46 protein-coding genes, 1 tRNA gene and 1 pseudogene (1 of these 48 running past the window's edge) are annotated in these 57116 nt (G+C 71.1%); 27 read left to right on the forward strand and 21 right to left on the reverse strand.

Translation table 11 applies throughout. The features are described 5' to 3' along the window. Window positions 1–106: 106 nt before the first annotated feature. A complete protein-coding gene (locus ACFVYS_RS28815) occupies window positions 107–1858 on the reverse strand; it encodes a lytic transglycosylase domain-containing protein (RefSeq protein WP_389506663.1) in 1752 nt (583 codons plus the stop codon). A 356-nt stretch (window positions 1859–2214) separates the two neighbouring features. On the opposite strand from ACFVYS_RS28815, the gene ACFVYS_RS28820 reads away from it, so the two are divergent. Beyond that, on the forward strand, window positions 2215–3159 hold the full coding sequence (locus ACFVYS_RS28820) for a DUF4184 family protein (RefSeq protein ID WP_389506665.1): 945 nt from the start codon (window positions 2215–2217) through the stop codon (window positions 3157–3159). Here ACFVYS_RS28820 and ACFVYS_RS28825 read toward each other — a convergent pair. Next, window positions 3125–3562 carry a hypothetical protein gene (locus ACFVYS_RS28825; RefSeq protein ID WP_389506667.1) on the reverse strand — a complete coding sequence of 146 codons (438 nt, stop codon included), beginning with the start codon at window positions 3560–3562 and terminating at the stop codon, window positions 3125–3127. The two genes, ACFVYS_RS28820 and ACFVYS_RS28825, sit on opposite strands and share 35 nt — an antisense overlap. A gap of 267 nt (window positions 3563–3829) precedes the next feature. After that, entirely contained in the window at window positions 3830–6553 is a 2724-nt protein-coding gene (gene polA / locus ACFVYS_RS28830; RefSeq protein ID WP_389506669.1) for a DNA polymerase I, read from the reverse strand. Window positions 6554–6783: 230 nt separating this feature from the next. Here polA and ACFVYS_RS28835 point away from each other — a divergent pair, with 230 nt between their 5' ends. From ACFVYS_RS28835 to ACFVYS_RS28875, 9 genes are all read left to right on the forward strand, one after another. Next, a complete protein-coding gene (locus tag ACFVYS_RS28835) occupies window positions 6784–9063 on the forward strand; it encodes an FdhF/YdeP family oxidoreductase (protein WP_389506671.1) in 2280 nt (759 codons plus the stop codon). 51 nt (window positions 9064–9114) lie between these two features. Continuing rightward, window positions 9115–9603: a PaaI family thioesterase gene (locus tag ACFVYS_RS28840; protein WP_389506673.1), complete on the forward strand. Its 489-nt coding sequence runs from the start codon at window positions 9115–9117 to the stop codon at window positions 9601–9603. Window positions 9604–9678: 75 nt separating this feature from the next. Then, window positions 9679–10104 (forward strand): hypothetical protein, encoded by a 426-nt coding sequence (locus ACFVYS_RS28845; RefSeq protein ID WP_389506675.1) that lies wholly within the window; start codon window positions 9679–9681, stop codon window positions 10102–10104. Next, window positions 10101–10790 carry a Tat pathway signal sequence domain protein gene (locus ACFVYS_RS28850; RefSeq protein ID WP_389506677.1) on the forward strand — a complete coding sequence of 230 codons (690 nt, stop codon included), beginning with the start codon at window positions 10101–10103 and terminating at the stop codon, window positions 10788–10790. Before ACFVYS_RS28845 ends, ACFVYS_RS28850 begins: the two co-directional genes overlap by 4 nt. A gap of 271 nt (window positions 10791–11061) precedes the next feature. Continuing rightward, the gene (locus tag ACFVYS_RS28855; protein WP_389506678.1) at window positions 11062–12288 is read left to right on the forward strand and encodes a branched-chain amino acid ABC transporter substrate-binding protein; all 1227 of its coding nucleotides are present in this window, start codon (window positions 11062–11064) and stop codon (window positions 12286–12288) included. A gap of 110 nt (window positions 12289–12398) precedes the next feature. Continuing rightward, window positions 12399–13331: a branched-chain amino acid ABC transporter permease gene (locus ACFVYS_RS28860; protein WP_020131828.1), complete on the forward strand. Its 933-nt coding sequence runs from the start codon at window positions 12399–12401 to the stop codon at window positions 13329–13331. 5 nt (window positions 13332–13336) lie between these two features. After that, a complete protein-coding gene (locus tag ACFVYS_RS28865; RefSeq protein WP_389506680.1) occupies window positions 13337–15163 on the forward strand; it encodes a branched-chain amino acid ABC transporter permease in 1827 nt (608 codons plus the stop codon). A 5-nt stretch (window positions 15164–15168) separates the two neighbouring features. Beyond that, window positions 15169–16080, forward strand: a complete 912-nt coding sequence (locus ACFVYS_RS28870) for an ABC transporter ATP-binding protein (protein WP_389506681.1) — start codon at window positions 15169–15171, stop codon at window positions 16078–16080. Continuing rightward, the gene (locus ACFVYS_RS28875) at window positions 16077–16793 is read left to right on the forward strand and encodes an ABC transporter ATP-binding protein (RefSeq protein ID WP_389506683.1); all 717 of its coding nucleotides are present in this window, start codon (window positions 16077–16079) and stop codon (window positions 16791–16793) included. Before ACFVYS_RS28870 ends, ACFVYS_RS28875 begins: the two co-directional genes overlap by 4 nt. 90 nt (window positions 16794–16883) lie before the next feature. Here the strand turns inward: ACFVYS_RS28875 and ACFVYS_RS28880 are convergent, their stop codons facing one another. Continuing rightward, on the reverse strand, window positions 16884–17540 hold the full coding sequence (locus tag ACFVYS_RS28880) for an ANTAR domain-containing response regulator (RefSeq protein WP_020131824.1): 657 nt from the start codon (window positions 17538–17540) through the stop codon (window positions 16884–16886). Between the two features lie 103 nt (window positions 17541–17643). On the opposite strand from ACFVYS_RS28880, the gene ACFVYS_RS28885 reads away from it, so the two are divergent. Further along, a tRNA-Leu gene (locus ACFVYS_RS28885) sits at window positions 17644–17716 on the forward strand. A gap of 107 nt (window positions 17717–17823) precedes the next feature. Next, a pseudogene (locus ACFVYS_RS28890) lies at window positions 17824–18604 on the forward strand (helix-turn-helix domain-containing protein). Window positions 18605–18614: 10 nt separating this feature from the next. Here the strand turns inward: ACFVYS_RS28890 and pyk are convergent. After that, on the reverse strand, window positions 18615–20051 hold the full coding sequence (gene pyk, locus ACFVYS_RS28895; protein ID WP_389506685.1) for a pyruvate kinase: 1437 nt from the start codon (window positions 20049–20051) through the stop codon (window positions 18615–18617). A gap of 147 nt (window positions 20052–20198) precedes the next feature. Next, window positions 20199–20900: an SIMPL domain-containing protein gene (locus ACFVYS_RS28900; protein ID WP_389506687.1), complete on the reverse strand. Its 702-nt coding sequence runs from the start codon at window positions 20898–20900 to the stop codon at window positions 20199–20201. A 149-nt stretch (window positions 20901–21049) separates the two neighbouring features. On the opposite strand from ACFVYS_RS28900, the gene ACFVYS_RS28905 reads away from it, so the two are divergent. Beyond that, window positions 21050–22861: a bifunctional metallophosphatase/5'-nucleotidase gene (locus ACFVYS_RS28905; RefSeq protein WP_389506689.1), complete on the forward strand. Its 1812-nt coding sequence runs from the start codon at window positions 21050–21052 to the stop codon at window positions 22859–22861. Window positions 22862–22957: 96 nt separating this feature from the next. Here ACFVYS_RS28905 and ACFVYS_RS28910 read toward each other — a convergent pair whose 3' ends face one another. From ACFVYS_RS28910 to ACFVYS_RS28925, 4 genes are all read right to left on the reverse strand, one after another. Beyond that, on the reverse strand, window positions 22958–24379 hold the full coding sequence (locus ACFVYS_RS28910; protein WP_389506691.1) for a lysine N(6)-hydroxylase/L-ornithine N(5)-oxygenase family protein: 1422 nt from the start codon (window positions 24377–24379) through the stop codon (window positions 22958–22960). After that, on the reverse strand, window positions 24376–25734 hold the full coding sequence (locus ACFVYS_RS28915; protein ID WP_389506693.1) for a pyridoxal phosphate-dependent decarboxylase family protein: 1359 nt from the start codon (window positions 25732–25734) through the stop codon (window positions 24376–24378). Before ACFVYS_RS28915 ends, ACFVYS_RS28910 begins: the two co-directional genes overlap by 4 nt. A gap of 566 nt (window positions 25735–26300) precedes the next feature. Further along, window positions 26301–28781 (reverse strand): aminopeptidase N, encoded by a 2481-nt coding sequence (pepN, locus tag ACFVYS_RS28920; protein ID WP_389506695.1) that lies wholly within the window; start codon window positions 28779–28781, stop codon window positions 26301–26303. Window positions 28782–28951: 170 nt separating this feature from the next. Next, entirely contained in the window at window positions 28952–29305 is a 354-nt protein-coding gene (locus tag ACFVYS_RS28925) for a chorismate mutase (RefSeq protein ID WP_389506697.1), read from the reverse strand. Between the two features lie 92 nt (window positions 29306–29397). On the opposite strand from ACFVYS_RS28925, the gene ACFVYS_RS28930 reads away from it, so the two are divergent. Then, entirely contained in the window at window positions 29398–30291 is an 894-nt protein-coding gene (locus tag ACFVYS_RS28930; protein WP_389506699.1) for a hypothetical protein, read from the forward strand. Between the two features lie 39 nt (window positions 30292–30330). On the opposite strand, the gene ACFVYS_RS28935 is transcribed toward ACFVYS_RS28930, so the two are convergent. Continuing rightward, a complete protein-coding gene (locus ACFVYS_RS28935; protein WP_389506701.1) occupies window positions 30331–31245 on the reverse strand; it encodes an SDR family oxidoreductase in 915 nt (304 codons plus the stop codon). Window position 31246: 1 nt separating this feature from the next. Then, the gene (locus ACFVYS_RS28940; RefSeq protein ID WP_389506703.1) at window positions 31247–31987 is read right to left on the reverse strand and encodes an SDR family oxidoreductase; all 741 of its coding nucleotides are present in this window, start codon (window positions 31985–31987) and stop codon (window positions 31247–31249) included. Between the two features lie 54 nt (window positions 31988–32041). On the opposite strand from ACFVYS_RS28940, the gene ACFVYS_RS28945 reads away from it, so the two are divergent. Genes ACFVYS_RS28945 through ACFVYS_RS28960 form a run of 4 tightly spaced genes read left to right on the forward strand, consistent with a single transcriptional unit; the run spans window position 32042 to window position 35415 of the window. Continuing rightward, window positions 32042–32812, forward strand: coding sequence for an enoyl-CoA hydratase family protein (locus ACFVYS_RS28945; protein WP_389506705.1), 771 nt, complete (start codon window positions 32042–32044; stop codon window positions 32810–32812). Next, window positions 32805–33641 (forward strand): CoA transferase subunit A, encoded by an 837-nt coding sequence (locus ACFVYS_RS28950; protein WP_389506707.1) that lies wholly within the window; start codon window positions 32805–32807, stop codon window positions 33639–33641. Before ACFVYS_RS28945 ends, ACFVYS_RS28950 begins: the two co-directional genes overlap by 8 nt. Then, a complete protein-coding gene (locus tag ACFVYS_RS28955) occupies window positions 33638–34357 on the forward strand; it encodes a CoA-transferase subunit beta (protein ID WP_389506709.1) in 720 nt (239 codons plus the stop codon). Before ACFVYS_RS28950 ends, ACFVYS_RS28955 begins: the two co-directional genes overlap by 4 nt. Continuing rightward, complete coding sequence (locus tag ACFVYS_RS28960) at window positions 34357–35415, forward strand: NAD(P)H-dependent flavin oxidoreductase (protein ID WP_389506711.1); 1059 nt, start codon at window positions 34357–34359, stop codon at window positions 35413–35415. The genes ACFVYS_RS28955 and ACFVYS_RS28960 overlap by 1 nt, the downstream gene beginning before the upstream one ends. 162 nt (window positions 35416–35577) lie before the next feature. On the opposite strand, the gene ACFVYS_RS28965 is transcribed toward ACFVYS_RS28960, so the two are convergent. The 3 genes from ACFVYS_RS28965 to ACFVYS_RS28975 are packed head-to-tail and all read right to left on the reverse strand — an operon-like array spanning window position 35578 to window position 38185. After that, window positions 35578–36735: an acetyl-CoA C-acetyltransferase gene (locus ACFVYS_RS28965; protein WP_389506713.1), complete on the reverse strand. Its 1158-nt coding sequence runs from the start codon at window positions 36733–36735 to the stop codon at window positions 35578–35580. Beyond that, window positions 36672–37370 (reverse strand): TetR/AcrR family transcriptional regulator, encoded by a 699-nt coding sequence (locus ACFVYS_RS28970; RefSeq protein ID WP_389506715.1) that lies wholly within the window; start codon window positions 37368–37370, stop codon window positions 36672–36674. The genes ACFVYS_RS28965 and ACFVYS_RS28970 overlap by 64 nt, the downstream gene beginning before the upstream one ends. A 26-nt stretch (window positions 37371–37396) precedes the next feature. Next, entirely contained in the window at window positions 37397–38185 is a 789-nt protein-coding gene (locus tag ACFVYS_RS28975) for an SDR family oxidoreductase (RefSeq protein WP_389506717.1), read from the reverse strand. Between the two features lie 124 nt (window positions 38186–38309). On the opposite strand from ACFVYS_RS28975, the gene ACFVYS_RS28980 reads away from it, so the two are divergent. Next, the gene (locus ACFVYS_RS28980) at window positions 38310–39461 is read left to right on the forward strand and encodes an acyl-CoA dehydrogenase family protein (protein WP_389506719.1); all 1152 of its coding nucleotides are present in this window, start codon (window positions 38310–38312) and stop codon (window positions 39459–39461) included. Window positions 39462–39487: 26 nt separating this feature from the next. Then, window positions 39488–40438, forward strand: coding sequence for an acyl-CoA dehydrogenase family protein (locus ACFVYS_RS28985; RefSeq protein ID WP_389506817.1), 951 nt, complete (start codon window positions 39488–39490; stop codon window positions 40436–40438). A gap of 2 nt (window positions 40439–40440) precedes the next feature. Here ACFVYS_RS28985 and ACFVYS_RS28990 read toward each other — a convergent pair whose 3' ends face one another. Then, window positions 40441–40932 carry an FBP domain-containing protein gene (locus ACFVYS_RS28990; protein ID WP_310434707.1) on the reverse strand — a complete coding sequence of 164 codons (492 nt, stop codon included), beginning with the start codon at window positions 40930–40932 and terminating at the stop codon, window positions 40441–40443. A gap of 89 nt (window positions 40933–41021) precedes the next feature. On the opposite strand from ACFVYS_RS28990, the gene ACFVYS_RS28995 reads away from it, so the two are divergent. Further along, complete coding sequence (locus tag ACFVYS_RS28995) at window positions 41022–41594, forward strand: TetR/AcrR family transcriptional regulator (protein ID WP_389506721.1); 573 nt, start codon at window positions 41022–41024, stop codon at window positions 41592–41594. Window positions 41595–41832: 238 nt separating this feature from the next. Here ACFVYS_RS28995 and ACFVYS_RS29000 read toward each other — a convergent pair whose 3' ends face one another. Next, a complete protein-coding gene (locus ACFVYS_RS29000) occupies window positions 41833–42378 on the reverse strand; it encodes a HutD family protein (protein WP_389506723.1) in 546 nt (181 codons plus the stop codon). Then, on the reverse strand, window positions 42375–43094 hold the full coding sequence (locus tag ACFVYS_RS29005) for a vWA domain-containing protein (RefSeq protein ID WP_389506725.1): 720 nt from the start codon (window positions 43092–43094) through the stop codon (window positions 42375–42377). Before ACFVYS_RS29005 ends, ACFVYS_RS29000 begins: the two co-directional genes overlap by 4 nt. A 106-nt stretch (window positions 43095–43200) precedes the next feature. On the opposite strand from ACFVYS_RS29005, the gene ACFVYS_RS29010 reads away from it, so the two are divergent. Further along, window positions 43201–44019 (forward strand): chitosanase, encoded by an 819-nt coding sequence (locus tag ACFVYS_RS29010; RefSeq protein ID WP_389506727.1) that lies wholly within the window; start codon window positions 43201–43203, stop codon window positions 44017–44019. 200 nt (window positions 44020–44219) lie between these two features. Here the strand turns inward: ACFVYS_RS29010 and ACFVYS_RS29015 are convergent, their stop codons facing one another. The 3 genes from ACFVYS_RS29015 to ACFVYS_RS29025 form a co-directional block, all read right to left on the reverse strand. After that, window positions 44220–45683 carry a glutamate synthase subunit beta gene (locus tag ACFVYS_RS29015; protein ID WP_028806850.1) on the reverse strand — a complete coding sequence of 488 codons (1464 nt, stop codon included), beginning with the start codon at window positions 45681–45683 and terminating at the stop codon, window positions 44220–44222. Next, on the reverse strand, window positions 45676–50274 hold the full coding sequence (gene gltB / locus ACFVYS_RS29020; RefSeq protein ID WP_389506728.1) for a glutamate synthase large subunit: 4599 nt from the start codon (window positions 50272–50274) through the stop codon (window positions 45676–45678). The genes ACFVYS_RS29015 and gltB overlap by 8 nt, the downstream gene beginning before the upstream one ends. A 381-nt stretch (window positions 50275–50655) precedes the next feature. Further along, window positions 50656–51387 (reverse strand): VIT1/CCC1 transporter family protein, encoded by a 732-nt coding sequence (locus ACFVYS_RS29025; protein WP_389506730.1) that lies wholly within the window; start codon window positions 51385–51387, stop codon window positions 50656–50658. A 290-nt stretch (window positions 51388–51677) separates the two neighbouring features. On the opposite strand from ACFVYS_RS29025, the gene ACFVYS_RS29030 reads away from it, so the two are divergent. The 5 genes in view from ACFVYS_RS29030 to rbsK are tightly spaced (at most 8 nt apart) and all read left to right on the forward strand, a layout consistent with a single transcriptional unit that may run on beyond the window. Beyond that, the gene (locus tag ACFVYS_RS29030) at window positions 51678–52805 is read left to right on the forward strand and encodes an ADP-ribosylglycohydrolase family protein (RefSeq protein WP_389506731.1); all 1128 of its coding nucleotides are present in this window, start codon (window positions 51678–51680) and stop codon (window positions 52803–52805) included. Continuing rightward, window positions 52802–54313, forward strand: a complete 1512-nt coding sequence (locus tag ACFVYS_RS29035) for an ADP-ribosylglycohydrolase family protein (RefSeq protein ID WP_389506733.1) — start codon at window positions 52802–52804, stop codon at window positions 54311–54313. Before ACFVYS_RS29030 ends, ACFVYS_RS29035 begins: the two co-directional genes overlap by 4 nt. An 8-nt stretch (window positions 54314–54321) precedes the next feature. After that, entirely contained in the window at window positions 54322–55509 is a 1188-nt protein-coding gene (locus tag ACFVYS_RS29040; protein WP_389506735.1) for an ADP-ribosylglycohydrolase family protein, read from the forward strand. Then, the gene (locus tag ACFVYS_RS29045) at window positions 55497–56879 is read left to right on the forward strand and encodes an ADP-ribosylglycohydrolase family protein (protein ID WP_389506737.1); all 1383 of its coding nucleotides are present in this window, start codon (window positions 55497–55499) and stop codon (window positions 56877–56879) included. Before ACFVYS_RS29040 ends, ACFVYS_RS29045 begins: the two co-directional genes overlap by 13 nt. Then, window positions 56876–57116, forward strand: partial view of a ribokinase gene (rbsK, locus tag ACFVYS_RS29050; RefSeq protein WP_389506739.1) — the beginning only. The gene runs 653 nt beyond the window's last position; only the first 241 of its 894 coding nucleotides appear in the window; its start codon is at window positions 56876–56878; the stop codon falls past the right edge of the window. Before ACFVYS_RS29045 ends, rbsK begins: the two co-directional genes overlap by 4 nt.

Consider the following 57116-nt stretch of genomic DNA (forward strand, 5'->3'; position numbering starts at 1 on the left):
CCCCTGTGGAGACAGGGGCGCCGCCGTCGTCGTTCGCAGCGGAGCCTGAGCGGAGTCCTGAGCGGAGTCCGGCGCAGGGCCCTCGGGAGGGCTACGAGCGGGAGGGTTACGAGCCGGTGGTCGTCGACTCCGACTCGCTGGGCGTCGGGCTGGGCGTGGAGGTCTCGGCTGCCGTGACGGTGAGTTCGACCGTCAGGGTCGCTCCGCCCGTCGTGGTGATGCGCAGCAGATAGGTGCCGGCGGTGTCGTCCGCGTAGAGCGCGGGCAGCTCCAGCAGGCCGTTCGCGTCCGTCTGGAGGTCCAGGGTGCGGACGGGGTTGCCGGCGGCGTCCTTGAAGTAGGGGCCCTTGTCGTTCGTGGTCGTGTCGTCGGCCGACTTGATCAGGGTGGCGGTGGCCGCCACCTTGTCCGCGACGGCGCCCTTGTAGGTGGCCTTCACCTCGACCCGGTCGGCGAACTCTCCGCCGGCGGTGCAGGTCAGCGCGGTGCTGCCGGTGCGGGCGAGCGTGTCGGCGGCACGGGCGGTGACGTTGGCCTTGTAGTCGAGGGCGGACAGCGTGCGGCCGAGGACCGTGGCGCGGACGGTGAAGCCGCCGGTCTTCTCACCCGCCCGGAGGGCGGGCGCCAGGGCGACGCCCCTGGTGTCGGTGACGATCGTGGCGACGCTCTCGCCGCCCGTGAACGTGGCGTCGGTGTCGCCGACGATGGTGAAGCGGATCCTGACCTTGGCGACGGCCTTGCCGGCCGCGGTCTCCGCGCGGGTGCTGACGCGTTCGGTGAACACGTCGCCCGACATGGCCGTGAGGCTCGCCGTGCCCGCGTCCTCGAGGTGGCCGACCGTCTCGGTCGGCGTCGGCGTCGGGGTCGGGGTCGGGGTCGGGGTGCCGGGCGTCGACGGAGTGCCGGGCTTGCCGGGCGTCGACGGCTTGCTCGGCGTGTCGGGCGTACTGGGGGTGGCGGGGGTGCTGGGCGTCGACGGGGTGGACGGCGAGGTGGGCGTGTAGCCGGTGCCGTCGTCGCTGCGGTTGTCCGGCACGGTACCGGTGCCGTTGGGGATCTCGTGCGTGCCCTTGCGGTAGTACTCCAGCCACGACAGGACGGTGTTCAGGTAGTCCGTCGAGTTGTTGTAGCTGAGGATCGCGCTGCGCATCCCGGACGTGGCCGACATGTCCCAGTCGTAACGGCACAGGTAGTGGCCGGCGGCGAGCGCGGCGTCGTAGATGTTGTTGGGGTTCTTCTTGCCGTCGGCGTTGCCGTCGCGGCCCGCCCACGCCCAGGTGGACGGAATGAACTGCATCGGGCCCACGGCACGGTCGTAGGTGCTGTCGCCGTCGTACGCGCCGTTGTCGGTGTCGCTGATGTTCGCGAAGCCGACGCCGTTGAGGACCGGGCCGAGGATCGGCGAGATGGTGGTGCCGTCGGCGGTCACATTGCCGCCGCGGGCCTGGCCCGACTCGACCTTGCCGATGGCGGCGAGCAGTTGCCAGGGCAGGTTGCAGCCGGGCTTGGACTGCGCCAGCTCCGCCTCGGCCTTCTTGTAGGCGTCCAGGACGGTCGCCGGGATGCCCGCCTCCGTGGTGCTGGTGGCGGCCGGGGTGGTGGAGGAACTGTCGCTCGGCGCCGGGTTCGGACTCTTCAGCGGCGGCAGGTCCGTGTAGTACGGCGAGTTGCCGGTGGCGCTGTCACCGATGCCGCTGCCGTTGTCGGCGGACGACGGGGTGTCGGCGGCGGTCTGTCTGCCGTGACCGTCGGCCGTGACGTCCGGTGCCTGGGACGCGGCCAGAGCCGCTACCGCCAGTGCGGCCACAGTCGTGTTGACCGCTCCCTTGCGCAGCCTCGTGCCGAAATGCGCCGACATGAAGTGAAACCCTCCCGTGGACGCGGTACGCCCGTCTCTTCGCCTGCACCCTGCCGTTACGGCTGTTGCCACTGTTGTGGCCGTTGCCGCTGCCGCCGCCGTCACCGGTGTGACGATCAACCCGCTCCGACGGTTGCACTCATGGGCGGTTTGCCCTGCTCTGCTCTTCTGTTCGACGCGCCCTCGGGCATGCCGACCCAGGCGACCCTACGACAACTTCTTTTGCACCGGCACCCGTTCGGGTGCCGTTTTCACCAGCCGGCCATGCGCCGTTGGCCGGGAACCAGGCCCCGCATACTGGACGTCGTAGATCATCGGGCCGACCGGCCCGTCAACGTCCGCCCCCGGGAGCTCCGTTGCCGTTCACGCTGAGTCATGCGGCGGCCGTGCTGCCCGCCCTGCGCGCCGACGGCACCGGCCGCGGGTCATTCGTGCCGGGCGCCCTGGTGGCGGGCTCCTTCGCTCCCGACATGACCTACTACGCGGCGAGTGTCCTGTCCGGGGCCATGCAGTTCGGCGACGTCACGCACTCCCTCCCCGGCGTGTTCACGGTGGATGTGCTCGTCGCCTGGGTGCTGGTGGGGCTCTGGCTGCTGGTGCGCGAGCCGCTGGTGGCACTGCTGCCGCGGTCCCGGCAGGGCCGGACGGCCACGCTGACCCGCTGCGGTGCGCCACGCGCGCGTGTACGGCCGTCCACCGTCGGGTGGTGGTACGTCTCCGCGGCGCTCGGCGCGCTGACCCATGTGGTGTGGGACGCGTTCACACACCTCGACCGCTGGGGCATGCGGCTGTTCCCCGTCCTCGGCGAGGACATCGCCGGCTCGCCCCTGTACTGGTACCTCCAGTACGGGGGTTCGGCCGTGGCCGCGGTCGTGCTCGCCGCGTTCGTGACGTACGCGCTGCGCCGGGCGCCGGCCGGCGAGCCGGTGGGGGTCGCGGTGCTGTCGGCGCGGGACCGGTGGTGGGCGGGTGCCGTGATCGGCGGTTGCGCACTGGGCGCGGCGGTACGGCGGGCGACGCGGTGGTGGGAGTACTGGGGCGCACGCGAGGCGAAGCCGTGGGAGCTCATCCCGACGCTGTGCTTCGGGGCGGGGGCCGGGCTGGTGCTGGGGGTGCTGCTGTACGCGGTCTGCGTGCGGCTGTGGCGCCCGGCTCGTGCGGCCCGCCCGGCTCATCCGGCTCATCCGGCCGCCCGGGATGCCGGCGCCGGGCCGCCGGAAGCGGACGCAGACACAGACGCAGACGCAGACGCAGACGCAGACGGGGTCAGTGTGCGGCGGAGTCGCCCGGGCGTTCGGTGACGGGGGTCGCCGTCGCGACGAAGAGGGGGATGCGACGGACCGTACGGCGGCCACGGAGGTGGCCGAGGACGCCGAGGGCCGCTGCCACATGACCGCGTACCGCCTCGGCCCACGGGCGCCGCCGGCTGCCGCTCCGGGAAATGAACCCGTCGAGGAACCGGGTCAGGACCCGGGGCGGAACCCGGGGCAGGAACCGGGTGAGAGCCGGACCGCGGAACCGTGCGGTGGCCGCGCGCAGGGCCGCGCCGGGGGCCCACGGGATGCGGGGCGTGGCGGCGTCGGGCGCGAGGGCGGGACGCGGCCGGGTCCGGGAAGCCGCGCCGGGCCGGGACCACGGGTTCGCGGCCACCGTGGCGAGAACGCGTGCGTGGGCCTTCCGGCGGCGGAGCATGCGTATACCCATGGCGGCATCCTGGTGGCCAGGTCCCGGCAGGGGCCTGTTCTCGGGGGCCACGCGGGTGAGGGCCCTTCGGGGGATGTACCGGCGGTGACCGGGCTCCTCGCGACGCACCGGCTCATACGGCACCGGCTCGTACGGCACCGGCTCCCACGAGGCACGCGAAGGGGCCCTGCCGCGACGGCAGAGCCCCTTCCAGCTGGTCCGGCTGGTCCGGAGGAGAGCGGCGGGCCGCCCCGGGCGGAGGCCAGTGCGCCGCCGCCCCGGCGGAGACTAGTGCGCCGCCGACTCCCAGTCCGCGCCCGCGCCGACCGACACGTCCAGCGGGGCCCTGAGCCGGACGGCTTGGGCCATCTCCCGGCGGAGCAGCTCCTCGACCGCCGTCCGCTCGCCGGGGGCGATCTCCAGGACGATTTCGTCGTGGACCTGGAGCAGCATGCGGGACTTGAGGTCCGCCGCGCGCAGGGCCGCGTCCACCTTGAGCATGGCGATCTTGACGATGTCCGCCGCCGTGCCCTGGATCGGCGCGTTGAGGGCCATGCGCTCGGCCGCCTCGCGGCGCTGGCGGTTGTCGCTGTTGAGGTCGGGCAGATAGCGGCGGCGGCCGAAGAGCGTCGCCGTGTAGCCCGTCGCCCGTGCCTCGTCGACCGCGCGGCGCAGGTAGTCCCGGACGCCGCCGAAGCGCTCGAAGTAGGCGTCCATCAGGCCACGGGCCTCGCCCGCGTCGATGTTCAGCTGCTGGGACAGGCCGAACGCCGACAGACCGTACGCCAGGCCGTAGGACATCGCCTTGATCTTGCGCCGCATCTCCGCGTCCACCGCGCCGGGCTCCACGCCGAACACCTGGGAGGCGGCCGTGGTGTGCAGGTCCTCGCCCGAGGTGAACGCCTCGATGAGGCCCGCGTCCTCCGACAGGTGCGCCATCACGCGCAGCTCGATCTGGCTGTAGTCGGCCGTCATCAGGGACTCGAAGCCCTCGCCGACGACGAAGCCGCGGCGGATCGCCCGACCCTCGTCGGTGCGGACGGGGATGTTCTGGAGGTTCGGGTCCGTGGACGACAGCCGGCCGGTGGCGGCGACGGTCTGGTTGAACGTGGTGTGGATGCGGCCGTCCGCGGCGATCGTCTTGATCAGGCCTTCGACGGTGACCCGCAGCTTCGCCTGTTCGCGGTGGCGGAGCATGATGACCGGCAGCTCGTTGTCCGTCTGGCCCGCGAGCCAGGCCAGGGCGTCGGCGTCGGTGGTGTAGCCGGTCTTGGTCTTCTTCGTCTTCGGCAGGCCCAGCTCCCCGAAGAGGACCTCCTGGAGCTGCTTGGGCGAGCCCAGGTTGAACTCGTGCCCGGCCGCCGCGTGCGCCTCCTTCACGGCCTGCTGGACGGCGCCCGCGAACATCTGCTCCATGGCCTCCAGGTGGGCGCGGTCGGCGGCGATGCCGTGCCGCTCCAGGCGGGCCAGGAGGGCGGAGGTCGGCAGCTCCATGTCGCGCAGCAGGTCGGCCGCGCCGACCTCCTCCAGCCGGCCGCGGAACGCCTCGCCGAGGTCGACGATCGTGCGGGCCTGCACCATGAGGGCCTCGGCCTCGGCGCTGTCGTCCGCGCCGAAGGCGAGCTGGCCGTCGGCCGCGGCGGCCGGGGCCAGCTCACGGCCCAGGTACTCCAGGGACAGCGCGTCCAGGTCGAAGGAGCGGCGGCCCGGCTTGACCAGGTAGGCGGCCAGCGCCGTGTCCATGCCGACGCCGGCGACGGACCAGCCGTGCTCGGCGAAGACCCGCATGGCGCCCTTGGCGTTGTGCAGGACCTTGGGGCGGTCCTCGGCGGCGATCCAGGCCGCCCACGCCGTCTCGTCGGCCTCGTCGAGCTCCGCCGGGTCGAACCAGGCGGCCGCTCCCCCGGCCGCGGCGAGCGCGATCTCGGCGACCGAGCCGGCGCCCAGCGCCCAGGCGTCGACGGTGGCGACGCCGAGGGTGTCGGTGCCGTGCTCCGCGAGCCAGCCGGCCAGCTCGCCGGTGCCCAGCACCGTGCCGTCCAGCTCCACCCCGGCGGTGATCACCGGTGTCGCCTCGGCCTCCTCGCCGCCGGGGTCGACCGCGAACAGCCGCTCGCGCAGGGACGGGTTCCTGATCTCCAGGGTGTCCAGGATCATCGCGACGGTCGTGCGGTCGTACGGGGCGCGCTCCAGCTCGACGACCGTCTTCGGCAGCTCGACGGTGGTGACCATCTCGGTGAGGCGGCGGTTGAGCTTGACGGCCTCCAGGTGGTCGCGCAGGTTCTGCCCGGCCTTGCCCTTGACCTCCTCGACGCGCTCGACGAGCTCCGCGAACGAACCGAACTGGTTGATCCACTTCGCGGCCGTCTTCTCACCGACGCCGGGGATGCCCGGCAGGTTGTCGGACGGGTCGCCGCGCAGCGCCGCGAAGTCGGGGTACTGGGCGGGCGTCAGCCCGTACTTCTCGACGACCTTCTCCGGCGTGAACCGGGTCAGCTCCGAGACGCCCTTCGTCGGATACAGCACCGTGGTGTGCTCGGACACCAGCTGGAAGGAGTCACGGTCGCCGGTGACGATCAGCACCTCGAAGCCCTCGGCCTCGGCCTGGGTGGCGAGCGTGGCGATGACGTCGTCCGCCTCGAAGCCGTCCACCGCGAACCGGGACACGTGCATCGCGTCGAGCAGCTCGCCGATCAGCTCGACCTGGCCCTTGAACTCGTCCGGTGTCTTGGAGCGGTTCGCCTTGTACTCGGTGAACTCCTCGGAGCGCCAGGTCTTGCGGGACACGTCGAACGCGACCGCGAAGTGCGTGGGCGCCTCGTCACGCAGGGTGTTGGCCAGCATCGACGCGAAGCCGTAGATCGCGTTCGTCGGCTGGCCCGTCGCGGTGGTGAAATTCTCCGCGGGCAGCGCGAAGAACGCGCGGTAGGCCAGCGAGTGCCCGTCCATGAGCATCAGGCGGGGCCGGCTGCCGGCGGGAGTATCGGTCTTCTTCGCTGCTGTCTCTGCCACGCCCCCGATCCTGCCACGCCCCACTGACACTCGGTCCCGGCCACCACGGCTCACGGGATCCCCAGGGCCGTCGGCCGGCCGTTGTCCGCCGGCACCGGCCGTTGTCCGCCGGCCGCTGTCCGCCGCAAGCTTTGCTCCCGCCCGCCGACCGGCCCGCACGTGAACGCTGTCGGTGCCTCGTGCGAGGATCGTCGCCGTCCGTGGCACAGGCGAGCGAAGGAGAGCGCGCGATGGCAACGAAGCCGCCCAAGGCCGATCCGGTCCAGGACGCTCCGCAGGTCGCCGAGCCGAAGCACGTCGCGGCGGGCCTGCCGGCCGTCGGGCACTCCCTGCGCATGGCCCAGCAGCAGATGGGTGTGAAGCGCACCGCGCTGACCCTGCTGCGCGTCAACCAGAAGGACGGCTTCGACTGCCCCGGCTGCGCCTGGCCCGAGCCCGAGCACCGGCACACCGCCGAGTTCTGTGAGAACGGCGCGAAGGCGGTCGCCGAGGAGGCGACCCTGCGCCGGGTCACCCCCGAGTTCTTCGTCGCGCACCCCGTCGCCGACCTCGCCGGCCGCAGCGGCTACTGGCTCGGCCAGCAGGGCCGCCTCACCCACCCCATGTACCTCCCCGAGGGCGGCGAGCGCTACGAACCGGTGACCTGGGAGCGCGCCTTCGACATCATCGCCGAGGAGACCGCCGCGCTCGCCTCTCCCGACGAGGCCGTCTTCTACACCTCGGGCCGCACCAGCAACGAGGCCGCGTTCCTCTACCAGCTCTTCGCCCGCGAACTCGGCACGAACAACCTCCCGGACTGCTCCAACATGTGCCACGAGTCGTCCGGCTCGGCCCTGTCGGAGACCATCGGCATCGGCAAGGGCAGCGTCCTGCTCGAGGACCTCTACCAGGCCGACCTGATCATCGTCGCCGGGCAGAACCCGGGCACCAACCACCCGCGCATGCTGTCCGCGCTGGAGAAGGCCAAGGCGGGCGGCGCGAAGATCATCAGCGTGAACCCGCTGCCCGAGGCGGGTCTGGAGCGCTTCAAGAACCCGCAGACCGCCAAGGGCCTCACCGCGGGCGCCTCGCTCACCGACCTCTTCCTGCAGATCCGTATCGGCGGCGACCAGGCCCTCTTCCGCCTCCTCAACAAGCTCGTCCTCGACACCGACGGCGCGCTCGACGACGCGTTCATCGCCGAACACACCCACGGCTTCGAGGAGTTCGCCGACACGGCCCGCGCCGCGGACTGGGACGAGACGCTCACCGCGACCGGCCTCACCCGCGCGGAGATCGAGGAAACGCTGCGCATGGTGCTCGCCTCCGAGCGCACCATCGTCTGCTGGGCCATGGGCCTCACCCAGCACAAGCACTCCGTGCCGACGATCCGCGAGGTCGTCAACTTCCTTCTGCTGCGCGGCAACATCGGCCGCCCGGGCGCGGGCGTGTGCCCGGTGCGCGGCCACTCGAACGTGCAGGGCGACCGCACCATGGGCATCTTCGAGCGGCCCGCGCCCGCCTTCCTGGACGCCCTGGAGAAGGAGTTCGGCTTCGCTCCCCCGCGCGAGCACGGCTTCGACGTCGTCCGCGCGATCCGCGCACTGCGCGACGGCGAGGCGAAGCTGTTCTTCGCGATGGGCGGCAACTTCGTCTCCGCCTCCCCGGACACCGAGGTCACCGAGGCGGCCATGCGGCGCGCCCGGCTGACCGTGCACGTGTCGACGAAACTCAACCGCTCGCACGTCGTGACGGGAGCGCGGGCCCTGATCCTGCCGACGCTCGGCCGCACCGAGCGCGACCTCCAGGGCGGCGGCGAGCAGTTCGTGACCGTCGAGGACTCCATGGGCATGGTGCACGCCTCACGCGGCCGCCTCGCGCCCGCGAGCGCGCACCTGCTGTCCGAGCCCGCCATCGTCTGCCGCCTCGCGCGCCACGTGCTCGGCGAGGACAGCAAGGTGCCGTGGGAGGAGTTCGAGAAGGACTACGCGACGATCCGCGACCGCATAGCGCGCGTGATCCCGGGCTTCGACGACTTCAACGCGCGCGTGGCCCGCCCCGAGGGCTTCACCCTCCCGCACGCCCCGCGCGACGAGCGCCGCTTCCCCACCGCGACCGGCAAGGCCAACTTCACCGCGGCCCCGGTCGAGTACCCGAAGCTGCCCGAGGGCCGGCTGCTGCTGCAGACGCTGCGCTCGCACGACCAGTACAACACCACGATCTACGGCCTCGACGACCGCTACCGGGGCATCAAGAACGGCCGCCGGGTGGTCCTGGTCAACGCCGAGGACGCGCGCGCCCTCGGGCTCGCCGAGGGCTCCTACGTGGACTTGGTGAGCGAATGGCGGGACGGGGTGGAGCGGCGGGCGCCCGGTTTCCGGGTCGTGCTGTACCCGACCAGCCGGGGCTGCGCGGCCGCGTACTACCCGGAGACCAACGTCCTGGTCCCGCTGGACGCGACCGCCGACACCAGCAACACCCCTGCCAGCAAGTCCGTCGTCGTCCGTCTGGAACAATCGGCTACCGACTGAGCGTTTGCTTAAGTCACGCTGGACTGTGATCGACGAACGGAGCCGGGCCCCATGGGCGAGCAGCAGCACGTGAAGTTCCCGCAAGAGGTCATCGACGAGTACGACGCCCTCGGCATCGACATCCTGGCCCTGTTCTCCGCCGGCCACCTCGGCAACCGCATGGGCGTGGAGATCGTCGAGGCCTCCGCCGACCGGGTCGTCGGCACCATGCCGGTCGAGGGCAACACCCAGCCCTACGGCCTGCTGCACGGCGGCGCCTCCGCCGTCCTCGCCGAGACCCTCGGCTCGGTCGGCGCCATGCTGCACGGCGGCAGCACCAAGATCGCGGTCGGTGTCGACCTGAACTGCACCCACCACCGCGGAGTCCGCTCCGGCCTGGTCACCGGCGTGGCCACGCCCGTGCACCAGGGGCGCTCCACCGCGACGTACGAGATCGTGATCAGCGACCAGGAAGGCCGGCGCGTGTGCACCGCGCGACTCACCTGTCTGCTGCGCGACGTCCGGGCCGGCGACGGCGCGCAGGTGCGCGCCGCTCACTGACGGCACCGGCGCTCCGCAGGGTCACCCACGCGCGGCCGTTGCCCACCGCCACCGCGGCGGCCTAGCGTCGGGGGCATGACCACGGGAGGAGCCCCACGGGCGGGGGCGGTGGGGCGGCTGCCCGGACCGGCGTTACCGGCGGCCTTGTCGGCGGCCTTGATGGCGGTCCTGCTGGCGACCGGCTGCGGAGCCTCGGGGAGCGCCGACGCGAGCGGCACCCCGACGGCGTCCGCTTCCACCACCTCGCCCGAGGAACTGTGCTCCCGCATCGTCGCCCACTGGTCGCGCGAGGTCCTGGACAGCACCGCCTACGGGGACTACCAGTCGATGGGGCTGTCCAACGGGCAGTACGAGATCCTGCGGACCGTCGTGGACGCCGCGCGGGCCGTGAAGAAGCGTCAAGGGGCCGACGCGGCGGACGAGTTGATCGACCGCGAGGCGGGCCGGGGCTGCGCGGACCGGTACCGCTCCGGCGGCCCGACCGAGGGGCCCTGGCAGTGAGCGGCGTCGGCCCCGTGGAGCCCGGCGAGGGCACGCACGCGTGGGAGACCGCCGAGGGCGCCCACACCCCCGTCCGCACCGACGCCCTCGACCCGAGCATCCTCGGCCCGGACGCCTCAACTCCCGCCGTCCGCCCGCTCCGTCGACTCGTCCGCTTCCATGCCGCGCACCGCCGGGCCGCGTCGGCCGTCCTCGGCGCGGTGGTCCTCCTCGCGGGCGGCGGCTACCTCTACGCGACGCGGCCGCACGACACCGAACAGGCGGCCCCCGCACCGCCGTTCCCGTCCCAGGTGGTGGACGTCAGCTACCTCGGTGAGGTCGCCGTACCGCCCGGCACCCGCCCTCGCACCTTCGCCTTCGACATCGTGCTCGGCGTGGAGTCCGGCCCACCCGTCACCGTGACCCGAGTCGCTCAGCCGTACCTCGGACTTTCCCTGACCTCGGCCCCCCGCGCCCCCTTCAGGACAAAAGCGGGTTCCGCCCGCAAGGTCGTCCTCACCATGCGGGTAACGGAATGCGGAAAAGTGCCTAAGAACGTCGGACTCCCTTTCGTAGACGTAACTCTACGTAATGCGCGCGCAATACAAGTCCACAGTTTCATCCTCGGCACCCGCTATGCGCACGACCTGTCCGCGGCCCTACAAGTCGCCTGCAGCAACGAATCAAGTAATCACCAAAACGCCTGAGACGCCTGAACGCACCCGGGTTCGTCCTGCACGTTCTCACCATGTGGACAGGGCGAATCGGCCTGAATTCAGCCGTTCCACCCACCAAGTACCGCTCTGCATTACCTCGTGTCATAACAAGAGCGTCACAGCATCGGTCAGACCCTCCTCCCCGTCAGCTTCACCCGCTTAGAGTCACGCCCAGTCACCGCGCTGCTGGAATACCCCTTCGGCCCAGCGCTCGACTCGGCCTCTTCCAGGGGGGAGAGCCGCCCAGGGAAAGGACTGGAACGTGCGTCAACGTTCGCTCATCGCCATTACCGCCGCGCTGTCCGCAGGAGCACTCACCCTCACCGCTTGCGGTTCGCGAGACAGCGACGACAAGGGCTCCGACAGCGGCGGCACCACCGTCACCATCGGTATCGACGCCCCGCTGACCGGCGACCTGTCCGCGCTGGGCCTCGGCATCAAGAACTCTGTCGACCTCGCCGCCAAGACGGCCAACAAGCAGAAGTACGTCGACGGCATCACCTTCAAGGTCGAGGCGCTCGACGACCAGGCCCAGCCGTCCTCGGGCCAGCAGAACGCCACCAAGCTCGTCGCCGACAAGTCCGTCCTCGGCGTGGTCGGCCCGCTGAACTCCTCCGTCGCCGAGTCGATGCAGAAGGTCTTCGACGACGCCAAGCTCGTCGAGGTCTCCCCGGCCAACACCAACCCGGCGCTCACCCAGGGCACCGACTGGGCGACCTCCAAGAAGCGCGTCTACAAGTCGTACTTCCGCACCGCGACCACGGACGCCATCCAGGGCCCGTTCGCCGCGCAGTACCTGATCAACGACGCCAAGAAGAAGAAGGTCTTCGTCATCGACGACAAGAAGACCTACGGCGCCGGCCTCGCCGGAACCTTCACCGAGGAGTTCAAGAAGCTCGGCGGCACGGTGGCCGGCACCGAGCACATCAACCCGGACAGCAAGGACTTCTCGGCCATCGCCACCAAGGTCAAGACCTCCGGCGCCGACGTCGTCTACTACGGCGGCGAGTACCCCCAGGCCGGCCCCCTGAGCAAGCAGATCAAGGCCGCCGGCGCCAAGATCCCCGTGGTCGGCGGTGACGGCATCTACAGCGCCGACTTCATCAAGCTGGCCGGCGCCACCGCCGCCGGCGACCTCGCCACCTCCGTCGGCGCCCCGGTCGAGCAGCTCCCCTCCGCCAAGGAGTTCGTCGCCAACTACAAGACCGAGGGCTACAAGGAGGCCTACGAGGCCTACGGCGGCTACTCCTACGACTCGGCCTGGGCGATCATCGAAGCCGTGAAGAAGGCCGTCGACGACAACGACGGCAAGCTTCCCGACGACGCCCGCGCCAAGGTCACCGCCGCCATGCAGAACGTCTCCTTCGACGGTGTGACCGGCAAGGTCTCCTTCGACGAGTTCGGTGACGCCACCAACAAGCAGCTCACCGTCTACGCCGTCGAGAACGGTGCCTGGAAGCCGGTCAAGTCCGGCACCTACTCCGGCTGACCCACCCCGCATCACACGAGCCGCGCGGGGCGCTGTTCCACTGGCGCCCCGCGCGAACTCACATCCGGACACACACGTCGAAATTATCCGAACGTCTCGGAGGACATGCGGTGAACGAACTGCCGCAGCAGCTGGTCAACGGCCTGCTACTGGGATCCATGTACGGGCTGGTCGCCATTGGCTACACAATGGTCTACGGCATCGTCCAGCTCATCAACTTCGCCCACGGCGAGATCTTCATGACGGGCGCATTCGGGGCTCTCTCCGTCTACCTCTGGGTCCTGCCGAACGGCACGACCATGTGGATAGCCCTGCCGCTCATGCTCATCGGCGCCATCCTGGTCGCCGTCCTCGTCGCCATCGGAGCGGAACGGTTCGCCTACCGCCCCCTGCGCGGCGCACCCCGTCTCGCCCCCCTCATCACCGCCATCGGCCTCTCCCTGGCCCTCCAGCAGGCGGTCTGGGCCTGGTACCCGGAAGCCACCTCGGCCCGCACCTTCCCCCAGATCGAAGGCGGCCCCTTCCACATCGGCGACGTCACCATCCAGACCGGTGACATCTTCCTCCTCGCCGCCGCCCCCATCAGCATGGCCGTCCTCGCCTACTTCGTCATGAAGACCCGCACCGGACGCGGCATGCAGGCCACCGCGCAGGACCCGGACACCGCCAAGCTCATGGGCGTCAACACCGACCGCATCATCGTGATCGCCTTCGCCCTCGGCGCCGTCTTCGCCGCCATCGGCGGTGTCGCCTACGGCCTCAAGTACGGCCAGATCGACTACCGCATGGGCTTCATCCTCGGTCTCAAGGCCTTCACCGCAGCCGTCCTCGGCGGCATCGGCAACATCTACGGCGCCATGATCGGCGGCGTGGTCCTCGGCATCGCCGAAACCCTGGCCACCGCCTACATCGCCGACATCCCCGGCATGGACAAGTTCGGCAGCCAGTCCTGGGCCGACGTCTGGGCCTTCGTACTTCTCATCCTCGTACTGCTGTTCAGGCCACAGGGCCTGCTCGGCGAGCGCGTCGCGGACAGGGCGTGACACCGATGACCACACAGACCACCGCACCCGAGACCCCGAGCACCCCCGCCTCCGGGCCGGCCACCGGCCTCATCGGCATCCCGGCACACCTCGGCCGCGCCCTCGCCACCGGCGGCGGCGCCCTCACCGTCGTCTCCACCTTCCTCGCCTGGACCTGGACCTCCGCCTTCCCCGGCGACCTCACCGTCTACGGCTACCCCGGCGGCCTCCAGGTCCTCGCCCTCATCGGCGGCGCCCTCACCACCCTCTTCGGCCTGTCCTCCTACGGCGTGAAGGGGCTGCGCTGGCTCACCCCGGCCGGCGCCGACGGCGCGATCAAATTCGCCGCACTCGCCGCCTTCGCCACCGTCTGGTACACGGTCATCGCCATCACCGTCGACCTCGGCGGCATCGTCAACCTCGAGCCCGGCGGCTACATCGCCGCCCTCGCCACCCTCGCCGCCTTCCTCGGCGCCCTCGCCCTCCCCTTCGAGCGCCCCGAACCCGAACCCCACGACCCGGACGACACCGGCTGGGACCTCTTCCGCCACCGCCTCCGCGCCGGCCGGGACACCACCAAGGCAGCCTTCGCCGGCGGCACCGCCCGCACCCTCGGCACCCTGCCCTCCTACGCCGAGATCCTGATCATCGTCGCCGTCCTCGGCCTCGGCCTCACCGTCTTCACCTACGGCATCGGCACCGAGTACGACGAACTCTTCATCGGCTTCCTGATCACGGCCGCCTTCGGCTTCGCCGCACTCAACAAGTCCGGCCTCGTCGCCCAGGCCAGCCAGATCTCCGCCCGCCACCAGAACATCACCATCTGCGGCGCCTTTGTCGCCGCCGCGATGTTCCCCTTCACCCAGACCGACGACCAGTACGCCACCGTCGGCGTCTACATCCTCATCTTCGGCACCGTCGCCCTCGGCCTCAACATCGTCGTCGGCCTCGCCGGCCTCCTCGACCTCGGCTACGTCGCCTTCCTCGGCGTCGGCGCCTACGCCGCCGCCATGGTCTCCGGCTCCCCCAGCTCCCCCTTCGACGTGCACTTCCCGTTCTGGGCCGCCGTCCTCGTGGGCGCCGCCGCCTCCCTCGTCTTCGGCGTCCTCATCGGCGCCCCGACCCTGCGACTGCGCGGCGACTACCTCGCCATCGTCACCCTCGGCTTCGGCGAGATCTTCCGCATCACCGCCAACAACCTCGACGGCACCTCCGGCCCCGACATCACCAACGGCTCCAACGGCATCTCCTCCATCCCGAACCTCAACATCCTCGGGTTCGACTTCGGAGTCGAACACGCCATCGCCGGATTCACCATCGGCCGCTTCGCCAACTACTTCTTCCTGATGCTCGTCATCACCGCCGTCGTCGTCCTGGTCTTCCGACGCAGCGGCGACTCGCGCATCGGCCGCGCCTGGGTCGCCATCCGCGAAGACGAGACCGCCGCCCTCGCCATGGGCATCAACGGCTTCCGCGTCAAGCTCATCGCCTTCGCCGTCGGCGCCTCCCTCGCCGGCCTCGCCGGCACCGTCCAGGCCCACGTCACCTACACCGTGACCCCCGAGCAGTACCTCTTCGCCGGCCCCATCCCGCCCAACTCCGCCTTCCTGCTCGCCGCAGTCGTCCTCGGCGGCATGGGCACCATCAGCGGCCCCCTCATCGGCGCGGCACTGCTCTTCCTCATCCCCAACAAGCTCCAGTTCCTCGGCGACTACCAGCTCTTCGCCTTCGGCCTCGCCCTCATCCTGCTGATGCGCTTCCGCCCCGAGGGACTCATCCCCAACCGGCGCCGCCAGCTCGAGTTCCACGAGGACGCGGAAGCTCCCACCGTCCTGACCAAGGCAGGGGCCTGACCACCATGACCACCGACACCACCACCACGGCCCCTGCCGCCCCTGTCGGCGAAAGGGTCCTCGAAGCCCGCGGCGTCACCATGCGCTTCGGCGGCCTCACCGCCGTCCGCGACGTCGACCTCCACGTCAACGCCGGAGAAATCGTCGGCCTCATCGGCCCCAACGGAGCCGGCAAGACCACCTTCTTCAACTGCCTCACCGGCCTCTACATCCCCACCGAAGGCGAAGTCCGCTACAAGGGCACCGTCCTGCCGCCCAAATCCTTCAAGGTCACGGCCGCAGGCATCGCCCGCACCTTCCAGAACATCCGTCTGTTCTCCAACATGACCGTCCTGGAAAACGTCCTCGTCGGCCGCCACACCCGCACCAAGGAAGGCTTCTGGTCGGCCGTCCTGCGGCTCCCCTCCTTCCACCGCGCCGAAGCAGCCAGCCGCGAACGCGCCATGGAACTCCTGGAGTTCATCGGCCTGGAGAACAAGGCCGACCACCTCGCCCGCAACCTGCCCTACGGCGAACAGCGCAAGCTCGAAATCGCCCGCGCACTCGCGAGCGAGCCCGGCCTCCTCCTCCTGGACGAGCCCACCGCCGGCATGAACCCCCAGGAAACCCGCGCGACCGAAGAACTCGTCTTCGCCATCCGCGACAAGGGCATCGCCGTCCTCGTCATCGAGCACGACATGCGCTTCATCTTCAACCTCTGCGACCGCGTCGCCGTACTCGTCCAGGGCGAGAAGCTCGTCGAAGGCGACAGCGCGACCGTCCAGGGCGACGAACGAGTGGTCGCCGCCTACCTCGGCGAACCCTTCGAAAACGCCCCCGGCGACGAAGAAATAGCCGAAGTCGAGGCCGCCGAAGCGAAAGCCGAGAGCGCCGCCACCCCGACGGACGCCGCGCCCGGCAAGGAGAACGACCGATGACCGCACTGCTCGAAGTCGAGGACCTCCGGGTCGCCTACGGCAAGATCGAAGCCGTCAAAGGCATCTCGTTCAAGGTCGAGGCCGGCGAGGTCGTCACCCTGATCGGCACCAACGGCGCCGGCAAGACCACCACCCTGCGCACCCTGTCCGGTCTGCTCAAGCCCGTCGGCGGCCAGATCAAATTCAACGGCAAATCGCTGAAGAAGATCCCCGCCCACGACATCGTCTCGCTCGGACTCGCCCACTCCCCCGAGGGGCGGCACATCTTCCCGCGCATGACGATCGAGGACAACCTCCGCCTCGGCGCCTTCCTCCGCAGCGACAAAGCCGGCATCGAAAAGGACATCCAGCGCGCCTACGACCTCTTCCCCATCCTGGGAGAGCGCCGCAAGCAGGCCGCCGGCACCCTCTCCGGCGGCGAACAGCAGATGCTCGCCATGGGCCGCGCCCTCATGTCCCAGCCCAAACTGCTCATGCTGGACGAACCCTCCATGGGCCTCTCCCCCATCATGATGCAGAAGATCATGTCCACCATCGTCGAGCTCAAGGCCCAGGGCATGACCATCCTGCTCATCGAGCAGAACGCCCAGGCCGCCCTGTCGCTCGCCGACCACGGCCACGTCATGGAGATCGGCAAGATCGTCCTCTCCGGCTCGGGCCAGGACCTCCTCCACGACGAGTCCGTCCGCAAGGCGTACCTCGGCGAGGACTGAGCACCCCCCTCGCGACACCACTCGCACACGACGAGGCCCGCGCCCCTTCTCCGGGCGCGGGCCTCGTCGTTTCGTAAGCGGCTAAGCCGGTCAGCCCTTGGACGACTTCTTCTCGTCCGCGTCCTGAATGACCGCCTCGGCGACCTGCTGCATCGACATCCGCCGGTCCATCGACGTCTTCTGGATCCACCGGAACGCGGCCGGCTCCGTCAGCCCGTACTCCGTCTGCAGAATCGACTTCGCCCGGTCCACCAGCTTGCGGGTCTCCAGCCGCAGCGTGAGGTCCGCGACCTCGTTCTCCAGCTCCCGCAGCTCCGTGAACCGCGAGACGGCCATCTCGATCGCCGGCACGACGTCACTCTTGCTGAACGGCTTCACCAGGTACGCCATCGCACCGGCGTCCCGCGCCCGCTCGACGAGATCGCGCTGCGAGAACGCCGTCAGCATCAGCACCGGCGCGATGCGCTCCTCGGCGATCTTCTCCGCGGCGGAGATACCGTCCATCTTGGGCATCTTCACGTCCAGGATGACCAGGTCCGGCTTGTGCTCACGGGCCAGCTCGATCGCCTGCTCACCGTCACCGGCCTCGCCTACGACGCTGTAGCCCTCCTCCTCCAGCATCTCCTTGAGGTCGAGACGGATCAGCGCCTCGTCCTCGGCGATGACGACACGGGTCGTCAGCGGAGGCACGTGCGACTTGTCGTCGTCGGGCGCGTCCACGGGCTGGGGCGACTCGGGGGCGGTCACGGGGGCTCCTCGTTCAGGGCACAGGGGTACTGCTGACAAGAGCCTACCTAGCTGCGGTAAGGTAGTGACACAGCGGGTGACCGCTGACCTTCGTTTCGAAGGGGCCCCGGTAGCCCAGCGGTAGAGGCCATGGATTCAAAACCCATCCAGCGTCGGTTCGAATCCGACTCGGGGCACTTTTCCTTGGTTCCCAAGGTCACGAAAGAAAAGCGGATGTTCCCGTTCTCGTGAACATCCGCTTTTTTGCCGCGTGTCGTCGCGACCTCCTGCTCAAAGTGGCCGCATGGAACCGCACAACTCTTCGATTCGCGCCCAAGCCGTCGCACTCATGCGCCAAGGTGTCACCAATCGTGTGGTAGCTGAGCGTCTGAACATTCCACGCGGCACCGTCGGCTGGTGGCGCAGCGAGGACCGCAAAGGCCGTGACGAGAAATACGAGCAGCCGACGGACTGCCCCAAATGCACGGGCCACGAGTTCGGTGAGATCGCGTACGCCTACCTGCTGGGCCTCTATCTCGGGGACGGCCACATCGTCTCGAAGCCAAAGCAGCATCACCTGTCCATCTTCTGCAACGCGACGCAGACCGGACTGATCGCCGCAGCCGAAGAAGCCATGCGCAAGGTGATGCCGCTCCCGAGCGTCAGCCAGCGCCACAAAACAGGCTGCGTCGAGGTGAAGTCGTACACAAGGCACTGGACTTGCATGTTCCCCCAGCACGGCCCCGGCAAGAAGCACGAACGGCCCATCGTCCTCGAACCCTGGCAGCAGGCCATCGTCGACGCCCACCCCTGGGAGTTCGTCCGGGGTCTCATCCACTCCGACGGGTGCCGTATCACGAACTGGACGACCCGCACGGTCGCTGGTGAGCGCAAGCGCCTACGAATACCCTCGGTACTTCTTCACCAACGTCTCCGACGACATCCGGCGGCTCTTCACCGACACCCTCGAAAAGCTGGGCATCGAGTGGACGCACTGCACCCGCAACGGGAACCCCTACAACATCTCCGTCGCCAAGAAGGCGCACGTCGCCCTACTCGACACCCACGTAGGCCCCAAGCACTGACCCGATCCCCCTACTTCGGGCTGTCGTCCTCTCCGACGTGGTGGACTCGGACCAGGTTGGTCGAGCCCGAGACCCCGGTGAGTGAACCCGCCGTGATGACCACCACGTCGCCCTTCCGGCAGCGGCCGTACCGCAGGAGCAGCTCGTCCACCTGGTCGACCATCGCGTCCGTGGAGTCCGCGTGCGGGCCGAGGAACGTCTCGACGCCCCAGGTCAGGTTGAGCTGGGAGCGGGTGGCCGGTTCCGGGGTGAAGGCGAGGAGGGGGATCGGGGAGCGGTAGCGGGAGAGGCGTCGGACGGTGTCACCGGTCTGGGTGAAGGCGACGAGGAATTTGGCGTCGAGGAAGTCGCCGATCTCGGCGGCCGCTCGGGCGACGGCGCCGCCCTGGGTGCGGGGTTTGTTGGAGTCGGTGAGGGGCGGGAGGCCTTTGGCGAGGATGTCTTCCTCGGCCGCTTCGACGATTTTCGCCATGGTGCGGACGGTCTGGATGGCGTGTTTGCCGACGCTGGTCTCGCCGGAGAGCATCACCGCGTCGGTGCCGTCGATGACGGCGTTGGCGACGTCGGAGGCTTCGGCGCGGGTCGGGCGGGAGTTCTCGATCATGGAGTCGAGCATCTGGGTGGCGACGATGACGGGCTTGGCGTTGCGCTTGGCCAGCTTGATCGCGCGCTTTTGGACGATGGGGACCTGTTCGAGGGGCATCTCGACGCCGAGGTCGCCGCGGGCGACCATGATTCCGTCGAAGGCGGCCACGATGTCGTCGATGTTCTCGACGGCCTGGGGCTTCTCGATCTTGGCGATGACGGGGAGGCGGCGGCCTTCGTCGTCCATGATGCGGTGGACTTCGAGGATGTCCCGGCCGGTGCGGACGAAGGAGAGGGCGATGACATCGAAGCCGGTGCGGAGCGCCCAGCGGAGGTCTTCTTCGTCTTTTTTGGAGAGGGCGGGGACGGAGACGGCGACGCCGGGGAGGTTGAGGCCCTTGTGGTCGGAGATCACGCCGCCTTCGATGACGCGGGTGTGGACGCGGGGTCCGTCGACGTCGGTGACTTCGAGGCAGACTTTGCCGTCGTCGACGAGGATGCGTTCGCCGGTGGTGACGTCGGCTGCGAGGCCGGCGTAGGTGGTGCCGCACCTGTGGCGGTCGCCTTCCACGCCTTCTTCCACGGTGATGGTGAAGGGGTCGCCGCGTTCAAGGAGTACGGGGCCTTCCGCGAAGTTGCCGAGGCGGATCTTCGGGCCCTGAAGGTCGGCGAGGAGGCCGACGCTGCGGCCGGTTTCGTCGGAGGCCTTGCGGACGCGCTGGTAGCGCTCCTCGTGCTCGGCGTGGCCGCCGTGGCTGAGGTTGAAGCGGGCTACGTCCATTCCGGCGTCGACCAGGTCTTTGATCTGGTCGTATGTGTCGGTGGCGGGGCCCAGGGTGCAGACGATTTTTGCTCGGCGCATGTTTCGAGCTTATGTCTTACCGGTGGGTAGGGAATTCGGAGGCCATGGCCGTCCAACAACCTTTGGGTGAAGGGTTGTTGTCAACTAATAAATTGTGCGGGCTGCCGCTCTGATGAGCAGTTTTCCCTTTTCCTCGAATGGGTCAATTCAGAGGCGTGGTGGATTCATCGTGAACTGTGCGCTGATCTCGGCGCGGACCTGGATGCGCTGGGGTTCGAGGTCGAGGGGTTCGGGGGTCTCGGTGTCGGCTTCGGTGGCGGCCATGGAGAAGCGGACGGCGCGGCGGTCGAAGGCGGCGCGGGGGCGTCCGCCGTTGGTGCCGGTGTCGGCGAGTTCGAGGAGGGCGGCGACGGTGGTGCCGAGTGCTTCGGCGTATTCGTTGGCGCGTTGGACGGCTTCGCGTACGGCTTGCTGGCGGGCTTGGCGGTGGACGGGTGAGGTGGGGCGGAGTTCCCAGGTGGGGCCGTCGATTCGGGTGAGGTCGAGGTCGGCGAGGCGGGTGGTGAGTTCGCCGAGGGTGGTGAAGTCGTTGAGTTCGGCGGTGAGGTGGATGGTGCCGTGGTGGGTGCGGACGCGTTCGCCTCGGCCGCGTTGGGTGAGTTCGGGGGTGAGGGTGAGGGTGCCGGTGGAGAGGTTTTCGACGGCGTCGCCGTAGGACTTGATGAGGTCGAGGGTGGTGGTGTTGCGGCGGGTGAGGTCGTCGAGGGTGGTGCGGCGGTCGCGGCCGCGGGCGGTGAGGGTGATGCCGATGCGGGCGATCTCGGGGGCGACGTCGAGTTCGGCCTCGCCGCGGACTGTGAGGAGGGGGGCGTCGGGTGTGCCGTACGGGGAATTCTGCGGGGAGGTCATACGTCCTACCTTGTCATGGCTTTCCCTGGTGCCTGGGGGGAGTTGACCGTGCTGGTCACCAGATCGAAACCTCCTGGACCTGTTGCCGTCGGTCATGCCCGGGTCAGAATCTACGCGCGTCGTTGACCTTTCCCCGAGGAGCATGAGACATGCCGTTGAATCGCCGGAAGTTCCTGAAGAAGTCCGCTGTGACCGGGGCGGGGGTGGCGATCGCGGGTGGTGCGGTGGCGCCGGCGCATGCGGCCGAGGCGAAGAAGCCGGGGAAGCCGGTCAAGCAGCCGAAGCGGTATGCGCTGACGGTGCTGGGGACGACGGACCTGCATGGTCACGTCTTCAACTGGGACTACTTCAAGGACGCGGAGTACAAGGACGCGGCCGGTAACGCGCAGGGGCTGGCGCGTATCTCGACGCTGGTGAACCAGATCCGTGCGGAGAAGGGGCGCGAGAACACGCTGCTGCTGGACGCGGGTGACACGATCCAGGGCACTCCGCTGACGTACTACTACGCGAAGGTGGATCCGATCACCGCCAAGGGTGGTCCGGTGCATCCGATGGCGCAGGCGATGAACGCGATCGGGTATGACGCGGCGGCGCTGGGCAATCACGAGTTCAACTACGGCATCGAGACGCTGCGGAAGTTCGAGTCGCAGTTGCGGTTCCCGCTGCTCGGGGCGAACGCGGTGGACGCGAAGACGTTGAAGCCGGCGTTCCAGCCGTATGTGATCAAGACGTTCTGTGTGAAGGGTGCGCCGCCGGTGAAGGTGGCGGTGCTGGGGCTGACGAACCCGGGTATCGCGATCTGGGACAAGGCGTATGTGCAGGGCAAGCTGGCGTTCCCGGGGCTGGAGGAGCAGGCGGCGAAGTGGGTGCCGAAGCTGAAGTCGCTGGGTGCGGATGTGGTGATCGTGTCGGCGCACTCGGGTTCGTCGGGTACGTCGTCGTACGGTGATCAGCTGCCGTATGTGGAGAACTCGGCGGCGTTGGTGGCGCAGCAGGTGCCGGACATCGACGCGGTGCTGGTGGGTCATGCGCATGTGGAGATTCCGGAGCTGAAGGTCGTCAACGCGAAGAGCGGGAAGACGGTCGTGTTGTCGGAGCCGTTGGCGTATGCGGAGCGGCTGTCGGTGTTCGATGTCGAGCTGGTGTTCGAGAAGGGGCGGTGGACGGTCGAGTCCGTTTCCTCGAAGGTGCTGAACTCCAACACGGTCGCGGACGACCCGAAGATCACGAAGCTGCTGGGTGACGAGCACGCGAAGGTGGTGGCGTACGTCAACCAGGTGGTGGGTTCGGCGACGGAGACGTTGACGACGGTGGAGGCGCGGTACAAGGACGCGCCGATCATCGACCTGATCACGAAGGTGCAGGAGGACGTCGTCAAGGCGGCGTTGGCGGGTACGTCGTATGCCTCGCTGCCGGTCATCGCGCAGGCGTCGCCGTTCTCGCGGACGTCGGAGATCCCGGCCGGCGAGGTGACGATCCGGGACCTGTCGAGCCTGTACGTGTACGACAACACGCTGGTGGCGAAGTTGATGACGGGTGCGCAGGTGCGGGCGTACCTGGAGTACTCGGCGCAGTACTTCGTGCAGACGGCCGCGGGTGCGGTGGTCGACACGGAGAAGCTGACGAACGCGGCGGGACGTCCGGACTACAACTACGACTATGTGTCGGGTCTGGTGTACGAGATCGACATCGCGCAGGCGGCGGGTTCGCGGATCAAGAACCTGACGTACAACGGGGCGGCGTTGGACGATGCGCAGCAGTTCGTGCTGGCGGTGAACAACTACCGGGCCAATGGTGGTGGCGCGTTCCCGCATGTGGCGTCGGCGCAGGAGTTGTGGGCGGAGTCGACGGAGATCCGTACGCGGATTTCGGAGTGGGTGACGGCGAAGGGTGTGCTGGATCCGAAGGACTTCGCGTCGGTGGACTGGAAGCTGACGCGTGACGGTACGCCGGTGTTCTAGGGGTTCTTGAGCTCTCCGGTTTCCTGGGGCGGTGTGTCGTGCGGTGGCCTGGTCGGTCACCGTGTGCGCACCGCCCTTTTGGCGTTTTCGGGGTGTCTAGCGTCGGTCGACGAGGGGGGTGAGGGTGGGTGCCTGTCGGGCGGCGGGGACTCGGGGTTGCGGTTGTTCGAGTCCGAAGGTGGTGAAGGCGGTGCGGGTGGGGAGGGGGTAGGTCTCTTTGCCGGTGAGGGTGTTGAGGATGGTGGCGGCGCGCCAGGCGGCGAGGCCGAGGTCGGGGGCGCCTACGCCGTGGGTGTGGCGTTCGGCGTTCTGGAGGTAGATGTTGCAGCCGGTGGCGGTGACGGAGGGGTCGAGGACGAGTCGGAAGTGTTCGTCGACGCGGGGGCGTTCGCGGTTGTCGCGGCGGATGTAGGGGTCGAGTCCGGCGAGGATGCGGTCGAGGGGGCGTTCGCGGTGGCCGGTGGCGAGGACGACGGCGTCGGTGGTGAGGCGGGTGCGGGTGTTCTGCTGGAGGTGTTCGAGGTGGAGTTCGATCTTGGTGGTGGCGATGCGTCCCGCGGTGCGGACGCGGACGCCGGGGGTGAGGACGGTGTCGGGCCAGCCGCCGCCGAGGGTGCGCTGGTAGAGCTCGTCGTGGATGGCGGCGAGGGTGGTGGCGTCGATGCCTTTGTGGAGTTGCCATTGGGCGGTGGTGAGGCGGTCGCGGGTGCTTTCGGGGAGGGCGTGGAAGTAGCGGGTGTAGTCGGGGGTGAAGTGTTCGAGGCCGAGTTTGGAGTACTCCATGGGGGCGAAGGCGTCGGTGCGGCCGATCCAGTGGAGTTGTTCGCGGCCGGCGGGGCGGTGGCGGAGGAGGTCGAGGAAGACTTCGGCGCCGGACTGTCCTGATCCGACGACGGTGATGTGGCCGGCGGTGAGGAGGGTGTCGCGGTGGGTGAGGTAGTCGGCGGCGTGGACGACGGGTACGCCGGGGGCGTCGACGAGGGGGCGCAGGGCGTCGGGGATGTAGGGCTCGGTGCCGATGCCGAGGACGACGTTGCGGGTGTGGGTGCGGCCGAGGGCTTCGGCTTCGCCGTCGGTGTCGAGTTGGGTGTGGTCGACTTCGAAGACGTCGCGTTCGGGGTTCCAGCGGACGGCGTCGACCTGGTGGCGGAAGTGGAGTCCGGGGAGTTGGTCGGCGACCCAGCGGCAGTAGGTGTCGTATTCGGCGCGTTGGGTGTGGAAGCGCTCGGCGAAGTAGAACGGGTAGAGGCGTTGGTGGGTTTTGAGGTAGTTGAGGAAGGTCCAGGGGCTGGTGGGGTCGGCGAGGGTGACGAGGTCGGCGAGGAAGGGGACTTGGACGCGGGCGCCGTCGATGAGGAGGCCGGGGTGCCAGTCGAAGCGCGGGCGTTGTTCGTAGAAGACGGCGTCGAGTTCGGCGAGGGGGTGGGCCAGGGCGGCCAGGGAGAGGTTGCAGGGGCCGATGCCGATGCCGATGAGGTCGCGGGGGGTGTCGGTGCCGAAGTGTGGGGGTGTGTTCATCGGGGGGTGTTTCCTTCCACCAGGTCGAGGAGGGCGGCCAGCTCGTGGGGGCGGGTGTGAGGGTTGAGGAGGGTGGCCTTGAGCCAGAGCCGGTCGGCGAGGCGGGCTCGGCCGAGGACGGCGTGGCCGTGGGTGAGGAGGCGGCGGCGTATCTCGGCCACGGTGTCGTCGGTGGCGCCGGTGGGGCGGAAGAGGACGGTGCTGATGGTGGGTGGGGCGTGGAGTTCGAAGCCGGGGTGTGCGGTGACGATGCCGGCGAACGCGTGGGCGTGGGCGCAGACTTGGTCGACGAGGGCGCCGAGGCCGGTGCGGCCGAGGGTTTTGAGGGTGACGGCGATCTTGAGGGCGTCGGGGCGTCGGGTGGTGCGCAGGGAGCGGCCGAGGAGGTCGGGGAGGCCGGCTTCGGTGTCGTCGTCGGCGTTGAGGTAGTCGGCGTGGTGGTGGAGGGCGGCGAGGTCGTGTGCGTCGCGGGTGGCGAGGAGTCCGGCGGCGACCGGTTGCCAGCCGAGTTTGTGCAGGTCGAGGGTGACGGTGTGGGCGGTGTCGAGGCCGGTGAGCAGGTGGCGGTGGCGGTCGCTGAAGAGGAGGCCGCCTCCGTAGGCGGCGTCGATGTGGAGGCGGGCGCCGTGGGTGGTGGTGAGGGCGGCGATGGCGGGGAGGGGGTCGATGAGTCCGGCGTCGGTGGTGCCGGCGGTGGCGGCGACGAGGAGGGGGCCGGGCAGGGTGGTGAGGGTGTGGGTGAGGGCGGTGGGGTCGAGGGTGCCGGTGGGGGTGGGGATGATGACGGGTTCGGGGAGGCCGAGGAGCCAGGCGGCGCGGGGCAGGGAGTGGTGGGCGTTGGCGCCGCAGACGAGGGTGAGGGTGGGGCCGTGGGTTTCGCGGGCGAGGAGGAGGGCGAGTTGGTTGGCTTCGGTGCCGCCGGTGGTGACGAGGGCGTCGGCCATGCCGGCCTGAGCGGCGAGTGTCCGTGTCACGAGGGCCTCCAGTGCGGAGGCGGCCGGTGCCTGGTCCCAGGAGTCGAGGGAGGGGTTGAGGACGGAGACGGCGAGGTCGGCGGCGGCGGCGACGGCGAGGGGCGGGCAGTGCAGGTGGGCGGCGCAGAGGGGGTCGGCGGGGTCGGCGGCGCCTTCGGCGAGGGCGTGGACGAGGGTGGTGAGGGCGTGCGGGTCGCCGTGTTCGGGGAGGAGGTCTCCTGCCGCGTGCCGTACGCGGGCGGCGACGGCTTGGGGGCCGCCTGCGGGGAGTGGTCCTCCGCGGGCCCGGGTGCCGGTGGCGAGGGCGTCGAGGACGGTGGTGAGCAACGGCCGTAGGGCGTCGGGGCCTTCGGGTCCTGAGGCGAGGGGCGGCATGCTCACGGGGGCTCCTCCGGGGCGCGGGGGCGGGTGCGGGTGCCCGTAGCGGGGAGTGTCAGCTTGTCGGGGATTGCGGAGGCGCGTCCTCGACATCCGGTGAGGGAACCCTTACGGGGGACGTGCGTTTTCGGCCCCGGTCGTTTTCAGCCCTGGTTGTCTTCAGCCCCGGTGCGGGCGATCGCACCGGGGCTGGTGTGGGGCGCTGCTGGGGGCTGCGCCCCCAGACCCCGCTTCGGCCCTGACCGGGCCTCGTCCTCAAGCGCCGGACGGGCTGGATTTGCCGACCGGCGCTGAGTGGCACGGCGGCCGGGGCCTCCCGGGCCGAGGGGGCTCCCGGGCCGGGGGCTTCTCGGGCCGGGAGGCTCCCGGGCGGGCGGGCTTCTCCGGCCTACGGGGCTCCCGGGCCGGCGGGCCTCCTGGGCCGGGGGGCTTCCCGGGCCTGCGGGCCTCCGGGCCGACGGACCTCCGGGCCTGCGGAGCTCCCGGGCCGACGGGCCTCCCGGGCCCGCTGGACTTCCCGGGCCGACGGGCCTGCGGGCCTCCGGGCCTCCGGGCTCCCGGCCGGGGCCCTACGCTCCCCTCACCCGCAACGCGCGGGCCAGGTCGTCGAGTTGGTCGACGAGCTTGCGGCGCAGGGCGGGGATGGGGTCGGCGTCGGTCAGGCACTCCTCGCCCAGGCGGAGGGTGTCGGGGTCGACGGCGTGGGTGGGGAAGGCCCAGCGGCCGGCGGCTTCGGCGATGGCGGGGCCGCGGCGGGCGGCGACGGCGACGGCGTCCTGGTAGAAGCGGGGGACGTAGTCGGCGACGAGGTCGCTCTGTTCGGGTTGCCAGAAGCCTTGGGCGGTGGCGGTGAAGAGGTAGTTGGAGAGGGTGTCGTCGTCGAACATGGCGGCCCAGGCGGTGCGTTTGGCGTCCGCGTCGGGGAGGGCGGCGCGGCAGCGGGCGGCGCCTTCCTGGCCGGTGGCGGAGGGGTCGCGGTCGAGTTCGGTGGCGATGGCGCGCTCGTCGGTGGCGCCGAGGACGGCGAGTCGGGCGAGGACGCGCCAGCGCAGGTCGGGGTCGAGTTCGGGGCCGCCGGGGACGGTGCCGTCGGCGAGCCAGGCGGCGATGGTGTCGGGGTGGGCGGCGACGTCGATGAAGTGGCGTACGGCGGTGAGGCGCAGGCCGGGGTGGTCGCCGTCCTCGGTGCGGCGGATGAGGTCGCGGCAGAGGGCGGAGAGGGTGGCGACGGCGGCGGGGCGCTGCTCGGGGGTGACGTAGCGGTCGGCGACCTGTGCGGAGGCGTAGGCGAGGACGCCCTGGACGAGGGCGAGGTCGGTTTCCTTGGGGAGGTGGGCGCGGGCGGCGTCGAGGTAGGCGGTGGGGGCGAGGTCGCCGTCGCGGACGGCGTCGCGCAGGGCGTTCCAGACGACGGCGCGGGTGAGCGGGTCGGGCAGGCCGGACAGGCTGGTGCGGACGGTTTCGGAGGAGGCGGGGTCGAAGCGGACCTTGGTGTAGGTGAGGTCGCCGTCGTTGAGGAGCACCAGGGCGGGGCGCTTGCCGATGGGCTGGGGTGCGTGCTGCGGGATGTCGATCTCGAGGCGTTCGCGCAGGGTGAGGCCGCCTGCGTCGGTGAGGTCGAGGTCGTAGAGGCCGGCGGCGACGCGGTGCGGGCGGCTGCCGTGGTGGGTGATGGTGAGGGTGTGGTCGCCGTTGCTGCCGCCCAGGGTGGGGGTGAGGGTGTCGACGCCGGTGGTGCGCAGCCAGGCGTCGGCCCAGGCGTGGACGTCGCGGTCGGTGTGGGCGGCGAGGGAGTCGATGAAGTCGGCGAGGGTGGCGTTGGCGAAGCGGTGGCGGGCGATGTGGGTGTTGATGCCGGCGAGGAAGTCCTTCTCGCCGAGCCAGGTGACGAGTTGGCGTAGGGCGGAGGCGCCCTTGGCGTAGGAGATGCCGTCGAAGTTGAGGAGGGCGGAGGCGGTGTCGTCGACGTTCTCGGGGGCGACGGGGTGGGTGGAGGGGCGCTGGTCGGCGTCGTAGCCCCAGGGTTTGCGGACGACGCCGAAGTCGGTCCAGGTGTCGGTGAAGCGGGTGGCTTCGGTGAGGGTCTGGTAGCCCATGTACTCGGCGAAGGACTCGTTGAGCCAGATGTCGTCCCACCACTGGAGGGTGACGAGGTCGCCGAACCACATGTGGGCCATCTCGTGGGCGATGACCATGGCGCGGGTCTGGCGTTCGGTGTCGGTGACGGCGGAGCGGTAGACGAACTCGTCGCGGAAGGTGACGAGGCCGGGGTTCTCCATGGCGCCGGCGTTGAACTCGGGGACGAACGCCTGGTCGTAGGAGTCGAAGGGGTAGGGCTCCTCGAACTTCTCGTGGTAGCGGTCGTAGCACTGCCGGGTGATCTCGAGGAGTTCGTCGGCGTCGGCGTCGAGGTGGGGGGCGAGGGAGCGGCGGCAGTGGATGCCGAAGGGGAGTCCCTGGTGTTCGGTGGTGACGGAGTGCCAGGGGCCGGCGGCGACGGCGACGAGGTAGGTGGAGATGAGCGGGGTGGGGGCGGCCTGCCAGCGGCCTTCGCCGAGGTGTTCGGTGATGCTGTTGGCGAGGACGGTCCAGGTTTCGGGGGCCTTGACGGTCAGCTCGAAGACGGACTTGAGGTCGGGCTGGTCGAAGGCGGCGAAGACGCGCTGGACGTCTTCCATGAAGAGCTGGGTGTAGAGGTAGGTCTCGCCGTCGGTGGGGTCGGTGAAGCGGTGCATGCCTTCGCCGGTGCGGGAGTAGCGCATGCTCGCCCGGACGCGCAGTTCGTGGTCGCCGGCGGTGAGGTTCTCGAGGGGGAGCCGGTTGCCGTCCAGGGTGTCCGGGTCGAGGGGCTCGCCGTCGAGGGTGACGGAGTGCAGTGTCGCGGGCCTGACTTCGACGAAGGTGTCCCCGTTGGCGCGCGCGGCGAACCGGATGACGGTGCTGGACTCGAAGGTCTCGTCGCCGGTCGTCAGGTCGAGCTCGATGGTGTAGCGGTGGACGTCGAGGAGCTTGGCACGGCTCTGCGCTTCGTCGCGCGTCAGTACGGACATGAACGACATGCTGCCTGATACCGCTGGCCGGGCACAGGGGCGGATCGGTACGTGCCCTATGTCCCTTCCCGCGCCGGGGCGCCGTGCCGGGCGCGGGTGGCGTGGGCGAGGCGGGCGGTGTCGACGGGCTGCGTCCGGCCGGTCACCGTCGGTAGCGCCCGCCGCGCGGGTCAGTTCGGTGCGGGGGCCGGGCCGTTGACGGTGTCCTCGGCGATGCGCTCGTGGTGGCGGATCACCTCGGCGATGATGAAGTTGAGGAATTTCTCGGCGAACGCGGGGTCGAGTTTGGCGTTCTCGGCGAGGGTGCGCAGCCGGGCGATCTGGCGGGCTTCGCGGGCCTGGTCGGCGGGCGGCAGCTGGTGGCGGGCCTTGAGGTGGCCGACCTGCTGGGTGGCCTTGAAGCGCTCGGCGAGCATGTGGACGACGGCCGCGTCGATGTTGTCGATGCTGTCGCGCAGCCGGGCGAGCTCCTCGCGGACGGCGGGGTCGACGTCTCCGGAGCCGGGGGTGTTGCTGGTGGTCATGGGCGTTCACCCTAGTGCGTGCGCCGGGCCTGCTCCGGGGGTGGCCTGCCCTTACAGTGGAATCGGGTTCTCGGCCTCTTGGGGGTGCGGGCGTGGCGAACGGCGGGCCGGTCGAGCACGGGTATCCGCATCTGGAGACGGTGCGGGCGGCTGTCACGGCGTTGTACAGGCGGTTGTCGTACGACACCATCCATCAGTTCACGTCGAGTGTGGTGCCGGCGGACGTGGCGTTCTGCGACACGGACGATCTGCATCTGGGGGTGCAGCGGGTGGCGCGTGAGCTGGTGCGGCACTTCCGGTTGCCTCAGGCGCGGATGATCGTGGCGTTCCGTGCGATGGAGCATGCGGCGAACGTCGAACTCACGGCGGGTCCGGAGTACTTCGTCGAGCTGAACGACCGGTTCCGTACGCATCGGCGGGACATCGGCGCGGCGCTGGCGCACGAGATCATGCATGTCTATCTGCATCGGGTGGGGCTGTCGTTCCCGGGGACGCGGGACAACGAGATCCTGACGGACACGGCGACGACGTATCTGGGCGCGGGCTGGCTGTTGCTCGACGCGTACCGGGAGGACGCGGCGTCCTCGCAGAAGCTGGGGTATCTGACTCCGGAGGAGTTCGGGTATGTGCTGGCGAAGCGGTCGCTGGTCTTCGGTGAGGATCCGTCGGTGTGGTTCACGAGTGCGCAGGCGTACACGGCGTACGGGCGGGGTCTCGAGCGGGCCCGGCACGACGGGCGGCAGCCGCCGTTGACGGCGGCGGGCTGGGCGGGGCGGCGGCGTTACGCGCGTGATCGCCGGCAGGCCCGGGACCGGCCGTCGGTGGCGGCCCCGGACAGCCCGTACAGCTTCGTTCCGGAGGCGCCGGGGGCGTTGCGGGTGACGTTCGCGTGTCCCACCTGTCACCAGCGGATCAGGGTGCCGGTACGGGGTCGGGTGCGGGCGCGGTGCGCGTTGTGCCGGACGGTGCTGGAGTGCGACACGTAGGTGGGTCGTCGGGGGCTCGCGTGCCGTTCCCGGGGGCCCTCAGGGGGCCTGGGTCCCGTACACCGGGCCCGGTGGTGTGGTGTGCGTGAGCAGTTTCCGTACGGCTTCGCCCGCTTCGGCGGCGGTCCACCGGGCTCCTTTGTCGGTGGTGGGGCCCGGCCGCCAGCCCTCCATGACGGTGATCCGTCCGCCGTCCGCCTCGAAGACGCGTCCGGTGACGCCCTCGCTGGCGGCGGAGCCGAGCCAGACGACGAGCGGGGAGACGTTCTCGGGGGCCATCGTGTCGAAGCCGTTCTCGGGGGCGGCCATGGTCGCGGCGAAGGTGCGCTCGGTCATGCGGGTGCGGGCGGCGGGGGCGATGGCGTTGGCCTGGACTCCGTAGCGGGCGAGTTCGGCGGCGGCGACGAGGGTGAGGGCGACGATCCCGGCTTTCGCGGCGCTGTAGTTGCCCTGTCCGACCGAGCCGAGCAGTCCCGCGCCGCTGCTGGTGTTGATGATGCGGGCGGTGGGCGGGCGGCCCGCTCTGGTCTCGGCGCGCCAGTGTGCGGCGGCGTGTTTCAGGGTGAGGAAGTGGCCTTTGAGGTGGACGCGCAGGACGGCGTCCCAGTCGTCGTCGGCCAGGTTGACGAGCATGCGGTCGCGCAGGAAGCCGGCGTTGTTGACGAGGGTGTCGAGGCGGCCGTAGGTGTCCAGGGCGGCGTCGACGAGGGTGGCGGCGCCCTCGGGGGTGGCGATGTCGCCGTCGTGTGCGACCGCTTCGCCGCCGGTCGCGCGGATCTCGTCCACGACCTGTCCGGCGGGGCTGTGGGTGCCGGGTGTGCCGTCGAGGCCGACGCCGAGGTCGTTGACGACGACCCTGGCGCCCTCGGCGGCGAACGCGAGCGCGTGGGCGCGTCCGAGGCCGCGTCCGGCGCCGGTGACGACGACGACGCGCCGGTGGCAGATTCCGCTCATCTCACGTCTCCTTGTTGGCGGTTGCGGCGTCGAGGAAGGCGGGCCGTTCGCCGCCTCCGTGCAGGAGCAGGCTCGCCCCGCTGATGTAGCGGGCGGCGTCGGAGGCGAGGAAGACGGCCGCGGCGCCCACGTCGGCGGGGAGGGCGAGCCGGCCGAGGGGGACGGTGCGGGCGACGGCTTCGACGCCGTCGTCGCCGCCGTAGTGGAGGTGGGTCAGTTCGGTGTGGACCATGCCGACGACGAGGGTGTTCACGCGTATCCGGGGGGCCCATTCGACGGCCATGGAGCGGGCGAGGTTCTCCAGGCCGGCCTTGGCCGCGCCGTAGGCGGCCGTGCCGGGCGAGGGGCGGCTGCCGCTGACGCTGCCGATCATCACGATCGAGCCGTTCGTGTGCCGGAGGTGGTCGTATGCGGCGAGGGAGACGGTCAGTGGTGCGAGGAGGTTGAGTTCGATCACGCGCGCGTGCCGTGCGGCGTCGGTGTGCGTGAGGGGGCGGTAGGGGGCGCCGCCGGCGTTGTTGACGAGGATGTCGAGCCGGGGCAGGTCGGTGAAGAAGCGCTGTACGGCGTCGGCGTCCCGGACGTCGAGCGGTATGAACTCGGTTTTGTCGAGGGGGTGTTCCGGTGGCCGACGGGCGCAGACCACGACCCGTGCGCCCGCGCGGGCGAGGGAGCGTGCGATGCCGGCACCCACGCCGCGCGTGCCGCCGGTGACGACGGCGACCTTCCCGTCCAGCTCCATTCGCTGCTACCTTCCACCTAACAAACGTTTGGTGGAAAGGTAGCTGATGCTTCCATGGGTGTCTCCACCTCGTCCCCGGAAAAGGGGCCGGACAAGGGAATCGCGCTCGTCACGGTCGACTTCCCGCCGGTGAACGCGCTGCCGGTGAGCGGCTGGTTCGCCCTGGCCGACGCCCTGCGCGCGGCCGGCCGCGATCCCGGCACCCGGTGTGTGGTGCTGGCCGCCGAGGGGCGCGGGTTCAACGCAGGCGTGGACATCAAGGAGATCCAGACGCAGGGGCCGGGCGCGCTCGTCGGCGCCAACCGCGGCTGCTTCGAGGCGTTCGCCGCGGTGTACGAGTGCGAGGTCCCGGTGGTGGCGGCGGTGCAGGGCTTCTGTCTGGGCGGCGGGGTCGGCCTGGTGGGGAACGCGGACGTGATCGTGGCGAGCGAGGACGCCGTGTTCGGGCTGCCGGAACTGGACCGGGGCGCGCTCGGCGCGGCCACCCATCTGGCCCGGCTGGTCCCCCAGCACCTGCTGCGCGCCCTGTACTACACCTCGCGCACGGTCACGGCGGCCGAACTGCACGGGCACGGCTCGGTGTGGCGGGTGGTGCCGCCGGGCGGGCTGCGCGCGGCGGCCCTGGAGCTGGCCGGCGAGATCGCCGCGAAGGACGGCGAGCTGCTGCGTCTGGCCAAGGCGGCCATCAACGGCATCGACCCGGTGGACGTGCGCCGCAGCTACCGCTTCGAGCAGGGCTTCACCTACGAGGCGAGCGTCGGCGGGGTGGCCGACCGGGTCCGGGACACCTTCGGCGAGGAGAGGGACGGGGGCAGGCGTGCGTGACAAGACGATGACCGCCGAGGAGGCGGTCGCCCGGCTGCGCAGCGGCATGACGCTCGGCATCGGCGGCTGGGGCTCCCGCCGTAAGCCGATGGCGCTGGTCAGGGCGCTGCTGCGGTCGGAGGTCACCGATCTCACCGTCGTGTCGTACGGCGGCCCGGACGTCGGGATGCTCGCCGCGGCCGGCCGGATCCGAAAGCTGGTCACCGCCTTCGTCACCCTCGACTCGATCCCCCTGGAGCCGCACTACCGCGCGGCCCGCGAGCGCGGGGCCTTCGAACTGACGGAGGTCGACGAGGCGATGTTCATGTGGGGTCTGCACGCGGCCGCGAACCGGCTGCCCTTCCTGCCCGTGCGGGCGGGGATCGGTTCGGACGTGATGCGGGTCAACCCCGGCCTGCGGACGGTGACTTCGCCGTACGAGGACCAGGAGACGTTCGTGGCCATGCCGGCGTTGCGGCTGGACGCGGCCCTGGTGCACGTCAACCGGGCCGACCGGCTGGGCAACGGGCAGTACCTGGGCCCGGATCCGTACTTCGACGACCTGTTCTGCGAGGCGGCGGACGCGGCGTACGTCAGCTGCGAACAGGTCGTCGACACCGCCGAGTTGACGAAGGCGGCGGCGCCGCAGTCGCTGCTGCTCAAGCGGCACACGGTGACCGGGGTGATCGAGGCCCCGAACGGCGCCCACTTCACGTCCTGCGCCCCCGACTACGGCCGGGACGAGCCGTTCCAGAAGCGGTACGCGTCGACGCCCTGGCCCGAGTTCGCGGCGCGGTTCCTCGCCGGGGACGAGCGGGCGTACCGGTCGGCGGTCGGGGAGGAGTCATGAGCGAGGTGACGCGCGCCGAGTACTGCGTGATCGCCTGCGCGGAGGCGTGGCGCGGCGCGGGCGAGATCCTGGCCAGCCCCATGGGCCTGATCCCCTCGGTCGGTGCCCGTCTCGCCCGGCACACCTTCGCGCCGGACCTGCTGCTGACCGACGGGGAGGCACTGCTCGTCGGTCTCGACGGCACCGTCGAGGGCTGGCTGCCGTACCGGCAGCATCTGGCGCTGGTCACCGGGGGCCGGCGGCACGTGATGATGGGCGCGAGCCAGATCGACCGGTACGGCAACCAGAACATCGCGTGCATCGGCGACTGGGCGAAGCCCACGCGGCAGCTGCTCGGGGTGCGCGGCGCGCCGGTCAACACGCTGAACAACCCGACGAGTTACTGGGTGCCGAGGCACTCCCGGCGGGTGTTCGTCGAGCGGGTCGACATGGTGTGCGGGGTCGGGTACGACCGGGCGGCCGGCGCGCGCCACCACCGCATCCCGCGGGTCGTCTCCGACCTCGGGGTGTTCGACTTCGCCACCCCCGACCGGTCGATGCGGCTGGCCTCGCTGCATCCCGGGGTGAGTGTCGAGCAGGTCCGGGAGGCGACGGGGTTCGACCTCGTGGTCCCGGACGAGGTGTCGCGCACCCGTGGACCGACGGCGGGCGAACTGCGGCTGATCCGCGAGGTGATCGACCCGGGGAACACCCGGGCCCGGGAGGTCGCCGGCTGATGGAAACGGCGCTCACCCGGCTGGTCGGGGTCCGTCACCCGATCGTGCAGACCGGGATGGGATGGGTGGCGGGCCCGCGCCTGGTGTCGGCGGCGGCGGACGCGGGGGCGCTGGGCGTCCTGGCGTCCGCGACCATGACCGTCGACGGGTTGCGGGCGGCGGTGCGCGAGGTGCGGTCGCGGACGGCGGCGCCGTTCGGGGTCAATCTGCGGGCCGACGCGGCGGACGCCGGCGACCGGGTGCGGATCATCCTCGACGAGGGCGTGCGGGTCGCGTCCTTCGCGCTCGCGCCCTCCCCGGAGCTGATCGCCGAGCTGAAGGAGGGCGGGGTCGTCGTCATCCCGTCCATCGGGGCCCGCCGGCATGCCGAGAAGGTCGCCGCGTGGGGTGCGGACGCGGTGATCGTGCAGGGCGGTGAGGGCGGCGGACACACCGGGGACGTGGCGACGACGGTACTGCTGCCGCAGGTGGTGGACGCCGTGGACATCCCGGTGGTGGCGGCGGGCGGCTTCTTCGACGGGCGGGGGCTGGTGGCGGCGCTGGCGTACGGGGCGGCCGGGGTCGCGATGGGCACCCGCTTCCTGCTCACCTCGGACTCGCCGGTCCCGGACGCGGTGAAGGCGCGGTACCTGGCGGCGACGGTCCGGGACGTCACCGTCACCCGGGCGGTGGACGGCCTCCCGCACCGCATGCTGCGCACCGCTCTGGTCGACGCCCTGGAGGATTCCGGCCGGGCCGGGGCCCTGGTGCGGGCGGTGCGGCACGCGGCCGGCTTCCGCAGGCTGTCCGGCCTCACCTGGCGGGAGATGGTCCGCGACGGCCTGGCCCTGCGCCACGGCAAGGACCTCGCCTGGAGTCAGGTGCTGCTCGCCGCGAACACCCCGATGATGCTCAGGTCCGCGATGGTGGAGGGGCGTACGGACGCCGGGGTGATGGCCGCCGGGCAGGTCGCCGGGGTGATCGACGACCTGCCGTCCTGCGCGGAACTGGTGGCCCGGATCATGCGGGAGGCGGAGGAGACACTCGCCTCCCTGGACCGGCCCGGCGCCGCTCGTTGACCGCCGCCTTCGTGGCCGTCACCGCCGCCCGCTGTGACCGCCGCCTTCGTGGCCGTCACCGCCGCCCGCTGTGACCGCCGCCTTCGTGGCGGTCACAGCGGACCGCTGAGCGTCACCTTCGCAGTCGTCCCAGCGGGTCGGTGACCCTCACCTTCACGGCCGTCACAGCCTCTCGATGATCGTCACATTGGCCTGGCCGCCGCCCTCGCACATGGTCTGCAGGCCGAAGCGGCCGCCGGTGCGTTCCAGTTCGTGCAGGAGGGTGGTCATCAGCTTGGCGCCGCTCGCGCCGAGCGGGTGGCCCAGGGCGATCGCGCCGCCGTTGACGTTGACCTTCTCCGGGTCCGCGCCGGTCTCCTTCAGCCAGGCCAGGACGACGGGCGCGAACGCCTCGTTGATCTCGACGAGGTCGATGTCGTGGATCGACAGCCCGGTCTTCTTGAGGGCGTGGGCGGTGGCCGGGATCGGAGCCGTCAGCATGCGGATCGGGTCCTCGCCGCGGACGGAGAGATGGTGCACGCGCGCGCGTGGCGTCAGGCCGTGTTCGCGCACCGCCCGCTCCGAGGCCAGCAGCAGGGCCGCCGCGCCGTCGGAGACCTGCGAGGAACAGGCGGCGGTGACGGTCCCGCCGTCGATGACGGGCTTCAGCGCGGCCATCTTCTCCAGGGAGGTGTCCCGGCGCGGCCCCTCGTCGGCGGTGACCTCCCCGTGGGCGACGGTCTCGCGGGCGAAGCGGCCCTCGTCGATCGCCCGCACCGCCCGCCGGTGCGAGCGCAGGGCGAACTCCTCCTGGTCCCGGCGGCTGATGCCCCACTTCGCGGCGATCATCTCGGCGCCGGCGAACTGGTTGACCGGCCGGTCCCCGTACCGTGCGCGCCAGCCCTCGCTGCCCGCGAAGGGGCCCTGGGTGAAGCCGAGGGGCTCGGCGGCCTGCCGGGTGGCATAGGCGATCGGGATCTGCGACATGTTCTGCACGCCGCCCGCGACCACCAGGTCCTGGGTCCCGGACAGCACGCCCTGCGCGGCGAAGTGCACGGCCTGCTGCGAGGAGCCGCACTGCCGGTCCACGGTCACGCCCGGCACCTCCTCGGGGAGCCCGGCGGCCAGCCAGCAGGTCCGGGCGATGTCCCCGGCCTGCGGCCCGACCGTGTCCAGGCAGCCGAAGACGACGTCCTCGACGGCGGCCGGGTCGATGCCGGCCCGCGCGACGAGTTCCTTGAGCACATGCGCGCCCAGGTCGGCCGGATGGACCGTGCTCAGTCCTCCTCCGCGCCGCCCGACGGGCGTGCGGACCGCTTCGACGATGTAGGCCTCGGCCATGTCAACTCCCTCACAGGAAAGGGCTGTTCACGTACGGCGATCCCGTCCAGCACCATCGACAGGTACTGCCGGGCGATCTCCTCCGGGCTGTGCTGTCCGCCGGGCCGGTACCAGGACGCGGCGACCCAGACGGTGTCGCGGACGAACCGGTAGGCGAGGCGGAGGTCGAGGTCGGTGCGGAAGACCCGGTCCGCGACGCCGCGCTCCAGCGTGGCCAGCCACGCCTTCTCGAACCGGCGCTGCGACTCGGCGAGGAACGCGAACCGTTCCTGCGCCACGAGCTGCTTGCTCTCCTTCTGGTAGATCGCGACGGCGGCGCGGTGCCGGTCGATCTCCCGGAAGGACTCGGTGACCAGGGCCGCGAGTGTCTCCCGGGGTCCGAGCTCGGCGCCCAGGACGGTGTCGTAGCCGTCCCAGAGCTCGTCGAGGAAGGTCCGCAGGATCTCCTCCAGCATCGATTCCTTGGAGTCGAAGTGGTAGTAGAGGCTGCCCGCGAGCATGCCCGCGTGGTCGGCGATCTTCCGGACGGTGGTGGCGTTGTAGCCCTGTTCGGCGAAGACCTCGGCGGCGGTGTCGAGGAGTTCACGGCGACGCGCGGGCGCGGCGGTCACCTGGGGCTTCTTCTTGGTCGGCACGAACACATTGTCGTCTGCTCCGGCCGTCAGGCGTGCTGGCCGCTGACGGAGACGACCTCGCCCGTCATGTACGAGGAGTAGTCCGACGCCAGGAACACGATCACGTTGGCCACCTCCCAGGGTTCGGCGTACCGCCCGAAGGCCTCCCGGGCGGTGAGTTCCTCCAGCAGTTCGGCCGAGGTCACCTTCACCAGGTGCGGGTGCATGGCGAGGCTCGGCGAGACGGCGTTGACCCGTACGCCGTACCCGGCGGCCTCGATCGCCGCGCAGCGGGTCAGCGCCATCACGCCCGCTTTCGCGGCGGCGTAGTGCGCCTGTCCGGCCTGGGCGCGCCAGCCGACGACGGAGGCGTTGTTGACGACGACTCCCCCGCCGGTCTCCCGCATCAGCCGCAGGGCGGCCCGGGTGCACCGGAAGGTTCCGTCGAGCGTGACGTCCAGGACGCGTGACCACTGCTCGTCGGTCATGTCGACGAGTTCCGCGGTCCCACCGAGGCCCGCGTTGTTGACGACGACGTCCAGCCGCCCGTGTTCCCGTACGGCCGTGTCGAACAGGGCCCGCACCTGGCTGTCGTCGGTGACGTCGCACGGCAGGGCGGCCACCGAAGCCTCGCCGAACTCCGCGGCCAGTTCGGCCTGGTACGCCTTGAGCCGGCGCGCGTGGGCGTCGCTGATCAGCACGCGCGCGCCCTCCTCCAGGAAGCGGCGCGCGGTCGCTCCGCCGATGCCCGCGCCGGCCGCCGCGGTGATCACGGCGCTGCGGCCGGCGAGCAGCGCGTGCCCGGGAACGTACGGCGGACCCTCGACGTTCTTCATGACGGCACGCTAACCTACCAAACACTTGTTAGGGAAGAACGAAGGCACGCGAAGGACGCACGCGAAGGACCTACGTCGAGGACGCACGGAGACACCCGTGGGTCGCGCACACGAGGAGGGACCGGTGGACCTCGCACACTCCCCCGCCGACGAGGCGTTCCGCGCCGAGGCCCGGACCTGGTTGCGCGCGCGGGTGCCGTCCGAGCCGTTGCCCTCCCTGGAGACCGCCGAGGGCTTCGCGGCGCACCGCGCGTGGGAGGCCGAACTGGCCGCGGGCGGCTGGTCGGTGGTCAACTGGCCGACCCGCTACGGCGGGCGGGACTGCGGCCTGATGCGCTGGCTGGTCTTCGAGGAGGAGTACTACGCGGCGGGCGCCCCGGGCCGCGTCAACCAGAACGGCGTGAGCCTCCTCGCCCCCACCCTGCTCGACCACGGCACCGAGGAACAGCGGACCCGGATCCTGCCCCCGATGGCCACCGGCGAGGCCGTCTGGGCGCAGGCCTGGTCGGAACCCGAGGCCGGCTCGGACCTGGCCGCGCTGCGCGCCCGGGCGGTCCGGGTGGCCGGCGGCTGGCGGCTGAGCGGCCAGAAGACCTGGTCCTCGCGCGCCGCCTTCGCCGACCGCGCCTTCGGCCTGTTCCGCACCGACCCCGACGCCCCGAAACCCCAACAGGGGCTCACCTACGTCATGTTCGACCTGCGGGCCCCCGGCGTCACCGTCCGCCCCATCGGCCGCCTGGACGGGAAGCCGGCGTTCGCCGAACTGTTCCTGGACGAGGTGTTCGTGCCGGACGAGGACGTGATCGGGGAGCCGGGCCAGGGCTGGCGGATCGCGATGTCGACGGCGGCCAACGAACGCGGGCTCACCCTGCGCTCCCCCGGGCGCTTCCTCGCCTCGGCCGACCGCCTGCACGCCCTCTGGGTGGACCGGGGCAGCCCGCAGTCCTGCGCGGCCCGTGTCGCCGACGCGCTGATCGGCGCCCGCGCCTACCAGCTGTTCACCTACGCGGCCGCCTCCCGCTTCCTCGCCGGGGAGCGGCTCGGCCCGGAGTCGAGCCTGAACAAGGTCTTCTGGTCGGAGTACGACATCGCGCTGCACGAGACGGCACTGGATCTGCTCGGCGCGGAAGGAGCGGAAGGGGAGGCGGCCGACACCGACTGGTCGGAGGGTTACGTCTTCTCCCTGGCCGGCCCGATCTACGCGGGCACGAACGAGATCCAGCGCGACATCGTCGCCGAGCGGCTGCTCGGCCTGCCGAGGGGACGCCGTCGATGACTTCGCCCAGGCCGGCTCCGCCGGCGATGCGTTTCCTGCTGGACACCGAACTGCGGGCGTTCGCGGCTTCGTTGGACGCGATGCTGAGCGCGGCCGACACCCCGGCCGTGATCCGCGACTGGAGCCGGGGCGAGCGGGCGGGCGGCCTCGCCCTGTGGTCACGGATCGCCGAGGCGGGCGTGTTCGCCCTGGCGGTCCCGGAGGCGCACGAGGGGCTGGGGCACCGGCCGGTGGAGCTGGCCGTCGCCTTCGTGGAGCTGGGGCGGCACGCGGTGCCCGGCCCGCTGGTCGAGACGGTCGCCGCGGCGGCCCTGTTACGCGATCCGGGCCTCGCCGAACGGTTCCTTCCCGCTCTGGCCGCGGGCAGGTCGATGGCCACGCTGGCGCCCGAGGGCTCGTACGCCGTGGACGGCGAAGCGGCGACCTTACGGCTGGCGGCGGCCGCCGACGGCCTCCGGCTGGCTCCCGGGCACGGCCCCGTGCGCCCCTCCCTCGACCCCGCCCGTCGCCTCACCCGCCTGCTGCCGGGCGGCGAGCTCCTCACCCCGGACCCGCCCTTGGACCGCGCCCTGTGCTGGGCCCGTCTCGCCACCGCCGCGCAGGCCCTCGGGGTGGGTCTGGCGCTGCTGGAGCGGACCGTGGCGTACGTCGGTGAGCGCGTCCAGTTCGGGGTCCCGGTCGGCTCGTTCCAGGCGGTCAAGCACCGGCTGGCGGACGCGAGGATCGCGTTGGACTTCGCCCGCCCCCTGGTCCTGGGCGCCGCCGTGACGATGAGCCCGGCCGATGTCGCCGCCGCGAAGGTGAGCGCCTGCGAGGCGGCGTACACGACCGCGCGCACCGCACTCCAACTGCACGGCGCGATCGGCTACACGGCGGAGTACGACCTGTCGCTCTGGCTCACCAAGGCCCGCGCCCTGCGCACGGCCTGGGGCACCCCGGACGACTGCCGGGCGGAGGTCCTGCGCGGCCGCGCCTAGCCTCAGCCGGTCACCTTGGCGACGAACGCGGCGAGGTTCGCCACCGTCCGCCCGATCTTCTCCTCCAGCGTGATCGTCTCGGGCAGCCGGGCCCCGACGCCCGCGTCCCGCTTGCCCCGCACATACAGCGAGCAGGCGAGGTCGCTGCAGATGTAGGCCCCCACCGAGTTGCCCTGCTGGCCGGCTCTGCCCGCCTTCGGCGCGACCATCAGCGAGACGCCACCGGAGTGGGTGGTGAGGCACATCGTGCACATGCTGCGCCGCGCCTGCCACGAGCCCGAGGTGGAGGAGCGCAGCGCGAGGGCCTTCGGCCGGCCGTCCAGCTCGACGGCGAGGTAGGCCCGGTCGGGGGCCTGGGGGTCCCGCCAGCCGAGGTAGTCCAGGTCCTCCCAGGGCCGGTCGGCCAGGTCGCGGGGGACGGCCAGGCGCTTGGCCTCGCCCTTGGTGCAGTTGACGAACGCGGCGCGGATCTCTTGCTCGGTGAGCGGCTTCATATAACGCAGGCTAATTTGCCTAAAGCTTTTAGGCAAACGCATAATGGCTATCGGCGGAGAGGTACGGGGCGAGACGCAGGAGGACGGGTATGGGGCGAGTGGGGCTGAGCACGGATCGTCTGGTCCGGGCGGGCGCGGAGCTGGCCGACGAGGTCGGCTTCGACCAGGTGACCGTCTCGGCGCTCGCCCGGCGCTTCGACGTCAAGGTCGCGAGCCTGTACTCGCACGTGAAGAACTCCGACGACCTCAGCACCCGGATCGCCCTGCTCGCCCTGGAGGAACTCGCCGACCGGGGCGACCTCGCGCTGGCCGGGCGGGCCGGCAAGGACGCGCTGACCGCCCTGGCCGACGTCTACCGCGACTACGCCCGCGAACACCCCGGCCGCTACGCCGCGGCCCAGCTGCGACTCGACCCCGAGACGGCGGCCGCGAGCGCCGGACCGCGGCACGCCCGCATGACCCGGGCGATCCTGCGCGGCTACGACCTCACCGAGCCGGACCAGACCCATGCCGTCCGGCTCCTGGGCAGCGTCTTCCACGGCTACGTCAGCCTGGAGCTCGGCGGCGGATTCAGCCACAGCGCCCCCGACACCCGGGAGACCTGGACCCGGATCCTGGACGCCCTGGACGCCCTGCTGCGCAACTGGCCGCCGAAGAACTGACGGAAAGCGGCAGGCGCGCACGCGGGCAGGCACGTACTTACACACGCAGGCACGTACGCACGTGCGCAGACAGACAGACAGGCAGGCAGGCACTCATGCGGGGAGAGCCGGCGTCAGCGCCCCGGCCCGCCGGTCGGTTCTCGATGCTCCTCCGGCGTCGGCCCCGGGACGTGACGCTCCGCCCGGACACGGCCCGCGCCGGCCGCGCCCGGGGCCGACGGGGCCACGGGCGCCGCCGTCACGGGGTGAGGCCGACGACCGCCGTCGGGCCGTGCGCGTACACAGTCGCGTCCTCCCCGGTCAGCAGGAGGGCGTCGTGGCGGGCGAGCCGCACCCCGTCGACCTCGGCGGACCCGCTTTCGCCGAGGGCGACGATCAGGGCGCGCGCCGCCCGCAGGCCGAGCCGGCCGCGCACGACCGCGACGGTCGGGGCCGGGGCGCCCCTGCGCCACATCACGTTGAGGTTGACGACGGGCCCGTCCAGCAGCCGGCAGTCGGTGGGCTCGTCGCCGGGGAGGTCCTGCGGCACGTACGGCGCGTCGACGAGCCGTCGCCGCCCACCCACGGTCAGGTCCATGCCCGCGCCCTCGACCAGCGTCAACGTCCGCTCCACCTCGGGGAACACGGAGAACGGGCCACTCGCCGCGACCTCGGCGAGGCTGATCCGCCAGGTGAAGTCGGCCATGCCCGCGCCCGCCGGGAAGCAGGCGATCTCACGGGTCACCCCGCCGCCGTTCTTCCAGGCCGTGGCCGCACGGCCGGCGGCGGGCAGCAGGACGGTCACCGGATGATCCCCCGCGCCCGGGCCGCCCCCAGCCACGCCGGGAACTCCCCGACCAGCCGGTCGTACAGCTCCGCGTCCGACACCTTGCGCGGATCCGAACCGGCGTGGAAGAAACCGGCGTTGTCGACCGCCCGCTTCGCCGGTACGGGCAGTTCGTCGAGCTTGCGCAGGAAGTCGAACTGCTTGCTCCCCCGGTCGCCGAAGCCGATGAACTGCCAGAACAAGGGCAGCTTCGAGGCCTTGCACAAGTAGCGTTCGGCGGCGAGCTTGTTGATCGGGCCGCCGTCCGTCTGGAAGACGACGAGCGCGGGGTGCTTCGACCCGCTGTCGAGGTAGTGGTCAATGACGGCGTCCATGGCGAGGTGGTAACTGGTCTTGCCCATGTGCCCGAGCCCGGCCACGATCCGGTCCACCCGCCCCTGATGGTCGGCGAGGGCGATGTCGGTGACGGCGTCGACGTCGGTGGAGAAGAAGACGGCCGGCACCCGGCCGTCGTCGTCGAGGTGCGCGGACAGGCCCAACACCCGGTCGGCGAGCGCCTGCACACTGCCGTCCTGGTAGTACGGCTTCATCGACCCCGAGTAGTCGACGACGAGGTAGACGGCGGCCCGCTGGCCGTCGAGACCGTGCTTGGTGAGGGAGGCCCCGGCGCTCTTGTAGAGGTTGACCAGCGCGGGTGCGGTCTCCTGGACCTTGGTGAGACTGATCGCGACCATGGCGCACAGCCTCCCACACCCACCGCCCTTCGCCCTTTTGTTCGTTCGTCGACTAATTAGGATGGAATGACAAGGAACACGACATTCCCGCTCTAGGGTGTGCGGCATGAAACGTGCCGCCGCCCTGGTCTGCGTCTGCGCCGCCGTGGCGTCGACGGTGTATCTGTTCACTCCCGCCCGGCCCGCCCAGCCGACGGCCGGTGTCCAGACCACCCAGCCGGGCCTCACCGCCCCGACCCAGAAGGAACTGGCGCAGAAGATCGTGGCCAGCGCCGAGAACGGGACTCTGAACTGGCGCAGCGCGTACGCCTATGTCGAGGACATCGGTGACGGACAGGGCTACACGGCGGGACTGATCGGCTTCTGCACCGGCACCCACGATCTGCTCACCCTCGTCGAGCGCTACACGCGCGACCACCCGGGCAACGCCCTCGCCCGCTATCTCCCCGCCCTGCGCCGGGTGGACGGCACCGCCTCGCACGCCGGTCTCGACCCCGGCTTCCCGGCCGCCTGGCGGGCGGAGTCGAGGGTGCCCGCCTTCCGGGCCGCACAGGACGTCGAGCGCGACCGTGTCTACTTCGGCCCGGCGGTCCACCGGGGCCGGGTCGACGGCCTGGGCGCGCTGGGCCAGTTCATCTACTACGACGCCCTCGTCTTCCACGGCCCCGGCGCGGGCCCGACCAGCTTCGACGGCATCCGAGCGCGCGCGATGCGGCAGGCCCGCACCCCGGCGCAGGGCGGCAAGGAGACCGACTACCTCGACGCCTTCCTGGACGCCCGCCGCCGGGCCATGCTGACCCGGCACCCCGGCATCGACACCTCGCGCGTCGACACCACCCAGCGCCGCTTCCTGAACGAGGGCAACCTCGGCCTGCGCCCGCCGCTGCGGTGGCAGGTGTACGGAGAGACGTACCGGGTGCCGTAGAACGACCGGTACGCCGACGGGCAGACAGACAGGCCTACGGGCAGGCGCGCCGACGGGCCTCCGGGGCTCCGGAGCTACAGAGATGAAGGCGGACATGCGGCGGCGCCTGCCCGGTCGTCCGGTCGGGGACTGTGGGGCAGGCGCCGTCTGTGTTCCGTACGCCTTTGTACGGGACGTTCTTGGGGTGGCCTCCGGGGCCGTCAGACCAGCAGCGAGCGGTCCGTCGGGCGGATCGGGGCCGGCAGCTCGCTCGCGCCGGTCAGGAACCGGTCGACGCCGCGGGCGGCCGAGCGGCCCTCCGCGATCGCCCACACGATGAGCGACTGGCCGCGGCCGGCGTCACCGGCGACGTACACGCCGGGAACGTTGGTCCGGAAGTCGGCGTCGCGGGCGATGTTGCCGCGCTCGTCGAGCTCCAGGCCGAACTGCTCCACCACGCCGTTCTCACGGTCGGTGCCGGTGAAGCCCATGGCGAGGGTGACCAGCTGGGCGGGGATCTTGCGCTCCGTGCCCGGCTTCGGGGTCAGCCTGCCGTCGATGAACTCGACCTCGCTGAGGTGCAGCCACTGGACGTTGCCGTCCTCGTCGCCCTCGAAGTGGGTGGTGGAGACGGAGTAGACCCGCTCGCCGCCCTCCTCGTGCGCGCTCGTGACCTTGTAGAGCATCGGGAAGGTCGGCCACGGCTGGGAGACCGCGTCCCGCTCCTCGCCCGGACGGGGCATGATCTCCAGCTGGGTGACCGAGGCCGCGCCCTGACGGTGGGCGGTGCCCACGCAGTCGGCGCCGGTGTCGCCACCGCCGATGACCACGACGTGCTTGCCCTCGGCCGAGATCGGGGGCGCCACGAAGTCGCCCTCCTGGACCTTGTTGGCCAGCGGCAGGTACTCCATCGCCTGGTAGACGCCCTTGAGCTCACGGCCGGGGACCGGAAGGTCACGGGCGGTCGTGGCGCCGGCGGCGATGACGATGGCGTCGTAGCGCTTCTTCAGGTCGGTCGCCTTGAGGTCGCGGCCGATCTCGATCCCGGTACGGAAGCGGGTGCCCTCCGCGCGCATCTGCTCGATACGGCGGTTGATGTGCCGCTTCTCCATCTTGAACTCGGGGATGCCGTACCGGAGAAGGCCTCCGATGCGGTCCGCGCGCTCGTAGACGGCGACGGTGTGGCCGGCCCGCGTGAGCTGCTGGGCGGCGGCCAGGCCCGCCGGGCCCGAGCCGATGACCGCGACGGTCTTGCCGGACAGGCGCTCGGGCGCCTGCGGGGCGACGTCACCGGTCTCCCACGCCTTGTCGATGATCGAGACCTCGACGTTCTTGATGGTGACGGCCGGCTGGTTGATGCCCAGCACACACGCCGACTCGCACGGAGCGGGGCACAGGCGGCCCGTGAACTCCGGGAAGTTGTTCGTGGCGTGCAGCCGCTCGGAGGCCGCCGTCCAGTCCTCGCGGTAGGCGAAGTCGTTCCACTCGGGGATCAGGTTCCCCAGCGGACAGCCGTTGTGACAGAACGGGATGCCGCAGTCCATGCACCGGCCGGCCTGCTTGCCGATGATCGGCAGCAGCGAACCGGGGACGTAGACCTCGTTCCAGTCCTTCAGACGCACGTCGACGGGACGGGACTTGGCGACCTCACGGCCGTGGTTCAGGAAGCCCTTCGGGTCAGCCATTGGTCGCCGCCTCCATCATCTTCTCGGTGATCTCGGACTCGGAGAGTCCCGCCTGCTCGGCGGCGTCCTTGGCGGCGAGCACTGCCTTGTACGTGCTGGGGATGATCTTGCTGAAGCGCTCCGCGGCGGCATCCCAGTCGACGAGCAGCTTCGCCGCGACCGTGGAACCGGTCTCCTCGGCGTGGCGGCGCACGACGTCGTGCAGCCACTGCTTGTCGGCCTCGTCCGGCGCCTCGACGGCGCCGAGGTTGCCGGCGTTGACGTTGTCGCGGTTCAGGTCGATCACGTAGGCGACGCCGCCCGACATACCGGCCGCGAAGTTGCGGCCCGTCTCGCCGAGGACCACCGCGTGACCGCCGGTCATGTACTCGCAGCCGTGGTCGCCCACGCCCTCGGAGACGACCGTCGCACCGGAGTTGCGGACGCAGAACCGCTCACCGGTCCGACCGCGCAGGAACAGCTCGCCGCCGGTCGCGCCGTAGGCGATGGTGTTGCCCGCGATCGTCGAGTACTCGGCGAGGTGGTCGGCGCCCCGGTCCGGGCGGACGACGACGCGGCCGCCCGAGAGGCCCTTGCCGACGTAGTCGTTGGCGTCGCCCTCCAGGCGCAGCGTGACACCGCGCGGGAGGAAGGCGCCGAAGGACTGGCCGGCGGAACCGGTGAAGGTGATGTCGATGGTGTCCTCGGGCAGGCCCGCGCCACCGAACTTCTTCGTCACCTCGTGGCCGAGCATGGTGCCGACCGTGCGGTTGATGTTGCGGATGGCGACCTGGGCCCGCACCGGCTGGGCGTCGGTCGCGGAGTCCGCGGCCAGGGCGTCGGCGGCGAGCTTGATCAGCTCGTTGTCGAGTGCCTTCTCCAGGCCGTGGTCCTGCGTGATGACCTGGTGCAGCGCCGCGCCCTCGGGCAGGGCGGGCACGTGGAACAGCGGGGCCAGGTTCAGGCCCTGTGCCTTCCAGTGGTCGACGGCGCGCTCGACGTCGAGGACCTCGGCGTGGCCGACGGCCTCCTCGATGGTGCGGAAGCCCAGCTCGGCGAGGATCTCGCGGACCTCCTCGGCGATGAACTTGAAGAAGTTCACCACGTACTCCGCCTTGCCGGCGAAGCGGTCGCGGAGCACCGGGTTCTGGGTGGCGATGCCGACCGGGCAGGTGTCCAGGTGGCAGACGCGCATCATGACGCAGCCGGAGACGACGAGCGGCGCGGTCGCGAAACCGAACTCCTCGGCGCCGAGCAGCGCGGCGATGATCACGTCGCGGCCGGTCTTCAGCTGGCCGTCGGTCTGCACGACGATCCGGTCGCGCAGGCCGTTGAGCAGCAGCGTCTGCTGGGTCTCGGCGAGGCCGAGCTCCCAGGGGCCGCCCGCGTGCTTGAGCGAGGTGAGCGGGGAGGCGCCGGTTCCGCCGTCGTGGCCGGAGATGAGCACGACGTCCGCGTGCGCCTTGGACACACCGGCCGCGACCGTGCCGACGCCGACCTCGGAGACCAGCTTCACGTGAATCCGCGCCTGCGGGTTCGCGTTCTTCAGGTCGTGGATCAGCTGGGCCAGGTCCTCGATCGAGTAGATGTCGTGGTGCGGCGGCGGGGAGATCAGACCGACACCGGGGGTGCTGTGCCGGGTCTTGGCGACCCACGGGTAGACCTTGTGGCCGGGCAGCTGTCCGCCCTCGCCGGGCTTGGCGCCCTGTGCCATCTTGATCTGGATGTCGTCCGCGTTGACCAGGTACTCGGAGGTGACGCCGAAGCGGCCGGAGGCGACCTGCTTGATCGCCGAGCGGCGCGCCGGGTCGTACAGCCGGTCCGCGTCCTCGCCGCCCTCACCGGTGTTGGACTTGCCGCCCAGCTGGTTCATGGCGATGGCGAGCGTCTCGTGCGCCTCCAGGGAGATGGAGCCGTACGACATGGCGCCGGTGGAGAAGCGCTTGACGATCTCCTCGACCGACTCGACCTCGTCGATGGAGATCGGCTGCCGGTCCGACTTGAAGCCGAAGAGGCCGCGCAGCGTCATGAGGCGCTCGGACTGCTCGTTCACGCGGTCCGTGTACTTCTTGAAGATGTCGTAGCGGGCCGTGCGCGTCGAGTGCTGGAGGCGGAAGACCGTCTCCGGGTCGAACAGGTGCGGCTCGCCCTCGCGGCGCCACTGGTACTCGCCGCCTATCTCCAGGGCGCGGTGGGCCGGCGCGATGCCGCTGGCCGGGTAGGCCTTGGCGTGGCGGGCGGCGACCTCCTTGGCGATGACGTCGATGCCGACGCCGCCGATCTTGGTGGCGGTGCCGCTGAAGTACTTGGTGACGAAGGCGTCGTCGAGACCGACGGCCTCGAAGACCTGGGCGCCGCGGTAGGAGGCGACGGTCGAGATGCCCATCTTGGACATGACCTTCAGGACGCCCTTGCCCAGCGCGTAGATCAGGTTGCGGATGGCCTGCTCGGGCTCCATGCCGTCGAGGAAGGTGCCCGCGCGCAGCAGGTCCTCGACGGACTCCATCGCCAGGTACGGGTTGACGGCGGCGGCGCCGAAGCCGATCAGCAGCGCGACGTGGTGGACCTCGCGGACGTCGCCGGCCTCGACCAGCAGGCCCACCTCGGTGCGCTGCTTGGTGCGGATGAGGTGGTGGTGGACGGCCGCGGTGAGCAGCAGCGACGGGATCGGGGCGTGCTCGGCGTCGGAGTGGCGGTCCGACAGGACGATGAGACGGGCGCCGTTGTCGATGGCGGCGTCGGCCTCGGCGCAGATCTCCTCGATGCGCGCGGCCAGTGCGTCACCGCCGCCGTGCACCCGGTAGAGACCGGAGAGCGTCGCGGCCTTGAAGCCGGGCATGTCGCCGTCGGCGTTGATGTGGATGAGCTTGGCCAGCTCGTCGTTGTCGATGACCGGGAACGGCAGGGTGACCGTGCGGCACGACGCGGCGCTCGGCTCGAGCAGGTTGCCCTGCGGGCCGAGGGAGGAGCGCAGCGAGGTCACGAGCTCTTCGCGGATCGCGTCCAGCGGCGGGTTGGTGACCTGCGCGAACAGCTGGGTGAAGTAGTCGAAGAGCAGTCGCGGGCGGGCGGAGAGCGCGGCGATGGGCGAGTCCGTGCCCATGGAACCGAGCGGTTCGCCGGCGGTCTTGGCCATCGGCGCGAGGATGACGCGCAGCTCTTCCTCGGTGTAGCCGAAGGTCTGCTGGCGGCGGGTGACCGAGGCGTGGGTGTGCACGATGTGCTCGCGCTCGGGCAGGTCGACCAGCTCGATCTCGCCGGCCTCCAGCCACTCGGCGTAGGGCTTCTCGGCGGCGAGCTGGGCCTTGATCTCGTCGTCCTCGATGATGCGGTGCTCGGCGGTGTCGACGAGGAACATCCGGCCGGGCTGGAGGCGGCCCTTGCGGACGACCTTGGCCGGGTCGATGTCGAGGACGCCGACCTCGGAGCCGAGGACGACGAGGCCGTCGTCGGTGACCCAGTAGCGGCCGGGACGCAGACCGTTGCGGTCGAGCACGGCGCCGACCTGGGTGCCGTCGGTGAAGGTGACACAGGCCGGGCCGTCCCAGGGCTCCATCATCGTGGAGTGGAACTCGTAGAAGGCGCGGCGGGCCGGGTCCATGGAGTCGTGGTTCTCCCACGCCTCCGGGATCATCATCAGCACGGAGTGCGGCAGCGAGCGGCCACCGAGGTGGAGCAGCTCGAGCACCTCGTCGAAGGACGCCGAGTCGGAGGCGTCCGGCGTACACACCGGGAAGATCCGCTCGATGGACTTCTCGTCCGGGCCGAACAGGTCCGAGACCAGCTGCGACTCCCGGGCGGTCATCCAGTTGCGGTTGCCCTTGACGGTGTTGATCTCACCGTTGTGCGCGACGAAGCGGTACGGGTGCGCGAGCGGCCACGACGGGAAGGTGTTCGTGGAGAAGCGCGAGTGGACGAGCGACACGGCCGAGGCGAAGCGGCGGTCGGACAGGTCCGGGAAGAAGGGCTCGAGCTGGCCGGTGGTCAGCATGCCCTTGTAGACGATGGTCCGCGCGGACAGCGACGGGAAGTAGACGCCGGCCTCGCGCTCGGCGCGCTTGCGCAGCACGAACGCCTTGCGGTCGAGGTCGATGCCGGTGCTCGTGTGGTCCGTGACGAAGATCTGGCGGAAGGCCGGCATCGTCGAGCGGGCGGTGGCGCCGAGCAGCCCGGGGGCGACCGGGACCTCGCGCCAGCCGAGGACGGTGACGCCCTCGTCGGAGGCGATCGTCTCGATCTGTGAGACGACCTCGTCGATGCCGATCTCGGGGAGGAAGGCGATACCGACGGCGTAGCCGCCGGCCTCGGGGAGCTCAAGTCCGGCCACCGCGCGGAAGAAGGCGTCCGGGACCTGGGTCAGGATGCCCGCGCCGTCGCCGGAGTCCGGCTCGGAGCCGGTGGCGCCGCGGTGTTCGAGGTTGCGCAGAACGGTGAGCGCCTGCTCGACCAGCGTGTGGCTCGCCTCGCCGGTGAGGTTGGCCACGAAGCCGACGCCACAGGCGTCGTGCTCGTTGCGGGGGTCGTACATACCCTGCGCAGCAGGGCGAGCATCCATGAAGGACCAGTTCTGGCCATTCCCGGAATGCTGGGACGGCTGGCGCGGCGTACGCATCGGCTCTCCCGTCGTCGTCTCAAGTGGCATATCTGCTGGCGAAGGGACGACGTTGGCCCTCTGCGTAACGCAAAATTTCGTGCAGGTTACATGATGGAGCGGTTCTCGGGAACCGGATACTCCGTTCCAGCATGCGGACGCCACGGCGTCGCGACAGGGGTACCGCGCACGTGGCTGAAAGTATGTGGGGACCGAACGGGACGAGATCGATCAGATCAGCGTCCGCCGGTCCGGAAGGCGAGGAGAGCGGCGTCGTTCACCTCGCGAGTGCGCCGAAGGCGTCATTGCCCACAGCGCTTACGGCTCATGCCCGCTGGTTAAGCACTCGAAACCAGTCAGTAACGACTACTTATGCGGCCCAACGCATAAGTAGCATCCGCACTATCCTACGGCCGTTCCGAACCAACTGCCCAGGGCGTACGTCACACCGGCCGCCGCGCCACCGAGGGCGAGCTGCCGCAGTCCGCTGTACCACCAGGTGCGCGCGGTCACCCGGGCCACCACGGCCCCGCAGCCGAACAGCCCGAACAGCGCGAGCAGCACGGCCGGCCAGAGCGAAGCGGCACCCAGGAGATAGGGGAGTACGGGCAGCAGCGCACCCAGCGCGAACGCGCCGAAGCTCGACACGGCGGCGATCAGCGGCGAGGGCAGATCGGAGGGATCGATGCCCAGCTCCTCACGGGCGTGTATCTCCAGGGCCTGCTCGGGATCGCGCGACAGCTGCCGGGCGACCTGCCGGGCCAGCTCGGGCTCGACACCCCGGGCCTCGTACAGCGCGGCGAGTTCGGCCTCCTCGTCCTCGGGGTGCTTTCTCAGCTCCCGGCGTTCGACGTCGAGTTCGGCCTCGACGAGCTCGCGCTGCGAGGCGACGGAGGTGTACTCACCGGCGGCCATGGAGAAGGCGCCCGCGGCGAGCCCGGCGAGTCCGGTGATGACGACGGTCTGGTGACCCACCGAACCGCCGGCGACACCCGTCATCAGGGCGAGGTTGGAGACCAGGCCGTCCATCGCGCCGAAGACCGCGGGCCGCAACCAGCCCCCGTTGACGTCCCGGTGGGTGTGGTTGTCGCGGTGCGCCTCGTGCAGTGCGGCTTCGGTTTCGATGATGGCCATGAGATCCCCCGGGGTGTGCGGAACGCCCCAGTAAGCTGAGGCAAAGCTAAGTCTGGACTGATTCCACTTTTCGACAACAACAAAGATACGCCGGGAGATCCCCATCGGCCAGTGAGGAAAGGCTGCGCTAACCTGCGGTTTCACCCTCGAATGCTCATACGATCGGGACTCTGCACAGATGTCGACCGGGTGACATAGGGGCCTCCGAGGCTGAGGTCAACCGCCGACGGTGGGACACATCCGCAAAAGGGCTCCGCGCCCCGTGCGAAGCCCCTGAGGAGAGGTCGCGTATGGCATCGACCGCCTGCATCCCCTCGGTCCCGGCGCCGGGGGACGCCGCCGACTTGCGCGAACGGGCCCGCGGCGCCCTGCTCGGCCTGGCCGTGGGAGACGCCCTGGGAGCCCCCGCGGAGAACATGAAGCCCTCCGAGATCCGCGCCCGCTGGGGCCGTATCACGGGATACGTAGCCGACCGGCCGGCCGGCACCGACGACACCGAGTACGCGATCTTCTCGGGCCTGCTGCTGGCCCGCCACGGCTCCGCGCTCACCCCCGCCCACGTCGAGGCGGCCTGGCACCAGTGGATCGCCGACCTCGACGAGGGCCCCTTCCGCGGCGCCGGCTTCAGCGAACGCGGCACCCTGGAGAACCTCCGCCGAGGCCTGGCCGCGCCGATCTCGGCGCAGCACCGGCACGCCTGGAGCGACGGCCTGGCGATGCGCGCGGCCCCCTTCGGCGTCTTCGCCGCGGGCCGCCCCGCGGAAGCGGCCCGCCTGGTCGCGATCGACGGCGCGGTGAGCCACGAGGGCGAGGGCATCTACGGCGGCCAGGCGGTCGCGGCGGGAGTGGCCGCGGCGATGGCGGGAGCGCCGGCGATCTCCGTGGTCGCCTCCGCCCTCGCCGTGGTCCCCGAGGACTCCTGGACGGCGCGTTCGCTGCGCCGCGCGGTGGCGGTGGCCCACCGCGGCGAGCGAGCGGTCCGCTCCGCCGTCGTCATCGGCGGCTACCCCTGGACCGACCTCGCCCCCGAGGCCGTCGCCCTCGCCTTCGGCGCCTACGCGGCCGCCGACGGTGACTTCCGCGAAGCCGTCCTGACGGCCGTGAACATGGGCCGCGACGCGGACACGACGGCCGCGGTGGCGGGCGCCCTGGCCGGTGCGACGCAGGGCGTGTCGGCGATCCCGGCGGAGTGGGCGGCGGCGATCGGCCCGGCGCGGGGCAGTTGCCTGCCGTCCATGGCTGGCCACCACGTGCTGGACGTGGCCGAGTTGCTCATGCCGGGCGAGGGCGGAAAGTGGGGCGAGGGCATGGTCATGGAGGACCTCGTGCCCAACCTGATGGGCCTCGCCCGGATCCCCCTGCCGGACCCGACCGCCTTCGCCCTGACGCCGAACGACACCGCGGAGGTACGACTGTGAGGCCACCGGGCCCCTGGCAGGAGGACACGTCCACGGGAACCCCACCCCCGGACCCCACTGAACACACTGACCCCGCTGACCCCACTGACCCCATCGAGCCGGTGCCGCCGACGGTGTCGACAGCGGCACCGGTCACCGCGACACGGACTCCGACTACGACCCCGGCCCTGACCCTGCCCCTGCCCCTGCCCCTGCCCCCTACGGCTACTGCGGCTGCGGCTGCGACGACTTCGGACGCGAACGCGAACGAACCCGCGGTCGCCGAGGGCGGGAACGCCCCCCAGGGGCCACCCACACCCGCGACCGAACGCCGCACAGGTGGTGCGGGTAGGACCGAAGGGGCCGCAGGGGCCGAAGGCGCAGCCGAGGCGTCCCGCACCGCCCGGCCCCCGCAGGGAACCCGCATCGAAGGCCTCCTTCTCGGCCTCGCCGCGGGCGACGCCGCCGGCTGGCCCGCCGCCCGCCACCGGGCCGCCCGGATGCCGGAGTGGACCCGCCGTCTGACCCGCGAACTCGACACCTTCGCCGAACACAACGCGACGACCACGCTCCCCGTCCCCATCGCCCTCAACCAACCCCCCGAACCCCTGCGCCTCGGCCCCTCCGACGACGCCGAGTGGGCGGCCTTCGCGGCCGAGGCGGTCCTGCGGGCCGGCGACGACGCCGCCCTGGGCGACCTCAGCCGGGAACGCCGGATGCGCGCCGCCATCGACCTCACCTGGAACGCCATCGCCTGCGAGGTCGCGGCGGCCGCCGACCGCGCGCCCGAGATCGAGTCCGCCGTCCTCCCCCTGCGCGCCCGGATCTCCGTCCGCGCCGGCCTCGGCAACCTCGTCGCGGGACTGCGGCCGCCCGCCACCGGCCACGACAACCCCCACTACTTCGACGACGCGGCCTGCGTGCGCGCCTGCGTCCTGGCCGTGGCCCACCCCGGCGACCCCCGACTCGCCGCCGAACTCGCCGAGTTCGACGCCCGCTACACACAGGACGGCGACGGCGTGCACGGCGCACGCGCGATGGCGGCGGCCCTCGCGCTGGCCCTCGTCGGCGCGGACCCCGAAGCCTGCGTGGCGGCGGCGCTCGCCGAACTCCCCGAGCACACCGAGATCGGCCGCAACGCCCGGCACGCCCTCGAACTGGCCCGCGGCGCCGACAGCGCCTTCACGCTCGTCCCCCTCCTGGAGCACCAGATCGTCGACCACGTCTACAGCTACGGGATCGCGGCGGCGGAGACGGTCCCGGTGGCCCTGGCCCTGGTGACGGCGTCCGGCGGCCGTATCGCCGAGGCGGTACCGGCGGCGGCCTGTCTCTCCCGGGTCGCGGACTCGGCCCCGGCCCTGGCGGGCGCGCTGACCGGCGCGTTGGGCGGTGGCACCGCGATCCCCGCCTCCTGGCGGGACAGCTGCCGGGTCCTCTCCGGCTGCGTACTGCCCCGGCTCACCGGCACCGACCTGGTGGAACTCGCCGAACTCCTGGAAGCCACGCAACCGGCCCCTCCAGGAGGATGATTCGGGGCATGACGCCCAAAGCACAAGAAAGCAGCAGCGGAAGCGGCGGCGGCACCCTGGAAGACCGCACCACCGGAGCCCTCGTCGGCGCGGCCGTCGGCGACGCGCTCGGCGGCCCCGTCGAGGGCTACTCCCCCGAGCAGATCCTCCAGCGCCACGGCAGCCGGGTGCACGGCGTCGTCGGTCCCTGGAACGGCGACGACTGGCGCACCGCCCGCCCCATCGCCCCGTACCACAAGGGCGACGGCCACGTCACCGACGACACCTTGATGACCCACGCGCTGATCAGGGTCTACGCCACGGTCCGCGATCACCTGGACGCCTACGCGATCGCCGACCACCTCGTCCCGGACCTGCTGACGACGCCCCGCTGGATCCCGGAGCTGGAGGCGGAGGCACTCCCCCTCCAGCGGATCTTCCTGGCGGAGAAATGGCTGGTGGCAAGGCTGCACTACGGCCATGTGGACCCCCGTGAGGCAGGCGTCGGCAACATCGTCAACTGTGGTGCGGCGATGTACATGGCGCCGGTGGGCCTGGTCAACGCGGCCAATCCGGCGGGCGCGTACGCGGAGGCGCTGGACATCGCCGGCGCCCACCAGTCGTCGTACGGCCGCGAGGCGGCGGGGGTCTTCGCGGCGGGGGTGGCGGCCGCGTGCGCGCCGGGCGCCACGGCGGACTCCGTCGTCACGGCCTGTCTGGCCCTGGCACAGGACGGGACCCGTACGGCGATCGAGAAGGTCTGCGAAGCGGCGGCCCGGCACACCGACTTCGAGTCGGCGCTGGTGCCGCTCCGGGAGGCGGTGGCACCGTACGACACCGTCGGCCCCGACTACCGCCGGCCCTCGCTGGCCGCCCGCCGTCCGTCCCGTCTGCACGCGATCGAGGAACTCCCCGTCGCCCTGGGCATGTTGCTGGTGGCCGACGGCGACTACCGGCAGGCGGTCCTGGGCGCGGTCAACTACGGCCGCGACTGCGATTCGATCGCGACGATGGCGGGAGCGATGGCCGGCGCCCTCGGCTCGCCGGTCCCCGACGCGTGGTCGAAGCAGGTCGGCGAGGCCAGCCGCCTAGACCTCTGGCAGCCCGCGGCGACGCTCACCGAGGTCACCCGGGAGATCTTCGACCGCGACGTCCGCCACCGCCGCACCCACGAGCGGGCGTTCTCCGCGATCGGAGGTCCGCGATGCTCCGACTGACCTGGGTCCAGCCCGAGGACCTCCTCGGCCACGAACTGCAGCAGGCGGCCCAGGACGGCCGCGAGCCGTGGGCGATCGCCGCGCGCTGGAAAGCGGCCGGCGGCTGCGAGGCCCCACCCCGGGCCGGCGCCTCCCCGCAGCGCGCCTCGCGCTATCTGCGCCTCCTCGCGGACGACCTGCTGGACGAACTGGCCGACCTGCCCAGCAGGTTGACGGAACACGAGCCGACCGGACTGGAGAGGATCAAGGCCCTGTGCCCGCAGTGGCCGAACCGACCGGCCGGCGCGCGCACGCAGGCCGCCCCCACCCCGGCCGCCCTGGAAGCGGCCTGGCTGGGCCGGGCCGTCGGCTGCCTGCTGGGCAAACCGGTGGAGAAGCTCCCCCTGGACGCCGTCCGCCAACTCGCCCGCTCCACCGGCAACTGGCCCCTCGCCGGCTACTTCACCGCCCGCGGAATCCCCGAGCCCCTCCTCGAGGCGCACCCCTGGAACCGCCGCTCGGCGACCACCTCCCTCGCCGAGAACATCGACGGCATGCCCGAGGACGACGACCTCAACTACCCGCTTCTCAACCTCCTCCTGCTCCAACGACACGGCAGGTATTTCACCACCACGGACGTGGCCCGGCTCTGGCTGGACGAACTCCCCGCGGGCCGCACCTTCACCGCCGAGCGCCTCGCCCTGCGCAACCTCCTCTCCGGCATCGAGCCCCCGCTCACCGCCCGCCACCGCAACCCCTTCCGCGAGTGGATCGGCGCCCTCATCCGCGCCGACGTCCACGGCTGGACCAACCCCGGGGACCCGGCCGCGGCGGCCGAGCAGGCCCACCGCGACGCCACCCTCACGCACACCGCCAACGGCGTCTACGCGGCGATGTTCACGGCGGCCACCATCGCCACCGCCGCGACCGGCGCCCATGACGTCCACGCCTGTCTGCGCACCGGCCTGAGCGTCGTACCGCCTCGCTCCCGCCTCGCGCGGGCGGTCACCCACGCCGTCCGGCTCGCCGGGGAACACCCCGACTTCGACACCGTGGTGGACGAACTCCACGCCGCCCACCAGGGGCACCACTGGGTCCACGCCATCCCCAACACCGCCCTGATCGCCGCCGCCCTCACCCACGCGGACGGCGACTTCACCGGCTCCATCGGCCGTGCCGTGGCCGGCGCCCTGGACACCGACTCGGCCGGCGCGACGGCCGGCGGGATCGCCGCCCTGCTCACCGGCGACCCGGCCGCCCTGCCCGACCACTGGACGGCCCCCCTCAAGAACCGCCTGGCCACCTCCGTCGCCGACCTCAACGGCGTCGGCTTCGACACCCTGGCCCACCTCACCTGGTCCCTCATCCCCCGGGAGGCTTCCCAGCCATGACCGACATCGTCGTGCTCGGCAGCACGAACATGGACCTCGTCGCCTACGTCGAGAAGCCCCCGCAGCGCGGGGAGACCGTGACGGGACGGGAGTTCCGTACGATCCCCGGCGGCAAGGGCGCCAACCAGGCGGTCGCCGCCGCCCACGCGGGCGGCACCGTCTCGATGATCGGCGCCGTCGGCAACGACGCCTTCGGCACCCGGCTGCGCTCCACCCTGGAGCACTCCGGCGTGAACA

Source organism: Streptomyces sp. NPDC058295, assembly GCF_042880655.1.
Lineage (GTDB): Bacteria > Actinomycetota > Actinomycetes > Streptomycetales > Streptomycetaceae > Streptomyces > Streptomyces coriariae.

Bases quoted from the DNA above. Each gene is read 5' to 3' on its own strand.
- ACFVYS_RS28815 (WP_389506663.1), bottom strand. From the start codon at position 1,858: ATGTCGGCGCATTTCGGCACGAGGCTGCGCAAGGGAGCGGTCAACACG.
- ACFVYS_RS28825 (WP_389506667.1), bottom strand. From the start codon at position 3,562: ATGGGTATACGCATGCTCCGCCGCCGGAAGGCCCACGCACGCGTTCTC.
- ACFVYS_RS28835 (WP_389506671.1), top strand. From the start codon at position 6,784: ATGGCAACGAAGCCGCCCAAGGCCGATCCGGTCCAGGACGCTCCGCAG.
- ACFVYS_RS28840 (WP_389506673.1), top strand. From the start codon at position 9,115: ATGGGCGAGCAGCAGCACGTGAAGTTCCCGCAAGAGGTCATCGACGAG.
- ACFVYS_RS28845 (WP_389506675.1), top strand. From the start codon at position 9,679: ATGACCACGGGAGGAGCCCCACGGGCGGGGGCGGTGGGGCGGCTGCCC.
- ACFVYS_RS28865 (WP_389506680.1), top strand. From the start codon at position 13,337: ATGACCACACAGACCACCGCACCCGAGACCCCGAGCACCCCCGCCTCC.
- ACFVYS_RS28870 (WP_389506681.1), top strand. From the start codon at position 15,169: ATGACCACCGACACCACCACCACGGCCCCTGCCGCCCCTGTCGGCGAA.
- ACFVYS_RS28875 (WP_389506683.1), top strand. From the start codon at position 16,077: ATGACCGCACTGCTCGAAGTCGAGGACCTCCGGGTCGCCTACGGCAAG.
- pyk (WP_389506685.1), bottom strand. From the start codon at position 20,051: ATGCGCCGAGCAAAAATCGTCTGCACCCTGGGCCCCGCCACCGACACA.
- ACFVYS_RS28900 (WP_389506687.1), bottom strand. From the start codon at position 20,900: ATGACCTCCCCGCAGAATTCCCCGTACGGCACACCCGACGCCCCCCTC.
- ACFVYS_RS28905 (WP_389506689.1), top strand. From the start codon at position 21,050: ATGCCGTTGAATCGCCGGAAGTTCCTGAAGAAGTCCGCTGTGACCGGG.
- ACFVYS_RS28910 (WP_389506691.1), bottom strand. From the start codon at position 24,379: ATGAACACACCCCCACACTTCGGCACCGACACCCCCCGCGACCTCATC.
- pepN (WP_389506695.1), bottom strand. From the start codon at position 28,781: ATGTCCGTACTGACGCGCGACGAAGCGCAGAGCCGTGCCAAGCTCCTC.
- ACFVYS_RS28925 (WP_389506697.1), bottom strand. From the start codon at position 29,305: ATGACCACCAGCAACACCCCCGGCTCCGGAGACGTCGACCCCGCCGTC.
- ACFVYS_RS28935 (WP_389506701.1), bottom strand. From the start codon at position 31,245: ATGAGCGGAATCTGCCACCGGCGCGTCGTCGTCGTCACCGGCGCCGGA.
- ACFVYS_RS28940 (WP_389506703.1), bottom strand. From the start codon at position 31,987: ATGGAGCTGGACGGGAAGGTCGCCGTCGTCACCGGCGGCACGCGCGGC.
- ACFVYS_RS28945 (WP_389506705.1), top strand. From the start codon at position 32,042: ATGGGTGTCTCCACCTCGTCCCCGGAAAAGGGGCCGGACAAGGGAATC.
- ACFVYS_RS28955 (WP_389506709.1), top strand. From the start codon at position 33,638: ATGAGCGAGGTGACGCGCGCCGAGTACTGCGTGATCGCCTGCGCGGAG.
- ACFVYS_RS28960 (WP_389506711.1), top strand. From the start codon at position 34,357: ATGGAAACGGCGCTCACCCGGCTGGTCGGGGTCCGTCACCCGATCGTG.
- ACFVYS_RS28965 (WP_389506713.1), bottom strand. From the start codon at position 36,735: ATGGCCGAGGCCTACATCGTCGAAGCGGTCCGCACGCCCGTCGGGCGG.
- ACFVYS_RS28975 (WP_389506717.1), bottom strand. From the start codon at position 38,185: ATGAAGAACGTCGAGGGTCCGCCGTACGTTCCCGGGCACGCGCTGCTC.
- ACFVYS_RS28985 (WP_389506817.1), top strand. From the start codon at position 39,488: ATGCGTTTCCTGCTGGACACCGAACTGCGGGCGTTCGCGGCTTCGTTG.
- ACFVYS_RS28990 (WP_310434707.1), bottom strand. From the start codon at position 40,932: ATGAAGCCGCTCACCGAGCAAGAGATCCGCGCCGCGTTCGTCAACTGC.
- ACFVYS_RS28995 (WP_389506721.1), top strand. From the start codon at position 41,022: ATGGGGCGAGTGGGGCTGAGCACGGATCGTCTGGTCCGGGCGGGCGCG.
- ACFVYS_RS29005 (WP_389506725.1), bottom strand. From the start codon at position 43,094: ATGGTCGCGATCAGTCTCACCAAGGTCCAGGAGACCGCACCCGCGCTG.
- ACFVYS_RS29010 (WP_389506727.1), top strand. From the start codon at position 43,201: ATGAAACGTGCCGCCGCCCTGGTCTGCGTCTGCGCCGCCGTGGCGTCG.
- ACFVYS_RS29015 (WP_028806850.1), bottom strand. From the start codon at position 45,683: ATGGCTGACCCGAAGGGCTTCCTGAACCACGGCCGTGAGGTCGCCAAG.
- gltB (WP_389506728.1), bottom strand. From the start codon at position 50,274: ATGCGTACGCCGCGCCAGCCGTCCCAGCATTCCGGGAATGGCCAGAAC.
- ACFVYS_RS29025 (WP_389506730.1), bottom strand. From the start codon at position 51,387: ATGGCCATCATCGAAACCGAAGCCGCACTGCACGAGGCGCACCGCGAC.
- ACFVYS_RS29030 (WP_389506731.1), top strand. From the start codon at position 51,678: ATGGCATCGACCGCCTGCATCCCCTCGGTCCCGGCGCCGGGGGACGCC.
- ACFVYS_RS29040 (WP_389506735.1), top strand. From the start codon at position 54,322: ATGACGCCCAAAGCACAAGAAAGCAGCAGCGGAAGCGGCGGCGGCACC.
- ACFVYS_RS29045 (WP_389506737.1), top strand. From the start codon at position 55,497: ATGCTCCGACTGACCTGGGTCCAGCCCGAGGACCTCCTCGGCCACGAA.